Genomic DNA, 57,671 nt, shown 5'->3' on the forward strand with positions numbered 1-57,671 from the left:
ATTTTGGACACCATATCAAATGATAGGCTATATTGTATGTAGCACTTCTGCTTTTCCTCCATCGCTTTTCCATTAAACAAATATATAAAAAAAGTATTTAACTGTCACTTGTATATCCAAAATGATTAGAAGTATTTGCATTTTCAATTCATCCCCCGTCTAAAGACCCAAGTGTATGGGGGCTTTCTTGAAAAATTATCGTAATTTTTTTTTTAAACTTATTTAACTAAAAAACCCACCTCGATTTTATTATTAAAACGAGATGGATATGGTTTCAACATTTCTACTAAAAAGTCCCCACTATCAATATGTTTTTGAAATAGCTTTAGTGGTTATTTAGTTGTTTTAAATTTTTATTTTATAAAAAGTTCTTTGGTTATAATATAAATTCCCATCGCTAAAACAAACCAACCAAAGGCAGGCTTAAGTTTATTTCCGTCAATTTTTTTTGATAACGCTGTGCCTACAAAAATTCCAACAATCGCAAATGTCGAAATGATAAATAGAAATTTCCAATCAATCCAATTTTCACTACCTTCTCCAAAGAAACCAATCAAAGATTTAGCAGCAATAATTACGAGGGAAGTCCCAACGGCTTCTTTCATAGGTAACTTGCTTAAAATTACTAATGCGGGAATAATTAAAAACCCTCCACCGGCACCCACTAATCCTGTGATAACCCCAACTATAGCACCTTCAATTAGTATGAGCGGATAATTAAATTTCTGTTCTTCAGCTTTTTCTTCTCTATTTTTCTTCTCTTTTTTGATCATACTATACGAAGCTGCAATCATTAGTACCGCAAAAAGCAACATCATCAAGAGGTTTTTGGTTACTATAAAATCACCAATAGTTAATATTTCTTTTGGAATGGCGGGAACGATAAAAGCCCTGGTTGTAAAAACAGCAATAATTGAGGGAATACCAAAAACAATAGCTGTTTTAATATTTACCAAACCTTTTTTGAAATAGCCAACAGTACCGACAGCGCTAGTAAGTCCAACAATAAATAACGAGTAAGCCGTTGCCAAAACGGGTTCGATAGCAAATAGATAAACTAATACCGGTACGGTAAGAATACTACCACCACCGCCAATTAATCCTAATGCAACACCAATGAGTATTGATGAAAAATAACCTATATATTCCATAACTGTACAATTTTATACTGCAAAGATTGTCAGTTAAAATTTCGCGGACAGTAACATTTATCACATTGGTAATTTTATTTTTTAGAAATGAATTTGTTTTGGAAGAAAATAAAAAATGGTCTGAATTTGGAGCCGTGGTGTTATGATTTATTAATGATCCTTGAGATTTTTAAAAAACTAAAAAGCCTTTAAATCGTATTGATTTTCAGGCTTTTGTCTTCAATTTAGAGTAATTTCTAGCGGCTACAGAATAGCATAGTGGATTTAATGTTCTTTAATATCGTAAGATAAGTATCTTATTATCTGTTTATGTTTTAGAAATGCTACTGTTTGTAACTGTTGTATTCCTCATCTGTTACTCTTTCCTGCCAATCGACCGCTCCATTTGAAGTAGTGGCGGTAATGGCAATATGCGTTAACGCACTATCCCGTGAAGCGCCATGCCAATGCTTAACATCAGCGGGAATTTTAATAACATCGCCTCTTTGAATCAATTGTATCGGTTTGCCTTTTTCCTGATAATACCCGGTGCCATCTGTCACAATAAGGATTTGGCCTGCCGGATGAGTATGCCAATTGTTTCTGGCTCCAGGTTCAAAGATTACATTACCAATTACAGTATTAAACTCATTTTCATTTACTAATAATTTAATCGATGCATTTCCAGTAAAATAATCAGCTGATGCTTTCTCACCAGGGGGAAAAATCGGGTGCTGTTCTTTGTTAGTCATAATTTGTTTTTTTTTAAACAGGAGGTACTTTAGCTCTTAAGGGATGCCATATCAATTACAAATCGGTAACGAACATCGCTTTTGAGCATTCTTTCATAGGCTTCGTTAATATCCTGAATTTTGATTACTTCAATTTCAGATACAATATTGTGTTCACCACAAAAGTCAAGCATTTCCTGAGTTTCAGCAATGCCACCAATTAGCGAACCTGCAACAGACTTTCTTCCCATTATCATAGGAACAGTATTTAGAATAGGTTCCAAACCACCCAAATAACCTACTAAAACTAAAGTTCCATTGGTGTTTAAAGTTCCAACATAAGGATTTACATCATGCACATAAGGAACGGTGTCAACAATTAAATCGAATTTTTCATTTACTGATTTCATTTGAGTTTCATCGGTAGAAATTACAACGGCATGCGCGCCTAATTCCAAAGCGTCTTTTTCTTTATCAGGTGTTCTGGAAAAAAGGGTAACTTCTGCACCTAAACCTCTGGCCAGTTTTATAGCCATATGACCTAATCCACCTAAACCTACAACAGCAACTTTACTTCCTTTTCCAATTTTCCAGTGGCGAAGTGGTGACCAAGTGGTTATTCCCGCACATAATAAAGGTGCTGTGGCCGCCAAATCAAGATTGGATGGCACTTTTAAAACAAAGCGTTCGTCTACGACAATTTTTTCAGAATAACCTCCAAAAGTCATCCCGCCTAAATGTTTGTCTTCTCCATTGTAAGTACCGATCCATCCGTTGGAACAGTATTGTTCTAGGTCTTGCTTACAGTTATCGCAGCTGTGGCAAGAATCTACTAAACAGCCAACTGCAGCAAAATCACCCACTTTTAGTTTCGTAACTTCGCTTCCTACTTTGGTCACTTTTCCCACAATTTCGTGACCAGGAACAGCAGGATAAGTCGTAAATCCCCAGTCATTTCTTGCAGTATGTAAATCGGAGTGACAAACACCGCAGTACAAAATTTCGATTTCAATATCTTTGGCAGTAGTATTTCTGCGCTGGATATCCATTTGTTTTAAAGGAGCATCTGCTGCTACCGTACCGTAAGCTTTTACATTTGTTGTTTCCATTTATTAAATTTTTAAAATTGGTATTTATGATTTCTTTTTTTGTTGAAAATTTAAGAACTAATTTAGGACAGTTCCATCCTTAATCTCTTCGTTTGCCTTAGTAAGCAAAATATCCTGCTGTTGTAGCAAATTGCTAAACACTTCGGTACGGTCATCAACTTCAAGTCCAAGGCTTACTTTTATATGTTGGGCCTTTTTGTTAACTACTCTTATTACGTAGATACCTTCTCCAGTGTTTACAACTGCCGTTTTAGGAACTACAAAAGTTTCATTTTTGCTATTAAGTGGCAGAAGCACTTCAGCAACCATTCCAGGGAGTAATTTTCCCTCGGAATTTAGTACATCCAGTTCGACACGTTCGGAACGCAGTTTGAGGTCTAGCGCTCCAGACATTCTGCTAATTTTAGCCTTGAATTCATCGCCACGTAAAGATACCACATTAAATCCAATCCAATCACCCACTTTGAGATAACCAGTGTACGCTTCAGGTACAGATACCGATAAACGCAGTTTCTTTTGGTCTTGCACCGTGAGAAGGGGAACCTGAGCTCCCTGCCCCACATAAGCACCGGTGTTGACATTGCGTGCCGTTACTTTACCATTAAAAGGGGCTCGTATCTGCAGATAGCTTTGGATGACTTTAGCTTCTTTGTACCCCGCACGGGCAGCTGCTAATTGGGCAAAGTCAGAATTTTTTTTAGACAAAGCCAATTCCAAATCATTTTTGGAAATAGTTCCTTCGACCTTGCTCGTTTCAAGTATGCGTTGGTAGGTGCTGTTGCTAGCGGTATAGATTGCTTGCTGCGAATGCAGGCGGGATTCTGCTGCAGCTAACTGCGAACTGATCTCTGGTGCCTCTAATTCGATAAGGAGTTGTCCTTCTATTACTTCAGAGCCAATATCTACTTTCAGAGCCTTAACATAACTGCTTACTTTAGCAAATAAATCCACCTGACTAAAACCAGTTAATTCGGCTGGTAATCGCAATTCGGTGGTCAGTTTTGCTTTTGCTAAAGGAAAGGTTTCCAGTATTGGTTCTGTTTCAGTAATAGCGGCTTCTTTTTTATTCGAATTGCAACTGCTAAGAAAAAAGAGTGCTACACAAAATAGCGAGGTCAATTGTAGTATGTTAGTTTTCATATTATGATTTTAACGATGATATATAATGTACGCTTTCTTCATCTTCAGGATCTAGAGAAATAGATTGCGTGGTTGTTTTTTCCTGTGCCCAGGCAAAAATTAGAGGCAAAATTAACAATACGGCAAAGGTCGAAAATAATAATCCTCCAATAACGGCCCTTCCTAGTGGAGAAACCTGATCACCACCCTCGCCATGACCGATGGCCATCGGTAGCATTCCGGCAATCATAGCTACACTCGTCATGATAATTGGTCGAAGTCGCAAAGCTGCAGCTTCTCGCGCCGATTCCAAAGCATTACCGTTGCGTTTTCGTAATTGTTCGGCATTGGTAACCAATAAAACGGCATTGGCTATTGAAACTCCGACTGACATGATAATTCCCATATACGATTGTAAATTTAGCGTTGAGCCCGTAATGGTTAGCATTAATAAGGCTCCTAATACTACCGCAGGAACGGTTGTTAGAATTACTAAAGAAACTTTGAACGATTGAAAGTTAGCGGCTAGCATTAGGAAGATTACAAAAATGGCAACCAATAATCCGATTTGTAAACTGCTTAATGTTTCATTCAATACTTTACTCATGCCAATTGGTTCGATGAATAAACCACGTGGCAATTCGCCCAGGGAACTTACCGCTGCTGCAACATCTTTTGTAGCTGTACCTAAGTCGGTTTGGTTGATGTTTGCCGTAACTGTAATATAAGGCATAGCTCCTAAATTATCATTTTCACCATTTACAAACGCAGGTGTAATTTTGGCTACATCACTCAAAACAGGACGAAGTGAATTTCTTAATACAGGAATTTCTCCAATATCAGTTTTACTTTTCATTTTATTTAAAGGTACTTGTACCTGAACATTATAGGATAATCCCGCTTTTTCATCAACCCAAGTGTTTTTTTCTGTGTATCTTGAGGAGGATGTGGAGGCAATTAGCGAGCGCGAAATGTCACTCATATCGACACCTAATTCGGCAGCACGGGTTCTGTCAATATCAATATTCAAAGCAGGATAATGAATTGGTTGGCCAATCTGCACATCTCTTAAATATGAAATACGCTGCAACTTTTCGACAATTTTATTGGCGTATGCTTCATTTCGTTTTTTGTCTTTTCCGGCAATTCTAACTTCAATTGGAGTAGGAGAGCCTTGACTCAATACTTTATCAGTAAGCTCTATGGGTTCAAACGAAATTTTTACATCGGGAAGAATTTTTTTAATACGAGCTCTAAAATCATCTTTGAAAACATCCATGTCGACATGGTAATCTTTCAAACTAACTTGAAAAACAGCTTCGTGTGAGCCAGCCATGAATAAATATATTGGATTAATGGAGAACTGTGATGGGTGTTGTCCCACATATACCGATGAAATTCCGATATGCTCTTTGCCTACCATTTTGTTTAATTCTTTCAGCACTAAAACTGCTTTTTCTTCAGTTCGCTCTAAGCGTGTTCCGTCGGGAGCTCTCAATCTGAGCTGAAACTGACTCGAATTTACCTTGGGAAAAACATCCTTTCCAATGTAAGTGATCAATACCACAGCTAAAAGTGTAAGCCCGATAAGATAGGTCAGACTGGTTGCTTTTTTATGTGGAAAAAGACGGTCTAAGGTTTTCATAAATCGAATTCTGAATCTTTCAAAAACACTTATTTTTCCATCAGCATTAAAATCGTCTCTTTCAATCATTACTTTTTTTTGACTGATAAGATCTTTTTCAGATTCGGGAGTTAAGCCACAGGCATTAAACTCTGCTTCATCGTCTGTAATGTTCGGGGCATGTGCCGTTTTTGGATGTTCTTTCATCAGCCAATTCGCCATAACAGGGACAAAAGTTTGAGATAGCAAAAACGAAAAAATCATTGAAAACCCAATTGCTAATGCCAGTGGTAAAAATAATGCTCCAGGAATTCCAACCATTGTAAAAGCAGGAGCGAAAACGGCCAAAATACAAAGTAAAATAAGCAGTTTTGGCAATGCAATTTCTTTACAGGCATCCCAAATGGCGAGTGCCTTAGGTTTTCCCATGTCCAGATGTTGGTGAATGTTTTCAATGGTTACCGTACTTTCATCTACTAAAATCCCGATGGCCAAAGCGAGTCCGCTCAAAGACATCAGATTGATGGTTTGTCCGAATAATTTCAGAAATAAAACGCCGGAAATAATGGATATGGGAATCGTTAAAATCACGATTACAGCGGCTCTTCTGTCACCAAGAAATAATAAAACCATTAAGCCCGTTAACACTGCTCCGATAATTCCTTCTACAATTAAACTTTTAACCGAATTAATGACGTAAACAGATTGGTCAAATTCGTATGTTAATTTTACGTCTTCAGGCAATGTACTTTGAATTTTCGGCAATTCAGACTTGAGTTTCTTAACTACATCCCAAGTCGAAGCATCTCCCGCCTTTGCAATACTAAGGTAAACCGAACGTTTTCCGTTTACCAAAGCATATCCTGCAGTAATATCGGCACCATCTTTTACGGTGGCGACATCACCTAAAGTCAGGTTTTGAACGCTACCTTTAAACAATGGAATTTTCTCGAAATCTTTAACCTCTTTAATGGTGTTGTTAGTAGGCGTAATGTAGTTTTTATCACCAATCCGCACGTTTCCAGAGGGAGCTGTCTGGTTGTTTAGTCGTATCGCTTCTACAATTTGATCCGGTGTTAAACTATGGGAACGCAATAAATCAGGATCTACGTTAACCTCGATTGTTCTTGGACTTCCGCCAAACGGAGCTGGTGATAGCAAACCCGGAATTGAAGTAAAAGAAGCACGCACATACACGTTTGCTAAATCCTGCAATTCATTGTTTGATCTAATTTTGCTGCTTAAAACCAATTGTCCGATAGGTAAAGAGGAAGCATCAAAGCGAATGATAAATGGGGGCTGTGTTCCCGGAGGAAATACCGCTTGAACCCGATTGGATAGCGCACTTAGTTCGGCCGCGGCTTGCGCCATATCCGTGTTTTCATAGTAGGTGAGTTTCATAATCATCAAACCTTGAATATTTTTGGTTTCGACTGATTTTATGCCATTGGCAAAAGGAAGAATATTGACATAATTTTTAGCAAAATAAGCTTCCATTTGGTCCGGAGTATACCCGCCGAAAGGATGTGCAATATAAATTACGGGCAAATTCATTTTAGGAAGAATATCTACCTTTATGTCTTTGATTGCACTAATACCAAAAAAGAACAAGCCAGCTACAAGGACCAGGACTGAAATCGGTTTACGGAGTGCAAATTTTATTAAGTTCATAGTTCGGGATTAAGTTTAAAATTCATTTATAAACAAATTGAAATCTCCAGTTGCCGCAGCTTTCAATAGCAAGGCTTGCCATACGTTTGTAAAAGCGATGTCCTTGTCGGTCTCTGCACGATTAAGTGTAAACAAGGCTGTGGTTGCATCTGTAAATGTTGTCAAGCCATTGTTGTAAAGTGTCAGTCTTTGTAAGTAGGCCAGTTTTGCTGCACTTACCTGTATAGGAGCTTCATTGAAATTTTGTAAAGCAAATTCTATCCTAGCATTTGCAACATCTTCTCTGGCACGCAATTCTAAGTCAATAGCCTTGTATTCCGCTTCAAGACCTTCCGTGATCAACTTCTGGGAACTCGTTTTTTTATTGGAACGTGCTATTGTGGTAAGGTTCCAGACTAATCCTACACCAAAAAGGTAATTTTGTCTTGTAGGGGTGATACCATCAAAATAATTACGTGTATAAGAAGTTTGGTCAACAGCATAATCAGCATTGAAACCTGAAGCTCTGGTCTGATATATTCCGAACAGCGTAAAAGAAGGCAGAAATTCTTTTCTGAATAGTTTTTCCTGTTCTTTACTTTGTATAATACGGCTTCTAAAATATTGTCTTGTCAAATGACTAATTGTATCTGCAGCTGTTTTAGCTACAAGTTTAATGGGAACTTTATTGATGAATGTGGTATCCGTTGCAAAATCCACCGGTTCTATTCCCATCAATTGCACTAGTTCATTGTTTTGGATCTTTACCTGCTCTTTTATTAGGTTGAGTGCTATCTTGGCGCGGGATACTTCTGCAGATGCTGTTGTAGCATCAACTCCTGGCAGTAAGCCATTCTTTACCTTTTCACTCACATTGTGATGAAAAACTTTAGCGCGTTCAAGATTTTTGCTTTGGGAAATAAGTATCCTTTGACTGGCAAGCAGATTGAGGTACGCGCTTGAAATTCTTACTTTATGTTGAAAAAGCTCCTGATCATAATCCTTTTGGTAACGCTCAGCATCAGCTTTAGCTACATTAATTCGTTGTTTCATTCGTCCAAAAGTGAAAAATTCCCAATTGACATTTACAAGATATAATGCACCAAATGACGCATTCCAGTTTTGATTGGAAAGCGGAATTCCCGATGAAGCAACTCCAAGCCCTCCTAAACCATAAAGTGGTCCATTTTGGCCGTTTATGGTGCCATAATCTTGCTGTGCCGATAGATTAATATTAGGAAGATAATCGCTCTTTACTTGCGCTATATTCTCTCTTGAAGCTTCCGCATACTTACTTTTTGCAACAACTAATCCATAATTGCTTACTCCTTTGTCTATGGCTTCTTTAATGCCTAAACTTTGACCGTAGGCACTGGTGAAATTGCAGAACAGTATCAAAAAATAGATTTTTGCAAGGTTTCTCAAATTAATATTAGATTTCATATTTTACATACTTAATTAAGGTTTTGCCTCTTTTTTACATCATTTTTAATTCTGTAAAATTATAATAGCGTCAATCTTTATAAAAACAATAATGAAACAAAAACTTACGAAAATCAAACATTCCTGAATTTTACAGGACTTATTTGAACGTGTTTTTTGAAGAAATTATTAAAGTGGGTTAATTCATTAAAACCTAAGGCAAAACCGACTTCAGATACCGTCCAGGAAGTTTGTTTCAAAAGTATTTTTGCTTCTTGCAATAGGCGCTCGGCAATAATTTGCGAAGTAGTTTTATCGGTGGTTTCTTTTATGGCACGGTTAAGATGATTGACATGTACATTCAGTTTTTCTGCAAAATCAGAAGCCGATCGTAAGTTTACACTTTGATGTGCATCGTCAATAGGGAACTGCCGTTCCAAGAGCTCTAAAAATAAAGTTAAAATCCTTTGAGAAGCATTGAATGGCTGTTTAGTCATTGGTGAAGAAGGCTGCATTTTCATTACAAAATGGATAATTTCGCTTACCACAGTACGAAGGACATCGTATTTATGGATATAAGCCGAATCGATCTCATCAAACATACGCAGATATACTTCGTTCAATAGTTTTACCTGTTCATCGTTTAGTTCAAAAACGTGATTGCCATCAGGCTGAAAAATGGAATATTGGTTGAGGTTCCCGTACTGATGAAAAAAAGCCTGATCGAATACGCAAAAAAAGCCACTCCGTATACCGTCAGTATGTTCCCAACTATACGGAATTTGAGGATTGGAAAATACCAACGCCTGCTTTTTTAGTTCGATTACTTTATCGGCATATTCAATTTTACTTTCGCCAATAAGCAAGGTTATTTTGAAATAATCCCTGCGTTTATACGGTACGGGCTTTGCCTGTTTGCCTATATAGCTCTCCAGTTTAAATACATTAAAATGTCCTATTTGATTAAGAATGTTTTCGGGCATCCAATCGTATTTTCGCTTATAAAAATCAGCTATAGTTTCTACGTTATTCATTTTTTTTATAGTGTAAAATTCAAAAATTTCCAATTTCCTTTATCCGTTTACGCCTTCAATTTCTTTGCTATTGATTTTTATTTCCCAACCCTTTTTTGCAAATGTTCCGGGTAGCGCGCTCCCTGAATTTTTATGTGATTGGCAGCTTCTTCAATTTGCTGTAAATCAGAAGAAGTAAGCGCAACAGCAGCCGCTCCGGTATTTTCTGTCAATCGGTGCAGTTTTGTAGTACCAGGAATAGGTACAATCCATGGTTTTTGCGCCAGCAGCCAAGCCAATGCTATTTGAGCAGGAGTTGCATTTTTCTGTGTCGCTATAGTGTTCAGTAAATCTACCATTGTCTGATTGGCTTTTCGAGCATCTTGTGAAAATCGGGGAACGATATTTCTGAAATCCGTGCTGTCGAAAGTGGTGTTCTCGTCAATCTTTCCAGTAAGAAAACCTTTCCCTAGCGGACTGAACGGTACGAAGCCAATACCTAATTCTTCAAGGGTCGGAATGATTTTCAGTTCGGGTTCTCTCCACCAAAGTGAGTATTCACTCTGTAGTGCGGTTACAGGCTGTACAGCATGGGCACGACGGATTGTTTCCACGCCAGCTTCAGAAAGACCAAAGTGTTTTACCTTGCCTTCTTTAATTAAATCTTGTATGGTCCCAGCAACATCTTCGATCGGCACATTTGTGTCTACACGGTGTTGGTAAAACAAGTCAATTGCATCTGTTTTTAAATAGAACAACGATTTTTCAGCCACGGCTCTAATTCGTTCTGGCCGGCTGTCTTGACCTTGGCTGGAATCTCCTTCCTTAAATCCAAATTTAGTTGCTATAACTACTTCCTTACGAAAAGGCGCCAAGGCTTCTCCTAACAATTTTTCGTTATCGGCACCATATGCTTCAGCAGTATCAAAGAAAGTTACCCCTTGCTCATAGGCAGCTCTGATTAACTTAATGGCTTCTTCTTTATCTGTTGCCGGGCCATACCCAAAACTAAGTCCCATACAGCCTAATCCAAGTGCTGAAACTTCCAATCCGCCACTTCCAAGTTTTCGTTTTTGCATGATTTCTTTTTTTTTAGTAATTAAAAATTTCCTAGTGTGGTATGAAGATTAGCCAATTTCCACTTCTCGTTTTTCGTGGTGTACACTTCTGTATATACAAGCTTGTATACACTGCCACCATTGATTGTAAACGTTGCTTTTCCTACTAAAACGGCAGTGCTTCCGTATAGTTTGACAGCATGTTCTTTAAGTTCAATTTTATCATATACAAAACTTCTGGATCTCATTTGACTAATCCATTCTTTTTTGGAGGTGATCTGTCCTGTGATGTGGATAAAAACTAATTCATCATCAAACAAATCTTCGACTAAATCTATCTTTCCTTGGGTTTTCCAGGAAAATTTTTCCAGCGATAAATTGAGGATTTCAGTTTCAGCTTTTGATTGTGCCATTGTGCTCATTTGTATAAACATTGAGATTAGAATAAATAATGTGAGAAGGCGCAAATTCAAGACTTAATCTTCTGACATTGAAAGTAGCTCTTCATTAAGCCTGGCTCCCTGCACAGAAATTTTCGACATTTTCGTATCAATTTCCAGAAGATCTTCTTTTGTCAATTCCACCTGCATAGATTTGATATTATCCTCGATGTATTCTACTTTGTCCATGCCCGGAATAGGTATAATCCATGGCTTTTGTGCCAGCAACCAAGCCAGGGCTATCTGAACAGGTGTGGCATTTTTTTTACTTGCCATATTCCGAAGCATTGTAACAACAGGCATGTTGGCTTTTATAGCTTCTGGTGAAAAACGAGGGAAATTGGCACGTAAGTCGGTGGCACTATCAAATTTGGTGTCGGTTGTTATATTGCCTGCAAGGAATCCTGTGCCAAGAGGTCCCCAAGGCACGAAACCAATTCCAAGTTCTTCGCACGCTGGTAAAACTAATGCTTCAGGTTCTCTTGTCCAGATAGAATACTGGTTTTGAACAGCTGCTACCGGATGTATCGCGTGTGCACGACGAATGGTCTGGGCGCCCACTTCCGAAAGACCATAGTGTCTGATTTTGCCCTCTTGTATTAAATCTTTTAGCGTACCTGCCACATCTTCAATGGGTACATTAGGATCAACACGGTGTTGGTAGAATAAGTCGAGATAGTCTGTTCTGAGGCGTTTTAAAGATTCCTCGGCTACTTTTCTGATATGTTGAGGGCGGCTATTAATTCCAGTGTCTGAAATCATCCCAAATTTGGTAGCAATGATTGTCTGTTTTCTAAAAGGTTGTAAAGCTTTGCCGACCAATAGTTCATTGGTCAATGGACCATAAGCTTCGGCAGTGTCAAAAAAGGTGATACCTTTTTCAAATGCTGCGCGGATGACATGAATGCCTTCAGTGGTGTCAACCGCTTTTCCTGTTCCGAAACTCAAGTTCATGCAACCCATTCCCAGGGCTGAGACTTCTAATCCGCTATTTCCAAGTGTGCGTTTTTGCATTTCCATATCCTCAAAATTTTAATTAATAAATTAGGATACAAAGGTAGAATGGGGCTAAGGGATAGAATAACGAAAAAGAAACGATAGTTTACGAAAATCAAACATTTCGAAACTTTGTAGGGCTTAGTTGAACGTGTTTTTTAAAAAAATTATTAAAGTGGGTTACTTCAGTAAAACCTAACGCATATGCAATTTCAGATACGGTCCATGCAGTTTGTCGCAACAGAATCTTTGCTTCCTGTAGGAGGCGTTCGGCAATTATCTGTGAAGTGGTTTTATCTGTAGATTCTTTTATGGCCCTGTTGAGATGATTAACATGTACGTTCAACTTTTCGGCATAATCAGAAGCAGAGCGAAGACTTACTATTTGGCGCGGATCATCAATAGGGAATTGACGTTCCAGCAATTCCAAAAATAAGGTTGAAATACGTTGAGCAGCATTCAAAGGATGTTTGGCTAAATTCTGTGAAGGAGCCATTTTCAAAGCAAAGTGAACGATTTCAAAAACAATGGTTCTAAGGACATCGTATTTGTATGCGTATTCTGAATTAATTTCCTCAAACATACGCTCGTAAGTCGCGCTTAATATTTTTACCTGCTCGTCGGTGATTTCAAAAACATGGCTGCCATCCGGCTGAAAAAGGGAATAATGGTTGAGGTTTCCATACTGATGAAAAAAGGCCTGATCAAAAATGCAAAAATAGCCATGGTGAATATTATCAGTATGTTCCCAACTATAGGGAATTTGCGGATTAGAAAATACCAGAGCCTGTTTTTGGATTTGAATAGCTTTATCAGCATATTGGATAGTACTTTCGCCCACTAACAACGTTATTTTAAAATAATCTCTTTTTTTGTAGGGTACCGGTTTGGTAGTATTACCACTAAAAGGTTCTAATTTGAATACGTTAAAATGTCCAATTTCTTTCTGCAAAGCATCGGGCATGAAATCATACTTTCTTTGGTAAAACTCTTCTATGGTTTCTACTGCATTCATTTTATAAAATTACGAATTTCAAATAAAAAAAGACTAAGTTTTTGTAAAAAAAATAAATACCTCATTATGGCTTTCCTGCAAAATTTGTTAAAAACAAAACTCCAAATTCTTAAATCGCTGTCGTTTATTTTAAGATGCTTTATGATTTTCTAACGTAAAGCATCGTGAAAAATAATTCCCAAAGTATGTCGTTCGCCACTATGAATTTCACTTACGCCGTGTTTCATATTTACACGATAGTACCCTTTACTGCCTTTAACCGGTCGAAAGTTAGTAGTAAAAATTAACATGTCTCCTTTCTTAGGTTTTAATACTATGGCTTTTGATTGTGCTCTCGGTGTTTGTTGGGTCAAAACAAATTCACCACCTGTAAAATCTTGGTCTTGTTCGTTTAAAAATAAAACAGCCTGAATTGGAAAATAGACATCCCCATACAAATCCTGGTGCAAGGTATTGTGGCCGCCTTTGCCATATTTTAAAATCAAAACGGTTGCTTCCAGTTGCTTATTTTCGATACACCGTTTCAGAAGGTCTTGATGTGAATCAGGAAAGACTGTTGGAATATTTAACACTTTCATCCAGGTATTTGCAATTGGAGCAAGTTTTGGATATACGCTTTCTCTAATGTTTTGAATAAGATTAGGCAGAGGATAATTGAAATATTTATATTCTCCCAAACCAAAACGGTAGCGCTCCATCACTACCGTTTTTCTGTAAATATTTGGATCGTCGTAGCATTTTGTCAATGTGATGCATTGTTCGCTTGTTAAGAGTTTAGAAATGATAGCAAACCCCTTTTCGTGCATTTCGTTAGCTATGTTTTGCCAATTTATTGAGGCTATTTTTTCTTCCATTATTTAGTATTTGATAATCCACCATCAACTAAAATTTCTGCTCCGTGAATATAGGAAGCATCATCAGAGGTAAGAAAAAGAGCTACTTTTGCAATTTCCAAAGGCTCCCCAAAACGTTTAAATGGAAGTGTCGGAATTATTCCCTCAACTGCTCCTTCTATCTGGTTAGTTGTAAGGCCAGTATTATTGAAAATGTTTGTTTTGATATAACCTGGACTTATTCCATTTACTCGTATTTTCCTTATTGTGCATTCAGAAGCAAATGTTTTTATAAAGGATTGAACTGCGGATTTCGCAGCAGAATAAATGGAGAAATTTTCTATTCCAAATGCTGTTACAAAAGAAGTGTTTAATAGTATTGAACCTCCTTCATTCATTATTGGTAACATTTGTTGAACGGTAAAAAATGTTCCTTTTACTAACAGATTAAATAATTCATCAAAATGATTTTCGTTCACCATTTCAATTGGAGCAAACTTGCCATAGCCAGCATTTACAAATAAAATATCTAATTTATTTGTGTGCAGCTTTATCTGTTTTTGTAAATCAAAAATATCCGATGTCTTTCCTGCATTTGACACAATTCCAAAGGCATTTGGACCTAAACGATTTACGGCCTTGTTTACTGTTTCTTGGCTGCGTCCCGTAATGATTACAATCGCTCCTTCTTTAATAAATTCTTGTGCTGTAGCAAATCCCATTCCGTTTGTTCCCCCCCCGTAATTAAGGCAACTTTGTTTTTACATTTTTGCATATTTGTTTAATTTGAAATGCAAATATTCACATAGTTGAGTAGCGGTAAAACCCGAAACTTGCTAACTTAAAATTCCGAATGTATTTTTGTCCCCTCCCAACCAATAATCGCTGTTTTTCTCGTGTTGCCCCACATATAACCACCAAGTATTCCTGTGGATTGAATAACACGATGGCAAGGAATTAAGAAAGCAACGGGATTGCTTCCAATTGCAGTGCCTACCGCTCTTGAAGCATTTGGGTTTTTAATTTTATTGGCAATAGCTCCGTAGGTTGTAAGTTGTCCAACTGGAATTTTTAGAAGTGTTTGCCAAATTTTTAGCTGAAAATCTGTTCCTTTTAAGTGTAGTTTTATTTGGGTAAGTTTTGTCCAATCGTTAGTAAAAATACGGATTGCATTTTGCTGAATTAAATCAACCATTGGTCTGAAATGAGCATTTGGAAAATGGTTTTGCATTGTTAAAAGTGAAATAGATTCGTCATCGGAAAATGCCATATAACAAATTCCTTTTTCGGTGGATGCCACTATAATGTTTCCAAACGGACTTTCAGCAAAACTATAATTTATAACCAATTCTTTACCTCCATTTTTGTATTCTGCGGGGGTCATGCCTTCTATATTGATAAACAAGTCGTGTAATCGCCCCGTACCTGAAAGTCCTGTTTCGTGAGCAGTTTCAAAAAGTGTTGCTTGATTTTCTTTTAATAGTGTCTTGGCATATTCTACGGTTGTGTATTGCAAGAATTTTTTTGGGCTTGTCCCTGCCCATTCGCTAAAAAGGCGCTGAAAATGAAATGGACTTAAATTAACTTTCTTTGCAACTTCGTCAAGATTCGGTTGGTCTTTAAAGTTTGTTTTGATATACTCGATTGCCGCCGCGATCCGTTTATAATTGATATTTTGCTGTTCGGTCATTGTATTCAAATTTTTTTTAAAGCAAAGATCGAAAGAAATTTGCCGGTATAAAATCCGAAACTTGCTAATGTTTGCCTATCCCAAAATAAATTTACCTCATTTTGTTACCGCTATACTTTCCTTCTGAAAAATATTCAGCGTCTTCATCAGTTACAAATAAATGAGTTTGGGCGTTAAAACGCTCAGACCTACAAGTGGTCCGTTCTGAAGTTATTTTTGTGCTTATTGTATGGTTTTAAATAAGTCCATTTTTGTCTGTTATATTTCGAAAAGGATGTTATTATGACTCAATAAATCATAATTTATTGGTTTTTTTTCTGCGTTGGTACTATTTTCTTTGTGAATTTCTTCACTCTATTTGATAAGGGTAGTTGGGTGCTCTTTACAAATTAAGTAAGTTGTTTATTTCCAAACCTTACGCCGGTTTTTTAGATAGCGATAACAAAACTCAGAATGAAACCAATTGGGTGTAGTTCTCAAACGGAGTTTTGTTACCAGAATCTTATTTATTATTTTTAATAATCAAAACGTTTAAAGGCTTCAATAGCTTCATATTCGGCCAAACCTAGATTATCATACAGTTTTGCGGTGTTTTTGTTGCGATCTTCTGCTCTAACCCAAAATTCTCGGGAGTCATTTCCTTGAAACATTACCCTGTCTTTTTGAGATTGGTGGTATAAAATAGCATGTCTTTTTAACAAAACTTCATCTGGGCTTAATGGTACAGCCATGTCGATTTCGTGAATGTCCCATTCATGCCAGGCACCTCTGTACAACCACAACCAACAATCATTCATGTAAGACTCTGGTTTCAATTGTTTCATTGCAGCAAATATGGCATTCAGACAAACTTCGTGAGTGCCGTGCGGATCTGCTAAATCTCCAGCAGCAAAAACCTGATGCGGTTTTATTTTTGCAATAATAGCTGCAACTATTGCTATGTCTTCAGAACCCAATGGGTTTTTCTTTACGCGGCCAGTTTCATAAAAAGGAAGATCTAAAAAGTGTGTGTTTTCATCTTTTAGCCCAATGTATCTTGTTGCGGCGTACGACTCGCGACGTCTGATAAGGCCTTTTAGTTTTCGGACTTCAAGGGAATCAATTTGATTTTCCGTTTTTTTGTTTATGAAATTTATTACCGCTGGAAAATCAATATTGCAATGTGCTTCTCCAATAAAATCGTTGCATACTTCCGCAAATTTCAATGCCTCATCATCTGTAACTGCTATATTTCCAGATGTTTGATATACTACATGTACGTCATGTCCTTGCTTTATTAATTTAGAAAAGGTTCCTCCCATAGAAATGACATCATCATCAGGATGTGGACTAAAAAGGATTATTCTTTTCTTTGCAGGATTAGCTCTTTCTGGTCTATTTGAATCATCTGTATTGGGCTTTCCACCAGGCCATCCGGTTATGGTATGCTGCAATACATTAAACATATTAATATTCAAATCGTAAGCAGATCCTTCTTGTGCCAAAAGATCTGACATTCCGTTATTGTTGTAATCTCTATCAGTCAGTTTTAAAATCGATTGTTTTGTTTCCTGGCAAAGCCAAACAATCGCTTTATTTTTTAGTTCTTGTGTCCAAATACATTCTCTAACCAACCACGGAGTTTCAAATCTGGTTAATTCTGATGCAGCAGATTGGTCTAAAACGAAAGTAGCGTTGGTATGATTTTGCAAGAATGTAGCGGGAACCTCTGAACTTATTTCTCCCTGAATAGTTCTCTTTATGATAGAAGCTTTATTTTGGCCCCAAGCCATTAATACAATTCTTTTGGATCTCAAAATGGTAGAAACTCCCATTGTGATGGCTCTTTTAGGAACATTGTCAATTCCATTAAAATCAGAAGATGCATCAATCCTTGTAATATGATCCAAAGTGATTATTCGGGTTCCGGAATTGATATGGGAGCCTGGTTCATTGAAACCCACGTGTCCCGTACGTCCAATTCCCAATAATTGGAAATCAAGTCCTCCGGCATTTTTTATTTTCATTTCATAAGTAATGCAATATTGATTCAGCTCATCAATGGCGACCGTACCATCAGGAATATTCACATTCTCCGGTTTAATGTCTATGTGATTAAAAAGATGCTGATGCATGAAATAATGATAGCTTTGATTGTTTTCTTTTGTCATTGGATAGTATTCGTCCAAATTGAAAGTTATTACATTGCTGAAGCTTAGTCCTTCTTCCTTATGCAATCGCACCAGTTCTTCATAGACCTTTATTGGCGAAGAGCCTGTAGCCAGGCCAAGAACACATGGTTTGTTTTTGGCTTGTTTAGAACTGATTAATGCTGCTATTTCTTGTGCGACAATTTTTGAGGCTTCAACAGAATTTTTAAAAATTTCATTATGAATTTTTTCGAATCTCGTTTCTTCAAATTTACCGGCACTTTTATAACTGATGTCAGGTTTAATTTCTAAAACATTTTTCATTTTTTTTTTATTTGCGTTAATTACTTAATTTTTTATTGTTTTGTTTCTATAAGTAGTCCTATTTTGGTTGCCGTCGAGGCGGATGCCCATAAGAAGACAAATGCCAGACCAGTAAACAGAAGTTTCCACTCCTGGGATCTAACTATATTTGGAACTGTTATGGCTTTAGCTGTTTTATTTAAAATATCAGGGTTACGTCAAATAGTATTCAACGTTTCGAGCTGAGACAGATTAGCATTGAATGTGACAAAACTGGCTGGAAATCCAGGTTTTATTTTTCCCAATTGATCTTCCATATTTATTGCATTTGCCACACAACAAGTAGCCATTTTAATAGCTTGATCCGCAGATACATTTAAATGATTGAAAGCATTCTGGACTGCTTCTTTCATCGAAATACTAGCACCTGCCAAATTACCTTCTTCATTTCTGTAAAAGCCATTTTCCAGATGAGCATCAAAATTTTCCCATTTAAAACTGGAAACTTTGCGCCCTAAAAAAGCAGCATCACTTATTAAAAAGAATTTATCCTGCTTTAGTTTATAGGCTAATCTTGCAGCGGCGTAATCACAATGGGCACCATCTAGAATAACAGGAGCATAAACGGTTTCATTTTCTAAAGTGGCTCCGACTAAACCCGGTTCCCTATGGCCAAATTGAGTCATAGCATTGAACAAATGTGTTACCAGTTTAATACCTTTAGAAAAATAATATTGCGCTTCTTTATAGGTCATGGTCGAATGTCCTGCAGAAATAACGATACCACTTTCTAAGAGCATGTCCAACTGCTCTTCTGTAAAGCATTCTGGGGCAATGGTGATTACTTTTATCACATCTTTACCGTGACGGATAATTTCTTCCAATTCAGAATTGGTAGGTTTGCGGACCTGATGAATACTATGAGCACCGCGTTTTAAAGGATTCAAAAAAGGACCTTCCAGATGCATTCCTATTACTCCGTTATTGTACTTTGCTTTGTAATTACGAATGGCTTCAATACCTTGAAGAATGGTTTCATTGGAAGAAGATATCAGGCATGGAAGCACATGAGTAGTACCATATTTTAGGCTGGTTTCATAAATATCCTGAATGGTTTCTTCCGTTGGGGTTTGACTAAAATAAAGCTTCTCTCCACCATTTATTTGAATGTCTATTAAACCAGCAGCAATGTGCTCTCCTTTCAAGTCAATGAGTTGAACATCAGTGGGAGTTTCTTTTTGGACCGAAGTAATTATTCCGTTTTCTATAATAATGACGTCATTATTTATTGCTTCGCCAGTATGTACAATACCGTTAACAATGGCTTGTTTCATTTTTTATGATTTAATATGTTTACATTTCTTTTGGGAGATAACCGAAATCAAGTTCAACTGTCTTCTAAATACTCATTAAGTAGCTGCAAACAGTACCATTCCTGTCTTGGCAAATGGAAAGGTCCTTTGAACATATTTCCTTTTGCCGTTTGGGCGATTGTTCCGTCTCTGTGCAAATACCCAAACCATTCTCCGTTTTCTTTATCATGGAATTTGCTGTAGGCATAGTCATGTACCATTTTGTGCCATGTTGCATATTTTTCATTACCAGTCATGATGTAGGCTAAAAGAGTTGCAATAATCACTTCGTTATGTGGCCACCAGAATTTCATGTCCTGCCAGTATTCTTGTACGGGTTTGTCATATACATCACGGTAATACAGAATGCCACCGTGCTGCTTATCCCATCCGCGTTCCCACATGTAATCAAGCATTTTACAGCCCAATTCAATTAAATGGGGATCATTATTGCGGTATTTTGCTTCCTGTAAAATAAACCAGGCACCTTCAATGGCGTGACCAGGATTCAACGTGCGACCATCAATATGATCGATAATGGAACCATCTGGCGCTACTTGTTCCATTACACACTGAATATCGTCTTTTACAAAATCAGTTTCAATTTCTGTAATCCATTTACTAATATACTCATCACAACGTGGATCTCCGATATTTTCCCGTAGCTGTTGTGCCGTGTTTATCATAATCATTGGTGTGCCAATTCCTTTTGATGGTCGGGTAGCTGTGAATTTAGGTTCTAATAAATCGGGTGTGGTTGAATACTCGATACATTTTCCGAATAAAAAGCGCGCTTTTTCAGCGGCTGTTTCATCTTGGCTAGCTTTTGCGTAAGCTGACATGGCAATAACTGCAAATGTTTCCGAGAAGTAATACCGGCGTTTGCGTATGGGTTGTCCGTCTCGTGTTACGTGAAAAAACATCTTTCCATCGGTATCAAAGCAATGGTTGTTTAAAAAATCGATACCTGTCTTAGCACCTTCTAACCATTCTTGTTTTGGCTCGATAGTATTGTAAAGCGTAGCCAATAACCAAGCGGCACGGCCTTGTATCCAAACGGCTTTGTCATCATCAATTAAACTTGCATCTTGATCACGCATTAATAAATAACCTCCAAATTCGGTATCAATAGAACGTGGAAACCAAAATGGAACAGTGTCATTTAATAATTGATTCTGATAGAAGTTTCTGAGATTTTGAAGATCTATTTTTGAATAACTCATTTTTTTAAATATTATATAGTAGTATGTAACTAATTGTATTTTATAACCGGCATTACTTTAGATGTCATTAAGTCAACCTTATTTGACGATGCGTTTATCTGTACGGAATTTCTTTTAATTTTAGTAGTTGTATTGACTTCTAGTCTAAAAGTCGAAGAGGGCAAGCCAGCTTCGTTTACTAAATTGGCTGTGGTAAAAGGTTTCCATGCGTATAAAACCGTTCTTATTTTTTCTCCTTTCGGGACATTAATAATTACTTTATTTTTTACGATTACTGCTTTGCTTTGGACGTGAATTCCTTTGTCGTTTACTAATTCAAAACCAATTAGTTCTTTTTTGTCTGCGGTGGTCAGTTGTTTTGCAAATGCAAATGAAACTATGATGCTTTCGTCTTTTTGCACCGCTTTCAAAGCAGAAGGGCCATTGGCAATTACAGATTTCCCATAAGTGTAGCGCAGGGCTAAGAGAGCCAAACGATCTGCTACTTCTTTTTTCTTAATTGGATGTACATTAAGGCTGTCCCCATAATCCATACTGATCGCCATACCACTCTGAGGTATTTTATGTTGCAATCTGTTTTGGACAGCTCTGAATGCTGGCCATGTTGGTCGATCAATACTTGATAATTGGACATAATAGAAGGGAAGTGATGTACCCCATGCTTTGCGCCAGCTTTGCACTAATAGTGGCATAAGATGTTCATACAGGTCAACATTGTGTGCATTGCTTTCGCCTTGGTACCAAATTATTCCTTTTATTGGAAATTTTGTAAAACCTTCTACTCCTGCTTCAAAATTATAGGAAGGATCATACGGATGGCGTTGTTTTACATTTGTAGCGTTTTTCAAATTTAGATTCGCACGTTCTCTGACCCATGGCATAATGAAGTCAGATTTGCGCCAGTTGGTTAATAAATCGACCACTTTGTCGTCATGTTCTAACGTATACCTGTCAATCCATGATTCTATTGGCGATCCACCAACAGCAACTTGAATTAAACCTACCGGTACATTCTGTTCATGGGCTATGTTTTTACCAAAGTAGTAAGCGATTGCAGAAAAATCTTTGACACTTATAGCGTCAGTGACAGACCAACTTCCGGAAAAGTATTCGAGCTGATTGGTTTTAATCAAAATGATAGAATCCCAAGGCCTTTCATCAGTCTCACCAATAGCTTTGGCATTGAATAGTCGAATAGCGGAATTTGCAATTGCTTTTTTTACTTCCGCTGAACCATTTTCTGAATTTTGAAGTTGAAATGCCATATTTGACTGTCCGGAGCAGAACCAGACATCCCCAATTAGAATATTCCTTAAAACAATTTGTGTTCTTTCAGATTGAATGTCCATTTCATAAGGTCCGCCGTGGATCATCGAAGGGAAAGTAACTTCCCATTTTCCATATTTGTCGGTGACGGCAGCTTCTTTTTGTTTTTTGAACGTTATTTTAATTGTATCACCTCCGTTAGCCGTTCCATAGATTTTAATGGGTTGGTTGCGCTGCATAACCATATTGTCCGTGAAAACAGAAGCTAATTTTAGTCCACCATAATTTTGTGTAGTATTTTCATAAACGGTTTTCGCCAGAATAGTTGCTCCTTCTTTTGTCGGATGCAAAGCATCAGGAAAAAGATCTGGGCGATGGTACAGCTTTTCATGCAAGTCAATTAAATGAACCTGATTCGCTTTTGCAATATTTGTTATATGGGATTGAATTTGCCAAAACCAATCTCTCGTTCCCGATTTAAAACGAAGGTGCTCATTAAATATTGGGGTCAATCGACAGATGTAAATTTTGACAGCCGGATTTTGTTTTTTTAATGCATCCAGTAACCAGGCATAATCAGCATCAAATTCCCCATTGTAATTAGGCCAGTTTCTAGGATCGGTATCATTTAAACCTAAATGAATAATAGCAATATCAGGCTTGTATGCAATGGCATCAGCACATTCCTTTGTGCTAGCGTAGGGAGTGCTTCCTTTTTTCAATAGTGTTGCTCCACTATGCCCAAAATTCCTTACTTCATATTGCTCACCCATCAGGATTTGAAGTTGTGAAGGGTAGGATTCTTTTGTAGCATCAGATAAGAGATAACCCGCTGTTACAGAATCTCCAATGCAGGCCACTTTGATAGTTGTTTTTTGCGCAACGGACTCAAAATGAAAGCCTATTGAAACGAAAAAGACCAATAAATATAGATTTCTTTCTATTGCACTCATGGTTTTATTTTTTCAGGAATTAGTACAGATTAGGCATAAATTATCCACAAGGCGGAACACAAAGCTCCGCCTTAACAGATAAAAACCAAACCAACTTAAACCAATTATTAGAACTTAATAAATGATACTAGAACGTTTTAGGCATCAACGAAATCATTCACTTTAGGGTGTAGAAAACAGATTTGTAGCACTAATGCAATTACAACCACCCCCGCCATCAAAGCAAAGCCAGAGCCTAAAGTTCCGCTATCGGATGATTTGCCTAATAATGAAGTTACTAATGCACCACAACCGACTCCGGTCATATTTAAAACACCATAGGCCGTCGCCCGGTATTTTGAAGAAACAAACTGACATATGATAGGCATGTTATTGGCATCAAACATTCCGTAACCTATACCAAAACAAAGTGCAGCACCAACGACATTGAATAAAGAATGGCCAAAACCAATTAGCAATAAAGCAGGAATTGTTAAACTTAGCCCAATCGCACTGGTATATACCCTGCCTTTGATATTTTTCTGTACCCATTTATCCGATAAGATACCACCGAAAATCACACCCAATAAAGAGGAGAATGAAATAGCGATGGTTGCTAAGGGACCTGCCTGTTCCATTGGGATCCCTAAGTTTTCAGAAAATAGGGTAGGCAGCCAGTTTTTAGTAGCCCAGCCCGGTAAGCTTATTATGGCGAAATAGAATAAGATAATCCAGAAAGATATGTTAGTGAGTAACAAAGCTAAACCTTTAAAAAGAGAACTTTTTTCATTTGATGTCATCAAATCCGAATCGGAATATTTTATTTCAACAGCTTTTTTCTCTCTCAATAGGAACACTAAAACAAAAGCATAAACAACACCTATTATTCCAAAATAATGAAAGGTAGAATGCCAGGAATAGGTAGCGGCGATAGTAGCGCCAAAACCTCCTAATGCGGAGCCCACATAAAGCCCTGTCATATGAATACCAATGGCAAGAGATCTTGTTTTTTGCTGATGATAATCGGCAATTAAGGATAAACCAGCAGGAATATAGAGGGCTTCACTCACTCCCATAAGCGCTCTTAACCAATAGACCTGATTGTAAGTTGTTGCATACCCCATTGCATAAGTTACCGCTGACCAAACAAATAAACTCCCTACGATGAGCCATTTTCTGTTTAATTTGTCCGCAATAATTCCAGATACAGGGCTCATTAAGGCATAAATCCAAAGGAATATTGCCATTAGACGCCCAAAATTTTCACCGGAAACTAATTCAGGGATATCCGCTTCCATTGAAGGACGCATCGTAGCCAGCATTTGCCTGTCCATATAGTTTAGTAATGCGACAAGCCAGAGCAAGCCTACAACTACCCACGGATAATATTTACTGTTTTTCATGTATTATTTTTTTAAGTTCTAACGTTCTTTTTCAACATGAAAAGGGAAGGTAAAACTAATTGAATGAGTGTTATTTTATTGTTCCTAACTGGACATCAGGTGTACGAATTCCAGGTTTTATTTCGCCATTTGATAAAATTATTTCCTCATTCCACATGGTGGCTGTTGTAGTCACATGAGCAAGAAAGGGCAATTCACCAATCTTAGACCATGAATCGGTAAGGGTATCGTATAATAAGATTCCTTTATAAAAACCGTCATGATTCGTGTTTAACTTATTCTTCTCTGCAGCTAGTCTGGCCTTTTCTTGTGGAGAATCAGTTTGTGCAATTTGGGATAAATAGGTTTCGATTTTATGAAAAACAATACCATTATCACCGCCAGTAATTAATATAAAATGGTTCCCTACAGCCACACCAGCACCAGCCGAAAAATTAGTTGTGTTTTCGCCATCAGAAATGCTTGCACGACTTTCCCAAATTTGTTTTTTAATGTTAAAAACGAAAGTGGTATTGTGCAGATCACTTATTCCTGAAGGTGTTTTTGTTCGCCCGCCAATCACATAAATAGAGGTTCCATCTTTGTCTTTTTGAACTACCGCAACGGAATTCGCCAGAGCGATTGGTAATTTTGGCAATGTTTTCCACTGCGGATTAGTACTGTTTAAATCAAGACTTAAAAACAGATCAGAAGATTTAGTCGCCTCATCACCACCAATGGCGTATAGTACATTCCCAATATGTGTAAGACCAATATTTGTAATGGGTATAGGGAAATTAGGTAACGATTTTGTTTCAACCTCACTTGTAGCTGGATTCCATTTTAGAATAAAAGTTTTATTGGAAAGTCCATTTTCATTTTCACCACCTACATATACCACCCCTAGGTCAGTTGAAGTAGAGCCACAATAGGCGATAGGTTCCGCTAATGTATTTTTTACCTCCTTGTTCCAACTGTATTTATTGTTGCATTTATGCAATACATGAATCTCTTTTGAATACTGTTTTTTTCCACCTTCCCATGGCATTTTTTCTTGGAAATTGGCACCTCCGGTGACAATTAAAACATCGTTACTAATACCATTAATAGCACCTGCAAAACCCAATGAGATGCTTCCATCGGCATTTTGTAATTGCGCTATAGTTTTCCATTGCACCTGGTTTATGGCTTTTTTTTGAGAAAGGATATCAGTTGTTGACATAATAAGTAGTAAAAGAATTAGAGGAGAAATGTATTTATACATAATGCTTGTTTTGAAATAAAACGAAATAAGCTATTTTGATTTGAAATCTTCAAAATTTAGGCTTTCCACATCTTTTTTAAATAATTCGAATTGATCAGTGCTCATGTTTTTGACAGGCAATCTAAATTCACCTAAATCAAATCCAACCATTTTCATATAGGCTTTACCCACAGATATGCCACCGTATTTACCCAATAAGCGAATCATATCGATGGATTGTTGCTGTAAAACACGTGCTTTAACCAGATCATTGGCATTAAAAGAGGCAATCAAATCATAATACAACGGAGCCGCATAATTAAACGTGCTTCCTACAGCACCTTTGGCGCCTAAAACTAACGCAGACAGCATATTTTCGTCACGTCCCCAAAGCATATCGTATTTCCCATTTTTATAGCTCATGCAACTTTGAAAATCCATGAAATCTTCATGAGTATATTTTACCCCTGCAAAATTCGGTAGTCTTCCGTCTAAGGCTTTGACTAAATCAAACATCGGCACGTTTACTCCTGTCAATACTGGAATGTGGTAGTAATAGAAAGGCATATCAGGAACACTTTCGCCTACTTTGATGCAGACCTGTGCCAGCATATCGGCATTGGCAGGTTTGAAATAAAATGGAGCTGTCAGTGAAACGGCATACAAACCGATTTCATAGGCGTGTTGTGCCAGGTCAATACAATCTGAAAGACAAGTTCCACCTAAGAATACCATCACCTTAAAATCAGCATCATCATTAGAACAGTCAGCCCAGGCTTGCGCAACGGCTTTTTTCTCTTCTAATGTAATGGAAACTCCTTCTCCGGTGGAGCCATTGATAAAGGCGCCTGTAATTCCGTTTCGTTTCAGAAAAGTATAGTAAGTCGGAATTAGGCTAACATCTAATTTTCCATTACTATCAAAGGGTGTAAAAGGAGCTGAAATAAGCCCTTGCAAATGTTCAATTTTCATGATATCTATTTTTTTTTGTCGTTCTCTTTATGCTTTTTTAGTAGACCGGGAATTTAAAACTCCCGGCTACTTTAAATCTAGATTTTATTATGGGTTTTGAGTAATTTTAGGATTGAAGTTAATGGTATTTTGGGATATTGGAAACAATACCTTTTTACCGGTCATTGATGGTACAAGATCCGTTTTGTTGAAACGTACTAAATCCCACCATGCCTTACCTTCAAAAGCTAATTCTTTTAAACGTTCGTTTAAAATAACATCATTGTTAGCTGCCATAGATCCATTTGTAAATGCCGAAGAAGCATCGGCTCTTTGCATTACTTGATTCATTTCTAAAGTTGGATCCTGACCTAAAGCATTTTTAATTTCTGCTTTCATCAACAATATATCAGCCCAACGATAAATAATAATATCGCTAACAAATCTTCTGGTAGCGCCGTCGACAGTTCCATTGTATTTCACTAAACCTGTTACGACCGGAGTAGAACCATTAAATAGCGTTAAGTAAGTAGCTGTTTTTCGGGTATCGGTAGCACTAAAATTAAAACGGGTTATGTCTGGTTGTACTCTGGAAATACCGGCATTACCAGTACCAACTCCCAAGGTTCCAAAAGTTGCAGTTGCTGTGGCTGCTGTTAGTGGTGCAAAGTCACTTGGTCCAACAAACATGAAAGAATTCCAATTATCAGATAATGATGAAGGTACATCAGCTATGGAATAACGAACTGCAAAAAGCACTTCCGCATTTCCTTTATTGGTAAAGCCAAATACATCTTTGAAATTAGGCAGTAATGTTGGTGCTGATGGAATAGCATTAATTGCAGTTAAAGCCGTATTTAAATCAGTATTTCCGCCACCTAATTGTTTTGCGGTCCATAAATTCACATCTGCTTTCAAAGCATATGTAGAAGCTAAAGACAGCTGAGCTTTATTGTTTGTGGCATCAGGATAATTAGCAATAGCCGATTCAATATCAGTCTTAATGAATGCAAAAGTTTCTTCAATCGTATTGCGAGGAACAATATATTCTGATTGATTTGTGTTTTCCGTTGGTGTCGTTACAATTGGCACACCTCCCCAAGAGCGGGCCATAATGAAATAAGCTAAAGCACGCATAGCATGCGCTTGCGCTATATATCTCTTTTGTTCATTCAATGTTGTCGGACTAAATTGAATTGTCGGGACATATTTCAAAACTAAATTAGCCTGGTGAACTACCGTGTACAAACCCGCCCAGTCTACATCGATGTTTTGTGCAGTTAGATTGTTATTGTAATAATTTGCCAAACTCAGAGGTGATTGAACACCACTGGTTACTTCAGCACTTCTTGCCCCGCCTAACAAATAATAATTTTGCTGGGTTTGAGTTCTAAAATTGAAGTACATACCGTTTACGCCTGCTTTAGCATCATCTTCTGTTTTCCAAAAACTGGCAGAAGTAATTACGCTTTCAGATTGTAAGTTTAAATCGTCTTGGCAAGAACTTACTAGTGAAAGTCCAGTAAAAAGTATAGTGTATAATAGAATTTTATTTTTCATGATATTTTAATATTAAATTTACAATCCAATGTTTAAACCTAGGATAAAGTTTTTTGGAACGGGATAGGTTCCTTTTGCTCCTGCATCATTTAATCCAAGACTTGATCCTCCATCAATGCCTTGTACTTCAGGACTTAATCCACTGTATTTAGTAAAATAGTGTAAATTGCTTCCTGTTACATAGACACGTACTGACGCTAATCTGACTTTTTCAATGATTGATTTAGGAACAGTGTAACTTACTGTAATTTCTCTTATGCACAGATAATCTCCGCTTTCGTAGTAACGGCTATTTCCTTGAAACATATTGGTGTTATATCCTGCACCGCTTGCTTCAGAGCGGAATAAGTTATTTTGGTTGGTTTGATCGGCCCAACGGTAACGTGGGACGTTAGTAATATCACCTTCTTTTTGCCAAGATTGTAAACTCTCTGTCAATAGTCCGTAATTCCCTTGAAATTGGCCAACAAAACGTGCTCGTGCTTCATTGTAAATAGTAGCCCCTAAAGAATAATCTGTTCTCACAGTCAGTGAAAATCCTTTGTAACTAGCATCAAAATTAAAACCTCCTACAAATTTGGGGAACATATTACCCATGAAAGTTCTGTCTCGGCTGTCAATTATACCATTGTTGTCTGCATCTAAAAATACTGCATCTCCAGCAAATTTCTTGCCGTTTGGATTTCCTCCTGCAGCAGCTGTTTTAGTTACATAATTATCATGTGTAGTTAAGTTATAAGCATCTGCTTCTGCTTGAGTAGAAAGAATAGACAATTGTTTATGAGCATAAAAATTTCCAATTTTTTGGCCTTCTTGTAAACCCCCAACGTACTTGTAACTGCCACTAGCTGCATCCCAAATTTCAGTTCCACCAATTCTATTGTTGATATTTCCATTGAAAGGAAGTTTCTCTATTACATTAGTATTGTGCGAAACATTAGCACCAACATTAATTTTTAAATCATTTTGATTGTAAAGATTAGCATTCAGCTCTAATTCAAAACCTTTACTTCTTAATCCTCCTAAGTTTGTTAGAACTGTAGAGAAACCACTATTAGAAGGCAACGTAAGATTGGTTAATAAATCTGAAGTCAATTTATTATAAAAGTCTCCGATAACTCTAATCTTATCATTATTAAAACCAAGATCAAAACCTGCATTTATAGTTTGTGATTGCTCCCATTTTAAACCTGGATTTGCAATTTGAGAATTTATAATGGCAGATTGTCCATTGTAACTATTGGCAAATCCATTCGCTGAACCAGAATATAATCCTCCCGATTGGAAATCACCCAAAGTACCTAAGTTACCGTTTACACCGTAACTTCCACGAAGTTTAAAAGAAGAAAGAGCTTCCGGCATCACAGTCCAAAACTTCTCTTCATGGGCATTCCAACCTACAGATAATCCTGGAAAAAAACCATATTTATTATCCGGACCTAAACTGGAAGAACCATCATAACGGAAAGAGGCTGTTGCAAAATACCTGCTTTTGTAATCGTAATTTACACGACCAAATACACTGTTCAAGACTAATCTGGTATTGTTGCTGTATACAGAAACCGGTATTGGAGATGAATCCAAAGTTTGTGCAAGATCCGATGGACTTCCTTTTCCAGAAGCATTAAATGCTTTTATGGTTCTGTCGAATTTAGAAGCACCCAATTTTGCTTGAAAATCACCTACATTATTCAAAGATTTGGCATAAGAAAACACCCCTTCGTATTGCACTTGCGCTATTTGATTGCTTAATCGGGTAGCGGTACGGGTATTATCTACCAAACCATTACTTCCACTTAAAAAAGCTTGTTGAAAAGTATTATCATTTTCATTTTCACTGTATAATGACAATGAAGGTGTAAAAGTTAAATCATTAGTGATTTTTAAATCACCATCAACACCCATCTGCAATTTATTATTCTCATTAATTCCTTTCACTTTGCCCATTTGGTATAATGGATTTCCATTGATATTGTTCTGTCCAGGTGCTAAAGTTCCATCCTCCAAGTATAATTTTGTTGTCGGAGCATTTCCTAAATACCTGTTGAAAACAACACTATTGGCAACAACTTGATTATTACTGGACTTTGAATACAAAACGCGGCCATTTATTGTAAAGTTATCCGTTAATTTCAAAGAAGCATTCAGTTTGCTGGTAAAACGCTGGTATCCAGTAAATATAGTTATTCCATCTCCTTTTAAATAACCTAAGCTTAAATCAAAAGTACCGGCATCTCCACCACCGCTAAAACCTAAAGTGTGATTTTGTGTGATGGCATTTTTAAATAAAACATCATTCCAATTTGTGCTTTTGTACATAATGGTATTGCTAGCATTAAGAGGATCTGTCATTTCTTGCCAGCCTTTAGCTTGTAAACCTTGAATGGTGCTTGCATCCAGATTGGATTTCAGTAAAGTGGCAAATGGCGTGTTATTTAATAAATTATTTCCAGTACCGGCAGGAGTAGCTCCTGTTAATTGCCCAAGTCTTGCAATACCTGTAGTAGTTGAAAGTCCGGCAATTTCAGCTGCATTATACAAACCTAAACGTTGCAGTCTGATGTAGTCTCCTCCCTCTAGAAAGTCATATTTCCTGCCTACCTGACTATTCTGAGTGGAAACATTATAAGTGATTTTAGTTTTGCCTGCTTTACCAGTCGATGTTGTAATAATAATTACACCATTAGAAGCACGAGCTCCATAGATTGATGTTGCAGCGGCGTCTTTCAATACTTGTAATGATGCAATGTCAGCAGCGTTGATATCATCAATTTGAGTACGAATAACTCCGTCAACAATATACAGAGGAGTTGCACCCGCAGGATTGTCAATAGAAGTACCTCCACGTACTAAAATATTAGATGCTTTACCTGGTTGGCCTGATGCTGTACGCACCACTAAGCCAGTTACATTTCCCTGCAATGATTGTGTTACATTTGAGTAAGGAACATTCTCTAAAACTTTTTTGTCTAATTTAGAAACGGAGGTGCTTAAGGTTCTTCTGTTTTGAGAACCATAACCAACAACGATAACTTCATTCATTTGCTGTCCCACTTCCTTTAGAACGATAGTAAGAGGCACATTTCCAATAGTTATTTCTTGTTCCTGAAGTCCGATGTAAGAAACTACTAATGTGGTAACATTGTCAGGTACTTCAAATGCAAAATTTCCATCAAAATCTGTCTGGGTTGAAATAGTAGTTCCTTTTGCAATAATATTTACTCCGGGTAAAGATTCTCCTTTTTCATTGGTTACCTTTCCAGTAATTTTCTTTTGGATTAGTGCTAATTTATTTAGTCCATTTGTAACAATTCCATTTTTTTTTGAAAAAACAGCGGTTGTTGAGGACACTGAAGCGGATGCTTGTACAGTAAAAGCTAGTAGAAATAAGGATGTTAATTTCATAGCTTTTCCGAACTCTGGGGTAAGCCAATAATTTTCAGGCTTGCTTTTTGGTAATAAATACATACTTTTGTAATGGTTAGGTTAATAGTAATTGTTCCTTCTTGGTTTATTTATTTGTTTTCCAGCCATCGTTCTGTTTTAAGAACAAGCCAGCAATGTTTACAGCATACGCTGGCTTTTTTTATGGATAACAAATCAATATTTTAAAACAGAGGGTATTCCCAATTTTGTTTTTTATGTTGAAAATCTTAAAATCTTTCTTTGTATTTTAAGAATATGAGCTATTGCTTTCGTTTTTATTGACAATCTTTATCAATGGTAAAAATCATTTTAATAGAAAACACCACAGTCAAAATAAATGTAGAAGTTAGTACTCGTAAAATACAAAAATCTCTTTTTTTATTTCAAATAGTACACGGAGTTTTTCTCTTCAGTTAAAGTTTTTTTCTTGATTCTTTGATTTAGAGAAAGGAGAAAAGATATTAAAAGAACAATTTTAAAATAGAATTATTTTCCGTGTTATTTATTGTCACGGTGTAAATATATAAATAAATTTAATAAATACAATACAATTATTAAAATATTTTAATAATTAAAATTTGGAAGTAATTTTAGTTGTTTATTAATGGGGATAACATTTTTTCTTTAATGACACAACAAGCTCCAATAACTCCAGCACGTCGACCTAAAGTTGATTTCTTAAGCTTCATATCTCGGTTAACTAAACCTAATGAATATTTTTTTAAGGCGGATTGAATAGGTAAAAGAATATAATCACCTAACTGCGCAAAATCACCACCAATGACCAATAGATCAGGATTAAAGATATTGAGTAGGATAGACAAGTAGCGTCCCATTTTCTCACTTTGCTTGGTAACCAAATCAACACATAAACTATCTTCTAAATTCAAGGCACCAGCAATAATAGCATGGTGTTGTAAAGCTAAAGCATTATCGTCAAGAACTACTTTTGATTGTTTTCCTTCCTTTAGAGCATCCTTGAACTGATTTACGAGTGACCAGCCCGAAATTTCAGTTTCGAGACATCCGAGTTTGCCACATTGGCACATAATCCCATTATTGAAGATAGTGCTGTGTCCAAATTCGCCAGAATAGCCGGATTTACCATAATATAGTTTCCCGTCTGTTATCATTCCAATAGCAACACCCCAACTATAATTAAGGAATATTATATTCTGTTCATCATCAACCACTCCTTCAGAATATTCACCAAAAGTCATCGCTCTGGTGTCATTTTCTAAATGCACAGGTAAATCCAGTTGCTCTGAAATTATTTCTGTTAAAGGTCTGTTTTCGCTAAAAAAATAATTATAGCTGAATCCCTCCATTGAATTTATTCGACCTGAAAAATTGATACATGCTCCCACGATCATCTTTTTTTCGACAGAACTGTCTTCTACGAATGAATTAATTAAGCGGCAAAATTGCAATAGCGATTCTTGGGTGTTTTCCAATGCAAAGGAAGTGCCCAATTCAATACTTACAAATTCATTTTTAATATTTTGTAACCCAATTGACATATTAGCAATACCAACTTCGATTCCTAAAAAGTAAGCACAAGTGGGATTGATGCTGAATAGGGAAGGGCGTCTGCCTCCGCTATTGGTTATTTTTCCCATATCTACAACATAGCCTTCCGATAATAGTTCATTAATAGCTTTAGTAACTGTGGGAACACTCGACTGCAGTTCAGAACTTAATTCTGCAATTGTGGCATTACCCGCTGATAGCAATCGTTTGGTAATTGCCTGTCTGAGCATGTGCCACTTCTGTCCAGAAAGGCTTCTGTCTTTACTAATGTCTAATAAATCTTTTAAACTCATCGTTGTACTTTTAAAAAAAATTCCGGGTTTCATTTACAAACTTACTATAATTTTTTTACGCAATGACGTAAATTTTATAGCAGTATTAAATTGCTTGCATGTTATAATTAGTATTTCAGAGGGTGAGTTTAATTTGGATTTTGTTATAAGAGAAAATGAAATGAAATCAGAGTGCCTAATAGCATCAAAAATTTTTATTAAAAGTACGTTTCGGCTAATTTAAAATGTATTCGAGCGCATTTTTTGTGTGAGGTTTGACAAATAATCGTAGAAATTTTATAAAAACAACTGCTATCGCTTCGTTTTCAGTAGCTTAAAATTCATTCCGAGGGAAGCCGCAAGAGGAAAATGTTTTTTTATCTAAAAAGGGAAAGAAACTCATTGTACCTTCTACATGTAATTTTGGTATTCAGGCAAATGAAGTCGCATGGGAAATATTAAAGAATAATGGTCGTGCGCTGGATGCTGTTGAAGCCGGAGTACTAGATCCTAAAGGTGATCCCAAAGAAAGAAGTGTACTTTTTATGGAGCAGTTTAAGATCACACAAAAGTTATTGAACCGACTGTTTTAATTTAATTGAACTTACATATCGTGTTTCCCTATATGCCGTAGGGCAGCTTAAAGTTTATAATTATACTATTTCTATTGTGAGATTACGACCTATAAAGTTCACTTTTTAAGTGCCTATTTTAGTTGCAGCCTTTTTTTTATTTTTGTTTTTATTTTTTCTTCCCAACCAAATCAATAGTCCTGTAATAGGAGAAGTCGCTGCAAAAAGAGAAACAAGGAAGGCAATTATTTTTGTGGGATTTCCATAAATACTTCCGGTGTGAATTGGAAAAATAATTCGTCTTATTTTGTCTCCTTGTGTAAATGATTCATATGGTTTTACCTGTATGTTTTTACCGGTGTATTTGTCAAAAAAAGCAATACTGGATTGATTGGGAATATTTTTTTCTAAGTTCGCTTTAAGTACCAGAATACTATTAATTGTGTCGCTGGGCATTCTGATCTGAATATCCCCCTTGTAAGGATAGATACTGTCTGTAGTACTTAGGATACTTTGGTAAAATAAGGTTTTGTCCAGTTGCGGATCTTTTTTTGTAGGGTTTTCTACTTTGGTGGATGTTCTTTTTGCTGTGCCATCGGCTAAATAATAAATCCCGTTTTCAAACCACTCAAAGGACCATGTTAATCCAGTCAGGGCAATAACTAACAGAAATAAACAGCTATAAAAGCCGAAAGTTGAATGAAAATCCCAATTGACTCTTTTAAATGATGCATTCCATTTAACAGTTAACCGTTGTTTTAGATTTTTGATTTTTTTGGGCCACCATAAAAAGAAACCGCTGATTAGTATAAAAATAAATAGCAGACAGGAGCACCCCGTAATTAATTTTCCAATATCATCTATTAATAAATGTCTGTGCAAATCTAAAACAACAGAGAAGAATCTGCTATTTTGCAGCACTGATCCAAGAACTTTTCCAGTATATGGATTTATGGAGAAAAATTGGGTTTGCCCTTCGTTATCTTTACCCATAATCTGAATCGTACGTTCAGGATCGTCAAAAGTATAGATACGGAGAATCTTCTGAATCGAATAGTGTTCTTGTAGTGCCGTAACAGTATAATCGATTGGTTTTTTACTGTGCCCAATCACGGAAACTTTATAGAATTCAGGATTTATAAATTGATCGATTTCATCTTCAAAAACTAAAATACTTCCTGTTAACGCAACAATAAACACTACAAGCCCGGAGGTAAGTCCGAGCCATAAGTGTATTTTACCTATACTTTTTTTAAATGCTTTACTCATGTGAATTTTCGTTGAAAAGTATTTTAACTATAAATAAAGCGTTATTTAAAAGGAATACCCTAGCGTTAGCATAAAGTTTCTTGGTGCTCCTGGAAATAAACGGATGTGATCGTATCCTCCAACCCAATGGGTTTTATTGGCTAAATTATTGGTGTTTATCTGTATTTTAAATTTGTTAATGGTGTAATAGAGAGCAGCATTCATCAAAACGTAACCAGGAAGTGTCTGGGTAACATTAAGGCTTACATTACGTGTTGTAACAAAATTTGTTCCCATAGCTACTCCAAAATCTTTTAAAGCACCATCGATAAAATTATAACGGGTCCAGATGTTTCCTTGTTGCTTTGGTGTGTTTGGCTTTTGTCTTCCTATTTCCGTAGCTATTGGGCTGTCAGTGATATGAGCCTCATTGTAGGTGTAAGCAGCAGAGATACTCCATTGGCGTGTAATTCGGCCGTTCAGATCGATTTCAATACCTTTCGATTCTTCTTCTCCGATTTGTCTCATTAAATCAATATTTGATGTGTCGTTTGCAGTGTATAAAGTGTTTTTTTGTTGAATTTTATATAAGGACAAAGTGACAATCAGGTTTTCTTTAAACCAAGAAGATTTTCCGCCTATTTCAATCATATTACTTTCCAAAGGATCAAATGGGCCTCCTGCGTCTGGATTCGACAGTACTGAGGCAGTTTGAGGGTTGTATCCTTTTACATAGGTACCATAAAGATTAATGTTTGGATTTAGGGTATACGTAAGTCCCAAACGAGGTAAAAAAGAATTCTGTTTTACTTTTACTTCATTTTGTTTTGTATAATTAGCCCAGTCGGTATAGGAATCGTAACGTACTCCTAATAATGCTTGAAGGCGCCCCCATTTTATATGATCTTGTAAATAGATCCCATTAATGGAATAGTACGATTGATCATAAGCAACCTGAGTATAAAAATACTTACTCATGTCTTTTAGTTGTTGGGATGCAGAAGGGTTTGTTAAATCAAAATGGGGAACGTTCGGAACTGGGTTTCCGTCAGAATCTAATAAATAGGCACTGCTGTTATTTGGATTATAGGTATTTATTGCACCAGTATTTGAAGCATTTCTATATCCAGTTGCTGTTAATTGGGATCCGCCTGCTGGTACTTTTTCTTGTGCATAATCATATCCGAAAATCAAATTATGATCTAGCTTTCCTGTTTTGGTTTTGTAAGTAAAAAAGCTGGAGACGTTGTCAATATAACGCTTGCGTTTTCGCATAAAAACCTGCATCGCAATTTCTGTAGAAATGGTAGTGCCGTCTGCGTTTGATGCGTATCTGTTTGCACTTCGGTGTTCAAGCAGATCCTCTGTATAACCTGTTCGGATATGAGAGGCAGAAAATGAAAAGCGATCGTTAAATTGATGATTCAGTGAAGTTGTTACAATATAGGTTTCTTCATTTAGGTAATCATTGGCTGAATTTATGGATTGTTTTGTGCTTGTCGAATATAAATCGTTCTCAAAAGTAGATTGTCCACGATCTAAAACACCTTTGAAGCCAGTATAGATTAAATCAAAATTCACACGGGTTTTCTCATTAGGTAAAAAAGACAATGATGGGGCAAATACGATGTTTTTATCAAATTGTAAATCTCTAAACGAATTTGAATTTTCATAACCAATATTCAAACGGTACAATAGGGATTTATCTTCCGATAAAGGACCTGTAAAATCTGCTAATGCCCTAAGGGTATTAAAACTTCCTGTTGTGAAACTAACACTATTTGCTGCTTGATCCAAAGGTTTTTTGGTTACTCTATTTAAAACTCCACCCGGAGAGGCGTTACCAAATAAGGCCGATGAAGGTCCTTTTAATACCTCGACACGTTCCAGATAATTGGCCAAAGGCTGCTTCCAGAATCCAGTTGAAGTTCTCAATCCGTTTAGTAATTGGGTATTGCTGCCACCATTGATTCTAAAACCTCTTATAGAGATATCATCATAAAAAGAGAACTGGCTTACACCACTGAAGTTTTTCACAATTTCTCCAACGCGTATAGCTCCCTGATCTGCAATTAATTCCTTAGTTGCATAGGATACGGCTTGCGGTAAATCTTTTAAAGCGATTTCTGTTTTGGCTCCGATAAAAGATTTTGTGTTTTTATATGATTTCTCTTTTCTACCTGTAATTTCAACAGTTTGTAAGGTGTTGATATTTTCTTTTAATACAATGGCAAGGGTTAGTTTTTCATTTTCATGCAATTCAACTGTCTTTTGTTGGAGTACATGTCCTATTGATGAAAAATGAAGTGTGTAAGTTCGTGGTGTAAGATCTGTGATTACGAAATTTCCTTTTGCATCGGTTATGACTTTCTTATTTTGTTCTTTTAGTATCACAGAGGCATATGAAATCTCTTCGTTATTTTCGGAAACAATTTTTCCTGTAATTTGGGCACTTTGTGCTTGTCCAATATGATAAGATAGTAGTAATAACAAGAGGTAATAGAATTTCATTGCTAATTATTTTAATTTTTTAATGCAAATTTATGTTTATTTAGACCAATTACAAATAATAAGTTAAAAAAAAATTAATATTTTTAAAATATTTAATCCCAAATAAATCATTCACGTGCACTGATGACATTCAAGAATTAATAATAAGTTTTTATTGTGTTTGTAATGTATTGATAAATAAGATGTTTTTAAATTAAAATTTAAAAGGATGGTTAATAAGAGTCATTGCTCACGCAGTACTGCATTTCTGCAATATCAATTGGAAGTTTGTATATAACTAACTAAATTTTTAAATTCCCGATATTATTTTTGCGAAAGCATGACGCTCTTTAAATTTTCACTGCAGTACAAAGCTAAAATCCAGAGTGAAACTTTAGGGAAATTTTAGAAAGATATAAAGTAGAGCGTAATTTAATTTTAATTAAATTTATGGACTTAAAAATTAAAATTTTAAAGATGATTAATCGTATCAGCGATAGTAATTTATTCTATTAATCGTAAATTGTTTCCTGAAAAAAGATAAATGAGAGGCAAGCATTAACAAACCCAAATAGTGTAGACCCAACTTCGTTTTAAAAAGGCATAAGCTAGTCGTACGTGAGACTTTAAGGTCTTGGAAAACGAGACTAAAGAAATAGGGGATTTCAAGATGTTTTAGCAATTGGTCTTGCCAATTAAAAACAACATTAGATAAATAATAAATTTTTTTTCAATGGAAATAGTAACGGTTACCCACACATTTGATAGCCCTATAGATACCGTATGGCATGCCTTGTCTGACGGTAATGAATTAAAAAAATGGTACTTCCCTGTTCAAAATTATGTGTTTGAAATTGGAAAGGAATTTACTTTTTATGAAAGTGATTCATCGCATCATTACTTGCATCAATGCCAATTTCTAAACATTATTCCACAGCAACTTATTGAATACTCTTGGGCACATCCTAATCATTCAAAAGGGAGTTCAGTAGTGAAATGGGAATTACAAGATGAAGGAGGCACAAAAACTAAGCTGACACTCACGCATACAGGTGTCGAAAATTTTGCGGATGCAGGGCCTGATTTTAGTAAAACAAATTATGAAATGGGTTGGAATGCCATAGTAAAAACAACGCTTCGGAATTATTTATACGGTATAAAAAAACTTGTATTCGAGATTGACATTAATGCAACGAAAGAAAAAGTTTGGGCAGCATTATGGGGAAAAGAAAGCTATACCGCTTGGACTAAACCCTTTTGTGAAGGTTCTTATTATGAGGGTGAGTTAGCACTGGGAAATAGAGTCCATTTACTATCTCCATCGGGAGAAGGAATGTACAGCGACATCGCTTTTTTCAAAGAAAATGAATTGATGGTTTTTAAGCACATCGGGATGCTTAAAGAGAAAAAAGAATTGTCCTTAGATGCTGAAACTGAAAAATGGACAGGCAGTTTTGAAAGCTATATGCTGAAGGAAACGAGCGGAACAACTCAATTAAAGGTGGAAGTTGATACTATTGGAAGCTATGTAGACTGGATGAATAACGTTTTTCCGCTGGCTTTGAGCGAACTTAAAAAAATAGCAGAAACTAATTATTAATTATTAAAATAAATAACGAATGGCAACAGTAAATCCATATTTAACTTTTGACAGTAGATGCGCAGAAGCATTTGAATTTTACAAATCAGTATTTGGGGGAGAATTTTCGTATTTAGGAAAATTTAAAGATATGCCACCGATGGAAGGGCAGGGGCCTATGTCTGAAGCTGACGGAGAAAAAGTGATGCATGTTTCATTGCCTATAAGTAAAGAAACCGTTTTGATGGGTAGCGACAGTTCAGAAGCATTTGGACAAGCTACAATTATAGGGAACAATTTTTCTGTTTCTATCAACACCGATAGCCAACAAGAAGCCGACAAATTATTTGGGGGCTTATCAGTAGGGGGGAGTGTAACTATGCCAATGAGTAAAACATTTTGGGGTGCCTATTTTGGAATGTTTACAGACAAGTTTGGTATACAATGGATGGTGAATTTCGACGAACAGAAAGAATAAGGAGCTTTCTAATATTAAATACCACAAAAAAACAGCCTCGTTTCCTTTGAAGCGGGGTTGTTATATTTGGGTTGTTACTTCTCAAAAAGAGGCTAGTTTTATAGCAGTACAAAGACCTCTTGTATATTAAAACAAAGATTTAAACCAATATCTTCTCTCTGTTTTCTTTCAATTTGAAATTAAAGAATAACAAAAAAATAAAATCAGTTTGTTATTCTTACTTTTGTGCTGACTATATAAAAGCGTATTTTTAAAGGCATTATTTTCGGGTTTCTAAAAACTGGCTCCTGTATTCCTTAGGAGAGTGCAAGTAATGTTTTTTGAATTGTCTGTTGAAGTTTGATAAATTGTTAAACCCATTTTGATAACCAATTTCTGCAATATTTAAGTTGTTTTTTTGCAACATGTTACAGGCATTATGAAGTCGAATTTCCATTAAAAATGTAGATAATGATTTTCTTGTTCTTTGAATAAAAAATCGCGAAAAAGAGGTTTCTGTCATGTTTGTTATTTTTGCAATATCGGAAAGTTTTACTTCATTCATGTAATTAGAGTAAAGGTATTCAAACACCTTTGAAAGTCTCTCCGATTCCTTATCATTAAATCCTTCTAAATTAGAATTAGAAATTTGTTCTAAATCTTTTGATTCCGAAATTACCGCCAAAATTTTCAAAAGTGACTGCCATCTTGAAATGCCGGTTTGATCCAACATTTTTTTCATTATTTTTCGCACCTTTTCATTCGTTTTCCCTTTAATATCAAAACCTCCAGGACAATTGTCCAACAGGTGTTTGATTTTTACTGTTTCGGGTAAAGACAACAAATCATTTCCTAGTGAGCTTTTGGAAAAATGGATTACAATAGATTTTGCTCTCTTTGTTGCATCTTTTTCAGTATAGGAATCATCATTTTTGTAGGTGTGGGGCAAATTTGGACCAATAATAGCAAGGTTACCTTTTTTAAAGTCACTTATACTATCTCCTATATATCTTTTTCCTACACTTTCGGTAACCAATACAATTTCATATTCAGGATGGCAATGCCATGGGGTTGGGAAATAGGAGTAGTCAAAATGTTTTATAACAAATGATTCTTGCGTTTCTCTCGGTAGGTGTTCTATACTAGGATTCATAAATAAATGATGTTGCTATATCTAATAATGTAAATATATGTCAAAAAATGATATAGAAGTATTGTTTTATGATATAAAAATAGCAAAATATTTGAATTACTAATACAATATTTGTAAAAAAATTTAACCAAAAAAACTATGAGAAAAACATTAACCACATCTATGCTTTTATTTCTTGGCATAGTCAGTTACTCGCAAGAAAAAGATAATTCTAAATTGACAGATTCCCTTTCAAAAGCGAAGGAACTGGATGCTGTTGTAATTATTGGTTACGGAACTGCGAAAAAAGCTGATTTAACAGGGAGTGTTGCAGTCATCAATGCAGATGTAATCGCCAAACAACCCAATGGAAACGTTGTGAGTTCACTACAAGGTAGGGTTGCAGGGGTTCAAATAAACAATTCAGGAAAAGTAGGAGGTGCTCCTAGTATAAAAATTAGAGGGGTGAGTTCTACATCCGATAAGATATTGTATGTTATCGACGGAGTATTGACCAATGATATTTCATTTCTTAATCCAAATGACGTTGAGACAATTTCAGTTTTGAAAGATGCGTCCAGTTCTGCAATTTATGGTATTCAGGCTGCAAATGGGGTTATCATCATTAAAACCAAAACGGGAAAAAAGGGACAATCTAAAATAACATATGATAATTATATTGGTTTTCAAAATGTGCAAAATGTGCCAAAATTGACCAATGCAACAGATTATATTACTTTGGTAAATGAGAAAATTTTGTATGATACTGGAACCGCCGGGACTTACAAAGTGAGCGATTATAAAGGTAACACGGATTGGTTTAAGGAAGTAATGAAAAAATCTTCTCAGATACAATCTCATAATTTAGGAATTAGTGGCGGATCTGAAAACGCAACGTATTCGCTCGGCTTAGGTTATCTTAATCAAGAAGGTAATATAAAAGCAAAGCAAAATGTAAATACAGGTGATGATTATGATCGTGTAACTGTAAAATTCAATACCAATTTTAATGTGAATAAAAACTTTAAAATGGGATTTAATACCGTTTACTACGATTACAACAAAAATAATTCATTAAATCCATATGGTCAGGCCTATGCAGCAGCACCAGTAATTCCTGTGTATGATGCAAGTGGAAATTATGGCTCTTTTGAGGCAGGAACGGCGACTGGTTCATCGGCTACTAAAAACCCGAGAGCTTATATTGATTTATTTAGAGGAAAAACGAAAGGGCGTCGCTTATTAGTTGGTGGTTTTGGTGAATATACCTTGATGAAGAATTTAACTTTCAAGTTGAGCTATAATAAAGATGTTTCCAGTTCTAAAACCTATGAATTTTACCCATCGTATGGCTATGGAATTTTTACCGATGGAATTTGGTCTAGTCAAAAGAAATTAGCGGAATTAAAAAATCAAAATAATAATCAGGATAACTGGGTATGGGATAATACGCTGAATTATAAATTTGATTTGAAAGAAAATCATCACTTTTCTGTGTTGGCAGGGTATTCTAAACAAGAATATTTCGAAGAGCAATTAGAAGTAACCGGACAAGACGTATCGTTTAACGGCAGTGATTCGGAACTTTATTTAGATTTGGCAAAAGGGGGGTATTCTATTAGTAAGGATGGAACTTATGGTACAAGAAACAGATTTTTGTCCTATTATGGTCGTTTGATGTACAATTTTAATGAAAAATATTTATTTAATGCTACCCTTAGACGTGATGGTGCTTCTAATTTTAACTTTAATGGAAATCAAAAATTTGAAATTTTCCCATCAGTAGGACTAGGCTGGATTATAAGTAAAGAAGATTTTTTTAGTGATGTAAAATCAATAAATTTCTTGAAATTAAAAGGAAGCTGGGGTAAGTTAGGAAATGCAAATGTTCCTAGATCGTACGACCCTGTTGCTACAGATCCAACTTCTGCCACTTTTGGAAGCTCCATTCAATCTGGTAGATCAATTACTGATATTGTGGACTCAACTATTGGTTGGGAAATGGTTGAAGAAACCGATTTTGGTTTAGAATCTCGCATGTTTGATAATAAATTGACTTTTGAAGCTGGATATTACAATAAAACAACTAGCGATGCTATTGCAACAATCCGATTATTAAGTACTTCCGGAGATTCAGACTTAACGACCAATGTTGCCAGTTTTCAAAACAAAGGATTTGAATTTGACATTAAATGGAACGATCAAATCAATGACAACTTGAAATATGGTTTTTACGGAAATGTAACAACAATTAAAAATGAAATTACAGAAGTTCTGGGAGGTTCTTTTCAAAATATGGGTGGAATTTATAACCATAGTTTGATTCGAATGGAAAAAGGAGCTGAAGTTGGATCGTATTACGGCTATACCATAGATGGTGTTTATCAAACAGATGCTGAAGCAGCTGATAGAGGATTGCAGGCAGGTGATTTGAAATTTACAGATTTGAATAATGATGGTGTTATTTCTGAATTGGATAAAACGTTTTTAGGAAGCCCGATTCCATCTATAACGTACGGTTTTGGTGCCTATTTAGATTATAGGAATTTCGATTTCAGCATGGATTTTCAAGGTGTTGCAGGAAACGAAATTTATAATATAAATCGCCAAACGCGCTACGATGCAGAGAACTTTACTCAAGATTTCTTTGATAATCGTTGGCATGGTCAGGGAACTTCAACTTCATATCCTTCTGCAAGCGCAGATCAAAACAATCAATTGGCTGTAAGTTCTTTATATGTTGAAAAAGGAGATTATTTAAGAGTTCGTTCTATTCAGTTAGGATATACTGTTCCTAAATCAATTTTTAAAAATAAAATTGACAGACTTCGTTTGTATGTAAACACACAGAACCCTTTTACATTTAGTAATTACAAAGGATTCTCTCCTGAGATCAATAATACAAATAATGGTGTTTGGGAAGCTGGAATAGATTCTGGAATTCATCCAGTATTTGCGACTTACAATTTTGGAATTAATTTAAATTTTTAAGACTATGAAAAATAAAATAATAGTAGGAAGTATTTTTTTACTTTCATTGATTTCTTGTAATCAAGATTTTTTGGAAATACCTGTAGAAGACAAAACAAGTTCAAGTAATTTTTTCAAGTCTAGTGAAGATGCTGTGCAAGCGACTAATCAAATTTATTCTAATTTAAGAAGCTGGAACCTTGCTGCATTTGCGCCTCTGGGAGTTTTGAATATTACGTCGGATGATGCAGACAAAGGAAGCTCTCCTGCAGATGCTTCATTTATGGATGAGTTAAATTTTTTCACTTATAATGCTACCCATGGACAAATCGGGGGGTATTGGTCCGGTCAGTTTTCAGGCATAAATTTATGCAATCAAGTAATTGAAAACGTACCAAATGTAAGTATGGATGCTACTTTGAAAACCAGATTAATAGCTGAAGCCCGTTTTTTAAGAGCCTATCATTATTTTAATTTGGTAAAAGCTTTTGGAGGTGTACCTATTTTTGATGGTTTTCCGGAAGATGGTAATTTTAATATTCCAAGAAACACAAAAGAAGAAGTATATACTTTTATCCAAAGCGAATTTTTAGATGCTTCTCAAAATTTGCCGGAAACGTATCCTTCCACTGAATCAGGTAGAGCTACAAAGGGTGCTGCTTTAGCATTTTTGGCGAAAACGTATTTGTATCAAAGCAATTGGGCGAAAGTAAAAGAAACAACGGATCAGGTAATGGCATTGGGTTATGATTTATACCCGGATTATTATCAATTGTTTAGAATTGCAAATGAAAATTGTGTGGAGTCTATTTTTGAAATACAATGTACTGGTGACTTAGATGCAGGTTGGTGGGATTCTCAATATGGAGAAGTTCAAGGTGTAAGAGGTCAGTTTGGTTGGGGATTCGGTATTCCGTCTGAAAGCTTAATTGCTGCGTACGAAACAGGAGATTTACGCAAGAATGCTACTGTTTTATTCAGAGGAACTACAACTCCTGAAGGTGATTTTATCAATGCTGATGGAGATAATCCTTACTATAATAATAAAGTGTATGTTCCCAATTCACAGCAACCATCTGTAGGAGCGTGGAATGCACCTCAAAATATCAGAGTAATGCGTTATGCTGAAGTTTTATTAATGAATGCCGAGGCTAATAACGAATTAGGAAATGTATTAGTAGCTGCTGTCAGCATTAATAAATTGCGTACTCGTGCCGGATTAGCAAATACCCTTGCATTAACGCAAGCTGGTATGAGGGCTGCCATTCGTAATGAAAGAAGAGTTGAGCTTGCATTAGAGTGGGATCGATTTTTAGATCTGGTTCGTTCCGGACAGGCACCAACTGTTTTAGGTTCTTTGGGATTCACTGCCGGTAAAAATGAATTGTTTCCAATTCCTCAAGATGAAATCACTTTAAGTAAAGGAGTCTTAACACAAAATCCTGGTTATTAGTTAGTAGCGCATTGGTTTGTTTTAGCTGCTTTTCAGGGCCTGTTTTTTAAATCGGCCCTGAATACTAACAGGAATTATTTTTTTTTATATAATTGATTACTATACAATTGATTACAATATCATATTTTTAATATTTAGTTCAGTATGCATTCAAAATTATTAAATACAAAAAAAACCGCTAAATCATTTTTGATTATTTGTTTTTTGATCTCCTCTTTTCAAATGGTTCATTCGCAATCAAAAGAGCAAAAAATGAATGTATTTATTGCTGATTTAATGGCAAAGATGACCGTAGAAGAAAAAATAGGACAACTCAATTTATCAAGTCCGCCTGGTAATATCAAAACTGGGGAAGCTGTTAGTGCTGATGCAGAAAAATATATTATGGAGGGGAAATTGGGTGCTGTTCTCAATATGACTACATTAGAAAGGATAAAAAAAACACAGCAAATAGCAGTTACAAAAAGCAGATTGAAAATCCCTTTACTATTTGGTTTAGATGTAATACATGGTTACAAAACAATATTTCCAATTCCATTGGGATTGTCCTGTACCTGGAATATGAATTCCATAAAAAAAAGTGCTCAAATTGCGGCAAGTGAATCTTCTGCCGATGGTATCAATTGGACATTTTCACCAATGGTTGATATTTCAAGAGATCCTCGTTGGGGACGCGTTGCGGAGGGGGGTGGAGAAGACCCATTTCTTGGATCGGAAATTGCCAAAGCGATGGTTAAAGGGTATCAAGGGGATGACTTGTCACTGCCTAACACTATTTTAGCTTGTGTCAAACATTATGCGCTTTATGGCGCTCCTGATGCAGGAAGGGATTATAATACGGTTGATATGAGCAGGGTGAGGATGTATAATGAATACTTTCCTCCCTACAAGGCCGCAGTTGAAGCAGGAGTTGGATCTGTAATGACTTCTTTTAACGAAGTTGACGGGATTCCGGCATCAGGTAATAAGTGGTTAATGACAGAAGTTTTAAGAAACCAATGGGGTTTTAATGGCTTTGTTGTTACTGATTTTACAGCGATTAAAGAAATGGTAGACCACGGATTGGGAAATAATCAAGAAGTGGCCGCTCTGGCATTAAAAGCGGGAACCGATATGGATATGGTGGGTGAAGATTACCTATTGACATTAAAAAAGTCTCTTGAAGAAGGAAAAGTTACCATTCAGGATATAGATACTGCATGTAGAAGAATTTTGGAGATGAAATATAAATTAGGTTTGTTTGAAGATCCTTTTAGATATATCAATGAAAAAAGACAAAAAACAGAAATATTTACTAAGGAAAATAGAAATAGTGCCAGAAACATTGCTGCTGAATCATTTGTCTTAATGAAAAATGAAAATAGTGCATTGCCTTTAAAAGCTAATAAAACCATTGCAGTTATAGGTCCATTGGCTGATGATAAAGAAAATATGCCGGGTACCTGGAGTGTTGCTGCTGAAACTGACAAAGCAACTACTTTATTACAAGGAATAAAACAACTAAAAGGAAAAAGCAACACCATATTGTATGCAAAAGGAGCAAATATTGTAGATGATAAAGTGATGGCTGAGAATGTTTATTTAAATTTAACAACCATTTCACCAAAATCGCCTAAAGAATTAATAGCGGAGGCTTTAGAAATTGCAAAAAAAGCAGACCAAATTGTTTTAGCTATAGGTGAAGCATCAGAAATGAGTGGCGAATGTTCCAGTAGAACGGATATAACGATACCGGAGAACCAAGTAGCGCTTTTGGATGCATTAAAAACAATAGGTAAGCCTATTGTAGTAGTTCTTTTTACTGGAAGACCTTTGGATTTGACAAATGTTATCGACAAACCGGATGCAGTACTCAATGTTTGGTTTGCAGGTAGTGAAGCCGGGACTGCTATTACTGATGTATTGTTTGGAGATGTGAATCCATCGGGGAAATTAACGACAACTTTTCCCAGAAGTTTAGGACAGGTTCCTATTTTTTATAACCATAAAAATACAGGTCGGCCAATTTCGAATACAGTTGGGAAATTCGAAAAATTCCGTTCTAATTATTTAGATGAAAGAAACGAGCCTTTATTCCCTTTCGGATTTGGATTGAGCTATACCACTTTTGATTATTCAGCGATTTCGCTAAGTTCAAAATCTTTACAAGGGGATGCTGTTTTAAAAGCAACTATTACAATTACTAATTCTGGTAAATACGCAGGAGCAGAAACGGTGCAATTATATATTAGAGACGTTGTTGGCAGCATCACACGTCCTGTAAAAGAATTAAAAGGGTTTCAAAAAATATTCCTGAAAGCAGGAGAAAGTAAAACCATCACTTTTGATATTAGTACTGAACTATTAAAATTTTATAATTCAGAATTAATTCATGACTGGGAAAGTGGTGATTTTGAAATAATGATTGGTGAAAATTCAAATAATGTAAAAAAAGAAAAAATAGAATGGACAAAATAGAAAATAAAATAAAAAAAGTTAAAAATCTTGCTTTTGTATTGGTCGGATTAGCATCAATGACAGCGGCAAATGCGCAAAAAGGGTATGTGGTAAAACCAAATGAAATAAAATGTTCAGAAAATATTCCAGTAGTTGGAGTAAAAAAAGGACTGACAGATGAACAGTTGATGGAAACAGTTCAAAAGCAAACATTTCGTTATTTCTGGCATTACGGGCACCCAGTGAGTGGAATGGCACGTGAGCGCAGTAATACCGTAAAAGCAGATTTTTATTGGGATTATATCAATGAAGCTTGGGATGAGCCTAACTTTAGCAAAGGAACTTTTGGACCGGAAGCCTGTGCCGTAGGTGGTACCGGTTTTGGAATCATGGCTACAATTGTTGCTGTAGAAAGAAAATGGATTAGCCGTGAAGCGGGATTAGAGCGCATTACCAAAATTGCAGATTTCCTAAATAAGGCAAAAAGTTTCCATGGAATTTATCCGCATTTTATAAATGGTAACACAGGACTACCAATTGCCTTTGACAGAGTTGATAACGGAGGAGACATTGTAGAGCATTCTTATATTATGATGGGATTTCTATGTGCAAGGGAATATTTCAAAACAGCTGCGCCTAGAGAGGTTTATTTGAGATCAAGAATCAATAAAATGTGGAATGCTTCCAACTGGAATTGGTATACTAACAACGAAAAGAAATTGTATTGGCACTGGAGTGATACTCACGGATTCGATATGAATTTCCCAATCTGGGGTTGGAGTGAAGCATTAATTACTTATATAATGTCCGCTTCATCGCCTACACATCCTATTTCAAAGGCTGCTTATGAAGGAACTTGGTCTAAATCAACTAATTTTTTATGCAACCAAGAATTTTATGGAATAAAATTGCCTTTGGGAAATTATGCAGAGTCAAAAGGTGGGCCGTTATTCTTTGAACAATATACTTTTATGGGAATTAATCCAAACGGTCTGACCGACGATAACGGAATAAATTATGCTGAACAAACAAAAAATCACACGTTGATTAATCGTGCATATTGTATCGAAAATCCTAAGAAATACAAAGGCTATGGTGAAAACTGCTGGGGTCTTACGGCGGGAGACAGTTACAAAGGATATGTTGCACACGATCCAAATCCACAAAATGATTTTGGTGTAATTCAACCTACGGCGGCTCTTTCTTCAATGCCATTTACTCCAAAAGAAAGTATGCAGGTAATGCGTCATTTTTATGAAGATTTAGGACCTAAATTATGGGGAGAATATGGTTTTAATGATGGTTTTAGTGAACAAAGAGATTGGTACAGCAATACCTATTTAGCAATTGATCAAGGACCAATTATTGTTATGATTGAAAATCACAGAACCGGATTGATTTGGGATTTATTTATGAAAATTCCTGAAGTTCAAGGTGGACTTAAAAAGTTGGGTTTTGATAGTAAAAAAGCTAATTAATTAAGAAGATGCATTCCAAAAGTAAGTTTGTCAAATATTGGAAATGGTCAGAATATATCGTATTCATAGGCATTTTTTGCTATACTTTTTATAGTTTAGTTTATGGATTTTCGATTTATTCTTGGTCAACAATAGATTCAATATATTCTTGGCCTACAATAAAAGGAAAAGAAGGTTTTTTAGTAGATTTTTGGAAACCGATAATTTCAAAAGAATATTATAAAAGCATAGTGGCTATTATTTGGGTAGTGGTTTCAGTTTTTACAATATGGGAAATAGTGGTGCTTTTTTTTCAAATTTCAAAAAAAGAAAGAAAAGAGCAATGGAACTCTGATAAGATGAAGCGAATTTATAAAGAAGTGATTAAAAGATATAAAGACACTTTTTTTGCGGGACTGTTATTAGGGTTTATACCTCTTTTGATAAAATTAGATTTCATTTGGGATTTGATGCCTGTTTTTAAAAGATTTGCCTTGTTTTCTATTAATTTCAAATGGTATAGTTGGATTTATGCCCTCCTAATTTGGGATTTAACTACTTGGATTTGGCATTATGGTGCCCATAAAGTGCGTCTGTTTTGGTGCCTTCATTCACCACACCATGCACCAACCGAAATGAATATGACAGTTGCATGGGTACATTTTTTTGCAGAAGGTTTTTATTCAGTTCTGATACAATCTTTTATTATAATGCTTTTGGGTGTGCATGCGGAGATGATTGTAGTCATCATGATGTTTGAGGTCTCTTGGGGAACATTAATACATGCTGGGGAACGCTCTTTTAAAAATGGAAAACTAGGGTTTTTACATCATTTTGTTATGACTCCTTCTCATCATCGGGTACACCATGCGAGTAATCCATTATATTTAGATACCAATTATTGCACTTTATTGCCTTTTTGGGATTGGTTATTTGGTACGTTGCAGCCTTTGAGAGAAGAGATAGACATCAAATATGGTATATCTCGGGAAATTGAAACTTTCCCTGATTTCTATTTTGGTGAAATTTATCTTCTTTTTTCAGATATTAAAAAAGAAAAAAGCCTAAAAAACAAGTTTTTATATCTCATTATGTCTCCAGGTTGGAGCCCAAAAGAAGAAGACATTTATACAACAGCAAAAGTACGAGGTGATTTTTTAGAAGAAAATAGCGCACTGGCACTTACAAGTAAAGATTTTTTGTTGCTTTCATTAAAAGAACTAATTCCTAAAAAGCGATTTTTAAACAGAATAAAATAATTGAATAGGATTTTTATAATGGATCTAGCGAACAAAAAAATAGGTATAACGCTACCTTTTTAGCGATTGATCAGGGATCAATTCAGGTAACTCAAAAATCAGAGTTTAGGTTTGAAAAAATTAGGTTTTTAAACATCAGATAAAATAAAAAAATATGACAAGAGAAGTTTTTTTAAAGCAGATGGGTTTAGCCGCTGCTGCAGTTCTAGTTGGATCATTAGAAGGCTTAGCCGCAACCGACAAAAAAAAGTTAAAAGTAGGTTTGATAGGTTGCGGTAGCGTAAGTGGCAGTTACTTGCCGCATCTTACGAGATCCAAAATGATTGAAGTGGTAAGTGTTTGTGATATTATTTTTGAAAGAGCGCAGGAACGTGCTCGTGAGTTCAATGTTCCTAATGCCTATAGAAATATTGATGAAATGCTGGCTGGAGCTCCTTTTGACATGATGATTACGACCACAGATATGCAGATTCACGGTATGTTGAATAAGAAAGGATTATTGGCCGGTAAACACGTTTGGAGTGAGAAGCCAATGGCAAACACTTATGCTGAAGGAAAAGCACTGGCGGATTTGGCTAAAAGAAAAAACTTGCATATTTGGGGAGCACCTGCTGTGGTAAACAGTCCACAATTTGCATTTATGAATAAATGCATCCAGGAAGGAAAATTGGGAAGAGTTGCATCGGCTCATGGTCAATACGGTCATACCGGTCCCACTTGGAGCTCTTTTTTTTATGAAAAAAATGGGGGGAGTATGCCTGATTTAGGAGTTTATAATATGGCAACTTTAACAGGATTATTAGGCCCAGCCAGATCTATTATGGCAATGACAAGTATCGTAAATCCGGAAAGGACTATTGATGGAAAAGGTAAAATAAAAGTAGTGGCGGAAGACAATGCACATGTTTTACTGGAACACGATAAAGGCGTAATCAGTCATGTGATGTGTGGTTTTAATTTTTTTGATCCGCACGGACATCAAGCTCAGAATCAACAACTGCATTCCGTACAAATCTTTGGAGATAAGGCTAATGTACGTTTAGTTGGTTATGATTGGGAGACCAATGGAGTGTATTTGGACAATTCAGAGCATGAGCCTGCGCAATTATTCGAGAAAGAAAGTGGTGGATACGAGTGGAAAGAAGGCGCAACAGTAGTTGGAGAATCTTTATTGACAGGTATTAAACCAAAAATAACAACAGACCATGCATTACATGTTTTAGAAATTATTGAGGCAGCTAGACTTTCATCTGAAACGGGAAAGAAAGTGGCTTTAAAATCTGCCTTTACATGGCCGATGATGTAAACCATTGCAAGTAAGAAAATATAAAACAAATTGCAATCCTAAGACCATAGATATGCCTCAAAAGCGATTAAAGCTTTTGAGGTGTTCTATAAAAAAATACCACAGTTTAAATTTCCGATCGAAATTTTCAACACGCTTTATTAGATATCAAAAAATCATAATCAATTAAAAAATGAAGTTTAGAAATTATTTTGTTTTCTTTTTAGTGCTTTTCTGTACGTATACATTTGCCCAAAAAAACAAAAAAGTTGTTTTTGTAATTGCCGATGGGATTCCATTGGATGTGATTCAAGCGCACCCAATGCCAAATTTGAAAAATTTTTCAAAAAACGGCTGTATCGTTCCTGCTTATGTAGGTGGGGAAAAAAATAATTATTCACAAACGCCTACTATTTCTGCAGTGGGATACAATAGTTTATTAACGGGTACCTGGGTAAATAAGCACAATGTTTGGGGTAACGAAATTGAAGCGCCAAATTATAATTATTGGAATATTTTCCGCTTTTTAAAAAGAGAATATCCAAATAAAAAGACAGCGATTTTCTCTACATGGGAAGACAACAGAACCAAATTGATTGGAAGCAATGCAAAAGGAGCAGGGAATTTGCGTCCTGATTTTGTTTTTGATGGTTATGAACTCGATACAATACAATTCCCTCACGATAAGGATGGACATTTTTTTAAGAAAATTGATGATTTTGTGATCGAAAATGCTTGTAAAACCATAGCCTCTTTTGCACCGGATTTGTCTTGGATTTATCTCGAGTATACGGACGAAATGGGCCATAGACACGGTGATAGTCCTGAATATTTTAAAGCTTTAAATCAGCTGGATTTACAAATAGGAAGGCTTTATAAAACGATCCAAAAAAGAGAGAAAGAGAATAATGAAGAATGGATGGTGCTTATAACAACGGACCACGGAAGAGATACTTACGGGTACCACCACGGTGGACAAACCAATAGAGAACGCAATACGTGGATGGCTACTAATCATCCTGGAATGAATGATTATTTTAAAAAACAACAGCCTGGAATTGTTGATATTACACCTACTATTTTAAGGTTTTTGAATATTTCGGTTCCGACTGATCAACAATTTGAAATAGACGGTATTCCGATGATTGGTGATTTATCTGCAATAAATCCTTCTCTTCAAATTAAAGAAAACAAATTAGTAGTGCAATGGACTCCCTTAAATGAAAAAGGGAAAGCAAAAATTTGGCTGGCGACAACCAATAATTTTAAAAATGGAGCCAAAGATGATTATAAATTAGTGAAAGAAATGGATGTAAAAGACTGGCAAACTGAAATCGATATTGCAACGATGAAGTCCGATTTTTACAAAGTTGTAATCGAAATGCCTTTCAATACATTAAATCGCTGGTTAATTGTAAAATGAGCAACGTGAAACAGTTACTTCTTTCTTTAATTTTTGTTCGGGTAGTTCTTCTTTTACACAGTGAGGCGAATATTTAGATTTAAACAGTAAAACGATGAAAATGGAAAATACATTTGATGCAATTGTAATTGGTTCTGGTATAAGTGGTGGATGGGCGGCAAAGGAATTGTGTGAAAAAGGTATGAAAACTTTGGTTTTGGAGCGCGGTAGAAATATTGAGCATCTCAGGGATTATCCCACTATGAACAAGCCTCTTTGGGACTTTAAATATCGAGGAGCCATAACAAAGGAGCAAGCTGACGAAAATCCATTTATTAGCAGAGCTGCCGGTTATGACGCAACCACTTCCCATTTTTTTGTAAAAGATGCAGATCATCCTTATGTTCAGGAAAAGCCTTTTGATTGGATAAGAGGCTATCAGGTGGGAGGGAAATCTTTAATCTGGGGCCGTGCTTGTGCAAGATGGTGTGAAACTGATTTTACAGCGCCCAAACGATATGGTTATGGAATAGAATGGCCTATTGGTTACACTGATATTGCGCCTTGGTACAGTCATGTGGAAAGATTTATTGGTGTTTGCGGGAGTAAAGAAGGCATTGAAACAATGCCGGACGGTGAATTTTTACCAGCATATGAATTGAATTGTGTTGAACAGCATTTAAGAGACACTCTTGCGACAAAATTTAATAGGCATTATGTATCGGGGCGATGGGCACATGTTACAGAACCACAAGAAATACATATAAAACAGGGGCGTGGACAATGCCAGAACAGGAACCAATGTATGAGAGGCTGTCCTTATGGAGGCTATTTTAGCTCCGTTACCTCTACCTTACCCTGGGCTGAAGAAACAGGCAATCTTACGATAAGACCCTTTTCAGTTGTGCATTCTATTATTTATGATGAAGAAAAGCAAAAGGCAATTGGAGTGCGAATTGTTGATACAAATACAAAGGAAGAAATTGAGTATTACGCAAAAATAATTTTTGCTAATGCATCCGCTTTAAATACAAATCTTATTTTGCTTAATTCAATTTCCAAACGGTTTCCAAATGGTTTGGGAAATGATAATGGTTTGCTTGGAAAGTATATTTGTTTTCACAGTTACAGAGCAGGGATGAGTGGCGAATTCGAGGGCTATGAAGATAAATATTATAAAGTTTCCAAACCCGCAGAATGCATTATTCCAAACTATAGAAATGTTAAAGAACAAGACACTGATTTTGTTGGAGGTTATGTGATATTCTCTGGAGCCTATAGAGAAAAGTTGAACGAGAATGGTATCACGGAAACCATAGGTGAAAATTTTAAGGAACAAATTAGTGCGCCCGGTAAGTGGGGTGCTTATATGTACATGCAAGGGGAAACCATACCTAAGGAAAGTAATCATGTAAGGTTAAGCCCAGACCAAAAAGACCAATGGGGTATTCCACTATTAATAACAGCGGTGGATTATGACGATAATGATGATAGAATGGTTAAGGATTTTGTTAAAGAAGGAAAAGCAATGCTGGAAGCTGCCGGTGCAAAAAACATCCAAATTAATGAAAACAGACAGCCACCTGGGTTGGATATACATGAAATGGGAGGAGTGAGAATGGGAAAAGATCCCAAAACTTCTTTGTTAAATGAATGGAACCAGATGCATCTCTGTAAAAATGTTTTCGTAACGGATGGCGCCTGCATGACAAGCACAGGCAATCAAAGCCCGTCAATATTGTATATGGCCCTTACAGCAAGGGCTGTAAATTATGCTGTAGAAGAAGTTAGAAAAGGAAATCTTTAAAGTAAGGTACCAATGGACAGACGTGAATTAATAAAAAAAATTACCATCTTAACAGGTGCTGCTTTTTTGGGAGCTGATTTATTTTTAGTGGGTTGCAAAAGTGATAAAAATATCAATTTTGCGCTCACAGATATCACTTTGTTGGATGAGATAGCAGAAACAATTATCCCTAAAACAAAAACCCCGGGTGCAAAAGATGCGGAGACAGGAAAATTTATCGCAGGCTATGTTGCAGACTGTTATAGTGATTCTGATCGAAAAATAGTGCAAGAGGGGGTTATAGCGCTGGAGGAAACGGCGAACAGAAAATATGACGGTTCATTTATGGAAATAACCAAAATGCAAAAGCAAGAACTGCTTACGGCTATTGCTATTGAAGCTAAGGAATACAATCAGAAAAAAGACAAAAATGAAACCGTTCATTATTTTACCCTGCTCAAGCAATTGACATTACTTGGATTTTTTACCTCAGAGGTGGGAGCCACTCAAGTACTGCGCTATAACCCCATACCAGGAAAATATGAGGGATGTCTACCTTATATAAAAGGAGAAAAAGCTTGGACCTAGAGAATAGAATTTTCTTTAATTATTTGAAAAATAAAATAAATAAATATGAAAAAAACAGCGGCAGTAACGATCGGGCTATTATGTTCTTTTTTAAGTATCTATGCTCAAAAAACAGCGGCAATCACTACTTTTAATGTACTAACAGTGCAAGAAAAAAAGGAAGGCTGGAAATTATTATTTGACGGCAAGTCCACAATAGGCTGGCACACCTTTAATAAGACGGTTTTAGGACTTTCATGGGGCGCGAAAGACGGGGCTTTACATTTAGACTCTTCTAAAAAAGAAGATTGGAAAACTAAAAATGGAGGCGACATAGTTTATGATAAAACATTTAAAAATTTTCATTTTAAAATAGATTGGAAAATCGCTAAAGGAGGAAATAGTGGGATTATATTTTATGCTCAAGAAGAAAAAAAATATGAATACCCCTGGTATACCGGTTTTGAATGTCAGGTAGCCGATAATCAAAATTCAGAAGATGGTAGAATTGACAAACACAGAGCGGGAGATTTGTACGAGTTAATAGCCTGTAATAGAGATGTCGTAAAGCTGGCAGGCGAATGGAACCATCTGGAAGTACTAAGTAAGAATGGTAAATTAAAGGTGGTTTTAAATGGAGTAAAAGTGATTTCGACTACACTTTGGAATGCCAACTGGAACCAGTTAATAGCGGCAACTAAATTTAAAGATATGCCGGGATTTGGAACGTTTAAAACAGGGAAAATAGCATTGCAGGATCATGGTGCGGATGTTTGGTACAGAAATATAATGATCAAAGAATTGAAATAGCGCAAGGCTTGATAATGGGGGTAATTGTACGTTTTTTAATGTCTTAATAAAAGTATATAAATATGAAATTAGCAATTTTAGGTTCCGGATTTATTGGTCGATTTTACGCAGATTCATTAGTTGGCCAACGTAGAAAAGATGCCATCACAATGGTTTATAGCAGAACGGAAGCCAATGCTGAAAAATTTGCAAAGGATTATAATATCCCCAATTTTTCTACAAATATGCTAGCGTGCATAGAAGATCATGATGTTGATACTGTAATAATTGCTTTATCTAATGACATGCATTTGGAGGCTGTTTTGGCATGTGCGAAAGCAGGAAAGCATGTGTTATGTACCAAACCTTTGGGCAGAAACGCACAAGAAGCATTACAAATGCTACAAGCAGTGGATACTGCTAATATTGTGGGCGGCTACCTGGAAGATTTGTGCTATACGCCAAAATTTTTAAAGTCATTGGCAAGTATAAAAGCAGGAAATATAGGGGAAGTGATTTGGACAAAAAGCCGCGAAACACATCCAGGACCTCACAGTGATTGGTTTTGGAACAAAGAAAAATCAGGAGGTGGTGTTTTAATTGATTTAGGTTGCCATTGTGTAGAAATCAGCAGAAATTTTATAGGTAAAGATATAAAACCTGTTGAGGTAATGTGCTGGGGTGATACACGAGTTCATCCTATTGAAGCAGAGGATAACGCCGTGGGTTTAGTGAGGTATGAAAATGGAGCTATCGGTCAATTTGAAGTGAGCTGGACTTTTAGAGGAGGCATGGATTTGCGTGACGAAGTAATGGGGACAGAAGGCACTATATGGCTTAATAATTTTTTACGCACAGGTTTTGAAATGTTTACTTCTGGTAAAACAGGTGGCTATGTTGCCGAAAAAGCAGAAAACAGTAGCGGATGGCTCTTTCCGGTTGGGGATGAAGTACATGAACTGGGGTACAGTCACATGTTTACAGATATGTTTGAAGCTATTGAGAACCAGTCACAACCAAATGAAAATTTTTATGATGGTTATATTACAAATGCAATTATAGACGCAGCTTATTTAGCTATAAAATCCAAACAATGGGAACCCATAATTATTGAGCAATGGAGAGGGGAAATACAGGAAAGTAAAGATAGAAAATGGCAAGATTTTGATGAGGATTATTATTTAATAAAAGAAGAAATTTTACCAAATGGTATAAAGAAATCAATCATTAAAAATAAAAAAACGGGTTCGATAGAAAAACGATAATTTAAAATTATAACGCCTTGAATACTACTAATTACATATCGCAAACAGACGGACTAAATTCTAAAACTGTTTTAGTGGGTTTTGATGGTTTTATTGATTCGCTGTTTAAAATAAAACGGGAATCA

General features: G+C 36.1%; 40 protein-coding genes and 1 pseudogene (1 of these 41 running past the window's edge). 14 read left to right on the forward strand and 27 right to left on the reverse strand.

The window, feature by feature from the left end:
- Positions 1–353: 353 nt before the first annotated feature.
- The 26 genes and pseudogenes from ACNQGN_RS14635 to ACNQGN_RS14760 form a co-directional block, all read right to left on the reverse strand.
- A complete protein-coding gene (locus tag ACNQGN_RS14635) occupies positions 354–1,151 on the reverse strand; it encodes a sulfite exporter TauE/SafE family protein (RefSeq protein ID WP_417988568.1) in 798 nt (265 codons plus the stop codon).
- A 323-nt stretch (positions 1,152–1,474) separates the two neighbouring features.
- Positions 1,475–1,882, reverse strand: coding sequence for a (R)-mandelonitrile lyase (locus ACNQGN_RS14640; RefSeq protein WP_417988569.1), 408 nt, complete (start codon positions 1,880–1,882; stop codon positions 1,475–1,477).
- Between the two features lie 29 nt (positions 1,883–1,911).
- Positions 1,912–2,970 (reverse strand): NAD(P)-dependent alcohol dehydrogenase, encoded by a 1,059-nt coding sequence (locus ACNQGN_RS14645; protein WP_417988570.1) that lies wholly within the window; start codon positions 2,968–2,970, stop codon positions 1,912–1,914.
- 57 nt (positions 2,971–3,027) lie between these two features.
- A complete protein-coding gene (locus ACNQGN_RS14650; RefSeq protein WP_417988571.1) occupies positions 3,028–4,110 on the reverse strand; it encodes an efflux RND transporter periplasmic adaptor subunit in 1,083 nt (360 codons plus the stop codon).
- Between the two features lies 1 nt (position 4,111).
- Entirely contained in the window at positions 4,112–7,384 is a 3,273-nt protein-coding gene (locus ACNQGN_RS14655; RefSeq protein ID WP_417988572.1) for an efflux RND transporter permease subunit, read from the reverse strand.
- A 15-nt stretch (positions 7,385–7,399) separates the two neighbouring features.
- Complete coding sequence (locus ACNQGN_RS14660; protein WP_417988573.1) at positions 7,400–8,806, reverse strand: TolC family protein; 1,407 nt, start codon at positions 8,804–8,806, stop codon at positions 7,400–7,402.
- A 113-nt stretch (positions 8,807–8,919) separates the two neighbouring features.
- Positions 8,920–9,819 (reverse strand): helix-turn-helix domain-containing protein, encoded by a 900-nt coding sequence (locus ACNQGN_RS14665; RefSeq protein ID WP_417988574.1) that lies wholly within the window; start codon positions 9,817–9,819, stop codon positions 8,920–8,922.
- Positions 9,820–9,896: 77 nt separating this feature from the next.
- Entirely contained in the window at positions 9,897–10,877 is a 981-nt protein-coding gene (locus ACNQGN_RS14670; RefSeq protein ID WP_417988575.1) for an aldo/keto reductase, read from the reverse strand.
- Between the two features lie 20 nt (positions 10,878–10,897).
- A complete protein-coding gene (locus ACNQGN_RS14675; RefSeq protein WP_417988576.1) occupies positions 10,898–11,269 on the reverse strand; it encodes a nuclear transport factor 2 family protein in 372 nt (123 codons plus the stop codon).
- A 63-nt stretch (positions 11,270–11,332) separates the two neighbouring features.
- Positions 11,333–12,316, reverse strand: a complete 984-nt coding sequence (locus ACNQGN_RS14680) for an aldo/keto reductase (protein WP_417988577.1) — start codon at positions 12,314–12,316, stop codon at positions 11,333–11,335.
- A 91-nt stretch (positions 12,317–12,407) separates the two neighbouring features.
- The gene (locus tag ACNQGN_RS14685) at positions 12,408–13,307 is read right to left on the reverse strand and encodes a helix-turn-helix domain-containing protein (protein WP_417988578.1); all 900 of its coding nucleotides are present in this window, start codon (positions 13,305–13,307) and stop codon (positions 12,408–12,410) included.
- 149 nt (positions 13,308–13,456) lie between these two features.
- Positions 13,457–14,161, reverse strand: a complete 705-nt coding sequence (locus ACNQGN_RS14690) for a 2OG-Fe(II) oxygenase (protein ID WP_417988579.1) — start codon at positions 14,159–14,161, stop codon at positions 13,457–13,459.
- Positions 14,161–14,915 (reverse strand): annotated as a pseudogene (locus ACNQGN_RS14695) (SDR family oxidoreductase). Before ACNQGN_RS14695 ends, ACNQGN_RS14690 begins: the two are co-directional and overlap by 1 nt.
- 66 nt (positions 14,916–14,981) lie before the next feature.
- On the reverse strand, positions 14,982–15,830 hold the full coding sequence (locus ACNQGN_RS14700) for a bifunctional helix-turn-helix domain-containing protein/methylated-DNA--[protein]-cysteine S-methyltransferase (protein WP_417988580.1): 849 nt from the start codon (positions 15,828–15,830) through the stop codon (positions 14,982–14,984).
- 515 nt (positions 15,831–16,345) lie between these two features.
- On the reverse strand, positions 16,346–18,283 hold the full coding sequence (gene nagB / locus ACNQGN_RS14705; RefSeq protein ID WP_417988581.1) for a glucosamine-6-phosphate deaminase: 1,938 nt from the start codon (positions 18,281–18,283) through the stop codon (positions 16,346–16,348).
- Positions 18,284–18,480: 197 nt separating this feature from the next.
- Positions 18,481–19,596: an N-acetylglucosamine-6-phosphate deacetylase gene (gene nagA / locus ACNQGN_RS14710; protein WP_417988582.1), complete on the reverse strand. Its 1,116-nt coding sequence runs from the start codon at positions 19,594–19,596 to the stop codon at positions 18,481–18,483.
- 53 nt (positions 19,597–19,649) lie between these two features.
- The gene (locus tag ACNQGN_RS14715) at positions 19,650–20,837 is read right to left on the reverse strand and encodes an AGE family epimerase/isomerase (protein ID WP_417988583.1); all 1,188 of its coding nucleotides are present in this window, start codon (positions 20,835–20,837) and stop codon (positions 19,650–19,652) included.
- Between the two features lie 29 nt (positions 20,838–20,866).
- A complete protein-coding gene (locus ACNQGN_RS14720) occupies positions 20,867–23,056 on the reverse strand; it encodes a GDSL-type esterase/lipase family protein (protein WP_417988584.1) in 2,190 nt (729 codons plus the stop codon).
- 137 nt (positions 23,057–23,193) lie between these two features.
- Complete coding sequence (locus ACNQGN_RS14725) at positions 23,194–24,438, reverse strand: MFS transporter (protein WP_417988585.1); 1,245 nt, start codon at positions 24,436–24,438, stop codon at positions 23,194–23,196.
- A 70-nt stretch (positions 24,439–24,508) separates the two neighbouring features.
- Entirely contained in the window at positions 24,509–25,681 is a 1,173-nt protein-coding gene (locus ACNQGN_RS14730) for a galactose oxidase (protein ID WP_417988586.1), read from the reverse strand.
- A gap of 30 nt (positions 25,682–25,711) precedes the next feature.
- Complete coding sequence (locus ACNQGN_RS14735) at positions 25,712–26,632, reverse strand: dihydrodipicolinate synthase family protein (RefSeq protein ID WP_417988587.1); 921 nt, start codon at positions 26,630–26,632, stop codon at positions 25,712–25,714.
- Between the two features lie 87 nt (positions 26,633–26,719).
- Complete coding sequence (locus tag ACNQGN_RS14740; RefSeq protein WP_417988588.1) at positions 26,720–28,171, reverse strand: RagB/SusD family nutrient uptake outer membrane protein; 1,452 nt, start codon at positions 28,169–28,171, stop codon at positions 26,720–26,722.
- An 18-nt stretch (positions 28,172–28,189) separates the two neighbouring features.
- Positions 28,190–31,639 carry a SusC/RagA family TonB-linked outer membrane protein gene (locus ACNQGN_RS14745; RefSeq protein WP_417988589.1) on the reverse strand — a complete coding sequence of 1,150 codons (3,450 nt, stop codon included), beginning with the start codon at positions 31,637–31,639 and terminating at the stop codon, positions 28,190–28,192.
- 548 nt (positions 31,640–32,187) lie between these two features.
- Positions 32,188–33,420 (reverse strand): ROK family transcriptional regulator, encoded by a 1,233-nt coding sequence (locus ACNQGN_RS14750; RefSeq protein ID WP_417988590.1) that lies wholly within the window; start codon positions 33,418–33,420, stop codon positions 32,188–32,190.
- 677 nt (positions 33,421–34,097) lie between these two features.
- Positions 34,098–35,240, reverse strand: a complete 1,143-nt coding sequence (locus ACNQGN_RS14755) for a PepSY-associated TM helix domain-containing protein (protein WP_417988591.1) — start codon at positions 35,238–35,240, stop codon at positions 34,098–34,100.
- A 45-nt stretch (positions 35,241–35,285) separates the two neighbouring features.
- Positions 35,286–37,730 carry a TonB-dependent siderophore receptor gene (locus tag ACNQGN_RS14760; RefSeq protein ID WP_417988592.1) on the reverse strand — a complete coding sequence of 815 codons (2,445 nt, stop codon included), beginning with the start codon at positions 37,728–37,730 and terminating at the stop codon, positions 35,286–35,288.
- Between the two features lie 712 nt (positions 37,731–38,442).
- Here ACNQGN_RS14760 and ACNQGN_RS14765 point away from each other — a divergent pair.
- The gene (locus ACNQGN_RS14765; RefSeq protein ID WP_417988593.1) at positions 38,443–39,309 is read left to right on the forward strand and encodes an SRPBCC domain-containing protein; all 867 of its coding nucleotides are present in this window, start codon (positions 38,443–38,445) and stop codon (positions 39,307–39,309) included.
- 19 nt (positions 39,310–39,328) lie between these two features.
- Complete coding sequence (locus ACNQGN_RS14770; RefSeq protein ID WP_417988594.1) at positions 39,329–39,766, forward strand: VOC family protein; 438 nt, start codon at positions 39,329–39,331, stop codon at positions 39,764–39,766.
- A gap of 259 nt (positions 39,767–40,025) precedes the next feature.
- Here ACNQGN_RS14770 and ACNQGN_RS14775 read toward each other — a convergent pair whose 3' ends face one another.
- A complete protein-coding gene (locus ACNQGN_RS14775) occupies positions 40,026–40,898 on the reverse strand; it encodes an AraC family transcriptional regulator (protein WP_417988595.1) in 873 nt (290 codons plus the stop codon).
- 138 nt (positions 40,899–41,036) lie between these two features.
- Here ACNQGN_RS14775 and ACNQGN_RS14780 point away from each other — a divergent pair, with 138 nt between their 5' ends.
- The 12 genes from ACNQGN_RS14780 to ACNQGN_RS14835 all read left to right on the forward strand — a co-directional run.
- Positions 41,037–43,868, forward strand: coding sequence for a SusC/RagA family TonB-linked outer membrane protein (locus ACNQGN_RS14780; RefSeq protein ID WP_417988596.1), 2,832 nt, complete (start codon positions 41,037–41,039; stop codon positions 43,866–43,868).
- 4 nt (positions 43,869–43,872) lie between these two features.
- Entirely contained in the window at positions 43,873–45,300 is a 1,428-nt protein-coding gene (locus ACNQGN_RS14785; RefSeq protein WP_417988597.1) for a RagB/SusD family nutrient uptake outer membrane protein, read from the forward strand.
- Between the two features lie 222 nt (positions 45,301–45,522).
- Positions 45,523–47,757 carry a beta-glucosidase BglX gene (bglX, locus tag ACNQGN_RS14790; protein WP_417988624.1) on the forward strand — a complete coding sequence of 745 codons (2,235 nt, stop codon included), beginning with the start codon at positions 45,523–45,525 and terminating at the stop codon, positions 47,755–47,757.
- Positions 47,745–49,214, forward strand: a complete 1,470-nt coding sequence (locus tag ACNQGN_RS14795; RefSeq protein ID WP_417988598.1) for a glucoamylase family protein — start codon at positions 47,745–47,747, stop codon at positions 49,212–49,214. Before bglX ends, ACNQGN_RS14795 begins: the two co-directional genes overlap by 13 nt.
- Positions 49,215–49,222: 8 nt before the next feature.
- Positions 49,223–50,452, forward strand: coding sequence for a sterol desaturase family protein (locus ACNQGN_RS14800; RefSeq protein WP_417988599.1), 1,230 nt, complete (start codon positions 49,223–49,225; stop codon positions 50,450–50,452).
- A gap of 154 nt (positions 50,453–50,606) precedes the next feature.
- A complete protein-coding gene (locus ACNQGN_RS14805) occupies positions 50,607–51,758 on the forward strand; it encodes a Gfo/Idh/MocA family protein (RefSeq protein ID WP_417988600.1) in 1,152 nt (383 codons plus the stop codon).
- A 172-nt stretch (positions 51,759–51,930) separates the two neighbouring features.
- The gene (locus ACNQGN_RS14810) at positions 51,931–53,160 is read left to right on the forward strand and encodes an alkaline phosphatase family protein (RefSeq protein ID WP_417988601.1); all 1,230 of its coding nucleotides are present in this window, start codon (positions 51,931–51,933) and stop codon (positions 53,158–53,160) included.
- Between the two features lie 100 nt (positions 53,161–53,260).
- On the forward strand, positions 53,261–54,946 hold the full coding sequence (locus ACNQGN_RS14815; RefSeq protein ID WP_417988602.1) for a GMC oxidoreductase: 1,686 nt from the start codon (positions 53,261–53,263) through the stop codon (positions 54,944–54,946).
- 12 nt (positions 54,947–54,958) lie between these two features.
- Positions 54,959–55,513 carry a gluconate 2-dehydrogenase subunit 3 family protein gene (locus ACNQGN_RS14820; protein WP_417988603.1) on the forward strand — a complete coding sequence of 185 codons (555 nt, stop codon included), beginning with the start codon at positions 54,959–54,961 and terminating at the stop codon, positions 55,511–55,513.
- Positions 55,514–55,558: 45 nt separating this feature from the next.
- Positions 55,559–56,302, forward strand: a complete 744-nt coding sequence (locus tag ACNQGN_RS14825; RefSeq protein WP_417988604.1) for a 3-keto-disaccharide hydrolase — start codon at positions 55,559–55,561, stop codon at positions 56,300–56,302.
- A 62-nt stretch (positions 56,303–56,364) separates the two neighbouring features.
- The gene (locus ACNQGN_RS14830; RefSeq protein ID WP_417988605.1) at positions 56,365–57,546 is read left to right on the forward strand and encodes a Gfo/Idh/MocA family protein; all 1,182 of its coding nucleotides are present in this window, start codon (positions 56,365–56,367) and stop codon (positions 57,544–57,546) included.
- Between the two features lie 17 nt (positions 57,547–57,563).
- Positions 57,564–57,671, forward strand: the 5' end (the start) of a protein-coding gene (locus ACNQGN_RS14835) for a carbohydrate kinase family protein (protein WP_417988606.1). 948 nt of this gene lie beyond the right edge of the window; the window shows 108 of its 1,056 coding nt (coding positions 1–108); it begins with the start codon at positions 57,564–57,566; its stop codon lies off the right edge, out of view.

This window comes from Flavobacterium rhamnosi, from assembly GCF_048286515.1.
Taxonomy (GTDB): domain Bacteria; phylum Bacteroidota; class Bacteroidia; order Flavobacteriales; family Flavobacteriaceae; genus Flavobacterium.

Coding starts and splice junctions, on each gene's coding strand:
- ACNQGN_RS14635 (WP_417988568.1), bottom strand. CDS start 1,151: ATGGAATATATAGGTTATTTTTCATCAATACTCATTGGTGTTGCATTA.
- ACNQGN_RS14640 (WP_417988569.1), bottom strand. CDS start 1,882: ATGACTAACAAAGAACAGCACCCGATTTTTCCCCCTGGTGAGAAAGCA.
- ACNQGN_RS14645 (WP_417988570.1), bottom strand. CDS start 2,970: ATGGAAACAACAAATGTAAAAGCTTACGGTACGGTAGCAGCAGATGCT.
- ACNQGN_RS14650 (WP_417988571.1), bottom strand. CDS start 4,110: ATGAAAACTAACATACTACAATTGACCTCGCTATTTTGTGTAGCACTC.
- ACNQGN_RS14655 (WP_417988572.1), bottom strand. CDS start 7,384: ATGAACTTAATAAAATTTGCACTCCGTAAACCGATTTCAGTCCTGGTC.
- ACNQGN_RS14660 (WP_417988573.1), bottom strand. CDS start 8,806: ATGAAATCTAATATTAATTTGAGAAACCTTGCAAAAATCTATTTTTTG.
- ACNQGN_RS14665 (WP_417988574.1), bottom strand. CDS start 9,819: ATGAATAACGTAGAAACTATAGCTGATTTTTATAAGCGAAAATACGAT.
- ACNQGN_RS14670 (WP_417988575.1), bottom strand. CDS start 10,877: ATGCAAAAACGAAAACTTGGAAGTGGCGGATTGGAAGTTTCAGCACTT.
- ACNQGN_RS14675 (WP_417988576.1), bottom strand. CDS start 11,269: ATGGCACAATCAAAAGCTGAAACTGAAATCCTCAATTTATCGCTGGAA.
- ACNQGN_RS14680 (WP_417988577.1), bottom strand. CDS start 12,316: ATGGAAATGCAAAAACGCACACTTGGAAATAGCGGATTAGAAGTCTCA.
- ACNQGN_RS14685 (WP_417988578.1), bottom strand. CDS start 13,307: ATGAATGCAGTAGAAACCATAGAAGAGTTTTACCAAAGAAAGTATGAT.
- ACNQGN_RS14690 (WP_417988579.1), bottom strand. CDS start 14,161: ATGGAAGAAAAAATAGCCTCAATAAATTGGCAAAACATAGCTAACGAA.
- ACNQGN_RS14700 (WP_417988580.1), bottom strand. CDS start 15,830: ATGACCGAACAGCAAAATATCAATTATAAACGGATCGCGGCGGCAATC.
- nagB (WP_417988581.1), bottom strand. CDS start 18,283: ATGAAAAATGTTTTAGAAATTAAACCTGACATCAGTTATAAAAGTGCC.
- nagA (WP_417988582.1), bottom strand. CDS start 19,596: ATGAAACAAGCCATTGTTAACGGTATTGTACATACTGGCGAAGCAATA.
- ACNQGN_RS14715 (WP_417988583.1), bottom strand. CDS start 20,837: ATGAGTTATTCAAAAATAGATCTTCAAAATCTCAGAAACTTCTATCAG.
- ACNQGN_RS14720 (WP_417988584.1), bottom strand. CDS start 23,056: ATGAGTGCAATAGAAAGAAATCTATATTTATTGGTCTTTTTCGTTTCA.
- ACNQGN_RS14725 (WP_417988585.1), bottom strand. CDS start 24,438: ATGAAAAACAGTAAATATTATCCGTGGGTAGTTGTAGGCTTGCTCTGG.
- ACNQGN_RS14730 (WP_417988586.1), bottom strand. CDS start 25,681: ATGTATAAATACATTTCTCCTCTAATTCTTTTACTACTTATTATGTCA.
- ACNQGN_RS14735 (WP_417988587.1), bottom strand. CDS start 26,632: ATGAAAATTGAACATTTGCAAGGGCTTATTTCAGCTCCTTTTACACCC.
- ACNQGN_RS14740 (WP_417988588.1), bottom strand. CDS start 28,171: ATGAAAAATAAAATTCTATTATACACTATACTTTTTACTGGACTTTCA.
- ACNQGN_RS14745 (WP_417988589.1), bottom strand. CDS start 31,639: ATGTATTTATTACCAAAAAGCAAGCCTGAAAATTATTGGCTTACCCCA.
- ACNQGN_RS14750 (WP_417988590.1), bottom strand. CDS start 33,420: ATGAGTTTAAAAGATTTATTAGACATTAGTAAAGACAGAAGCCTTTCT.
- ACNQGN_RS14755 (WP_417988591.1), bottom strand. CDS start 35,240: ATGAGTAAAGCATTTAAAAAAAGTATAGGTAAAATACACTTATGGCTC.
- ACNQGN_RS14760 (WP_417988592.1), bottom strand. CDS start 37,730: ATGAAATTCTATTACCTCTTGTTATTACTACTATCTTATCATATTGGA.
- ACNQGN_RS14765 (WP_417988593.1), top strand. CDS start 38,443: ATGGAAATAGTAACGGTTACCCACACATTTGATAGCCCTATAGATACC.
- ACNQGN_RS14770 (WP_417988594.1), top strand. CDS start 39,329: ATGGCAACAGTAAATCCATATTTAACTTTTGACAGTAGATGCGCAGAA.
- ACNQGN_RS14775 (WP_417988595.1), bottom strand. CDS start 40,898: ATGAATCCTAGTATAGAACACCTACCGAGAGAAACGCAAGAATCATTT.
- ACNQGN_RS14780 (WP_417988596.1), top strand. CDS start 41,037: ATGAGAAAAACATTAACCACATCTATGCTTTTATTTCTTGGCATAGTC.
- ACNQGN_RS14785 (WP_417988597.1), top strand. CDS start 43,873: ATGAAAAATAAAATAATAGTAGGAAGTATTTTTTTACTTTCATTGATT.
- bglX (WP_417988624.1), top strand. CDS start 45,523: ATGGTTCATTCGCAATCAAAAGAGCAAAAAATGAATGTATTTATTGCT.
- ACNQGN_RS14795 (WP_417988598.1), top strand. CDS start 47,745: ATGGACAAAATAGAAAATAAAATAAAAAAAGTTAAAAATCTTGCTTTT.
- ACNQGN_RS14800 (WP_417988599.1), top strand. CDS start 49,223: ATGCATTCCAAAAGTAAGTTTGTCAAATATTGGAAATGGTCAGAATAT.
- ACNQGN_RS14805 (WP_417988600.1), top strand. CDS start 50,607: ATGACAAGAGAAGTTTTTTTAAAGCAGATGGGTTTAGCCGCTGCTGCA.
- ACNQGN_RS14810 (WP_417988601.1), top strand. CDS start 51,931: ATGAAGTTTAGAAATTATTTTGTTTTCTTTTTAGTGCTTTTCTGTACG.
- ACNQGN_RS14815 (WP_417988602.1), top strand. CDS start 53,261: ATGGAAAATACATTTGATGCAATTGTAATTGGTTCTGGTATAAGTGGT.
- ACNQGN_RS14820 (WP_417988603.1), top strand. CDS start 54,959: ATGGACAGACGTGAATTAATAAAAAAAATTACCATCTTAACAGGTGCT.
- ACNQGN_RS14825 (WP_417988604.1), top strand. CDS start 55,559: ATGAAAAAAACAGCGGCAGTAACGATCGGGCTATTATGTTCTTTTTTA.
- ACNQGN_RS14830 (WP_417988605.1), top strand. CDS start 56,365: ATGAAATTAGCAATTTTAGGTTCCGGATTTATTGGTCGATTTTACGCA.